Source organism: Pseudomonas sp. P7758 (assembly GCF_013386485.1).
Taxonomy (GTDB): domain Bacteria; phylum Pseudomonadota; class Gammaproteobacteria; order Pseudomonadales; family Pseudomonadaceae; genus Aquipseudomonas.
The window spans coordinates 1-57,671 of sequence record NZ_JACARS010000096.1 but is presented as its reverse complement, the minus strand read 5'-3'; the positions used below and the strand labels follow the sequence as shown (position 1 = coordinate 57,671).

Here is a 57,671-nt window from a genome sequence, read left to right as displayed (position 1 = left end):
ATTCGTTGAAGTGGGGTATTTGTGTTCGGCCCGGCATTCCGCCGGTTCAGGGAGCGGTAATGAGCGAGTTGGAAATTTTCTCTTTTGCCAAGAAAATGACCGATGCGGTCACCGCGCTTCGCGATGGGGGGCACCTGGTTCCAGCTGTCATGCTGACGTATGCAGGTATTGACCAGATGGCTTGGTTATCAATCTCAAAAGAGCGCTCATCTGGTACGGACTTCAAAGCCTGGGTAGATAAGTTCGTACTTCCACATATGCCCATGGCCTGCACTGCGCAGGAGTTGTGGGAGGCGAGAAATGGCATTTTGCATACAGGCACTTCTGAATCCACCGCCAATCAAAGTGATGTCTCGATTCGCAAAATTCTCTATACGTTTGGAGGTGCAAGCTGCACCGCAAACAACTCAAGCGATACCGTTTTCATCAGTGCGGAGGATCTGATTATTGGGTATCTCACGGGAGTGATTTGGTTTATGGAGGAAATGAAGGACGATCGAGCCAAACTTCAAATCGCGCTCGATAAACTGAAACGCACCCTGACTTCGCGCGGACTACCGGCTAACTGAGTGCCGGAACCGGTTCGACACTCTGGCCACCTCAACCTTGAATTTCTCGATGCCCAGCGAGGCGTTCTTGGCCGCTTCCTTTTCGCGCTTCTTGCGCTGTTTGATGGCTTCCGCCGTCGGCTCCTGCTCTTCCTCGGCCATGGCCTGCCTCTTCAATTCCGCGGGGCGGTAGATCCAGCCATGTCTATCGTCAGCGCTGGCGCACCCGGTTGTTGATACGTCTCACGTAGGGCCCGGGAACTTGATGCTGTTCTTGCGGGCGATCAGCCTGGCGCGTTTGTCTTCCATACCCATTTCTTTCGCTGCTTCGACGATGGTGAGGCCGGTGTCGACCAACGCCCGAAGGTTCGGCTTCCTTGTTGCGAGCATCCCGCAACTTGTTGCTGCGCGTGCTGCTGATTGGGCCTTCTTTCTCACCGGTGACGCCGGCGGCGATTTCCTGCAGCGATCGGTCGGCCCCGAAGAACTGATCCAGTTGCTGGTTGAGGTTCGCGATGATCGAGTCTCGCGGGTTAGCATTGGTACTCCGATCACTGCGTACCGCCGGGGAGGCGATTGGCCTTTCCTCGAACTGAATGGCGAGGTCCACACTGTTCGACAATTTGCGGGAATGCTGGCTTAGCTGCCGGAAAGCCGGATTAAGGTTGCTACATATGGCTCACCATCTGGGCGACGATGACGATGACGATGACGATGACGATGACGATGACCCTGGCCTTATGGAGCTTTGCTCGATTCGTAAATTGCTCGGTATGGTTGAGTTACTCAACACGCAGGCCAGAACCCATCCCGCGAGCGATTGTCGCGGGATGGTGCTGGGTGGTGTCAAAGCACCGACCGATTCCCCAATGATGGTGTTTGGCTGAAAGTGGCACGGCCCAGTTAGCAGGTACTAATGCATTGAAAAATCCGTTCACTCTGACGGGCGGCGGTTGTATCCTCTTTGAGGTAATTCAACGCGAACGTTGGAGGCAGCCAAGGAAGTGCTGAAGACATTTCTCTTGTGGTGTCCTATTGCACGGGCAAGAGGTGTCATGTTCTGTTTAGTGAAAGATTCTGAAAGTGATGGCTTGGGTAAGCTCGTTGGCCGTGATGGTTCGATAGGTGTCGTTGAGTATTTCGATTGTCCGACCAGCGCGATGCGACACCGGGTTCACGTACCTCTATCCTCAATCAAGCAAAAGCGCTTGGGACGAAATACCCGAGTTTTTACGTACGACGAACTAGATGGTCAGTGGCGTATCGGGCGAGTACGCGAGGACGACGGTGAAGGCGTCGAGATCCGCTTGGCTGACAAAGTCGACGTTTATCTTGGCTACGAACAGGTCTTTGTTCGATGGAAGCGACCGGTCCAAGACCCGGTCAGTTTCCTTGGTAACTTTGTTACCGAAACGCCTCGCTTTGCTGATGCGCGGTCTGGCTTCCTACAGAATTACCTTCATCAACGAGGCGCTGCGTTTGGCATTTCTGCCTTGCTGTCCTCTGCTATCGAATTGGAATCTCACCAGATTGATGTAGTGCGACGCGTTTTGACCGATCACTCCCAGCGTTATCTGCTTGCGGACGAGGTTGGCCTCGGTAAGACGATCGAGGCGGGAGTTATCATCCGCCAAGTTGTGCTCGATGATTTGCGTAAGCATCGAGTCCTCGTGCTAGTCCCGCATGCCTTGGTGACCCAATGGCGGGATGAGTTAATCGTTCGCTTTGGATTGCGCGATTTCATCGATGAATCGGTATTCGTGCTGCCCCAGGAAGATAACGAGGGTTTGCGCGACGTTCTGTCCAACCTATCTTTGCTTGTCATCGACGAAGCGCATCATTTGGCCGACCCTCACGCTGACGATGCAAAGCAAGACTTGTACCGTCTAATTAGCGATGTGGCGCAGAGTACTGACCGTTTGCTCCTGCTGTCGGCGACGCCGATTTTGCGTAACGAGGAAGGCTTTCTGCGCATGCTTCATCTGCTGGATCCGGTGGTTTACCAACTCGATGATCTAGAGAACTTCCATGCCAAGATCGTCAATCGACAGGCGCTCGCTGAGACGGTCGCTGCCCTAGATCCGAGCAATTTCTTTTTCATGGATGCTGCGCTCGATGATTTGACTGAGCGTATTCCGAACGACCTGCGTTTGGCGCAGTTGACTCGAGCGCTGAAGGAGAAGTTGCTCGAGTTGCCCGACGAGGATGACGCGGAATTTTGCATTGCTGTGCGGCACCTGCGAGCTCATATCTCCGAGACTTACCGTCTCAATCGCCGCATCCTGCGCAACCGCCGTAGCCAAGTAGAGGGTTTAACGCCCGACCGCAAAGGAGCGCAAGTCTGGACGGTTAAGGATTCAGCGATGAAGCGTCTCGAATCAGTTGTAGAGGACTGGCGCGTTAGTGCTTCGCTGTCGATCGGTTCAGCGGATGCCGCTGTTGCGCAGGCGCTCGTGGCGTTCTACTGGACCGTGACTTGCGCTCTTTTGGAGGATCTAGGTGTCCTTCGCCAACTTTGCACGGAGCGCCAACGCATTATTGAGAGCGACGCGTCTAAGTCCTTTATCGGAGAGGAGGTACTTCTCAGGACCGTCATCCGTGCGATTGAGGACGAGGAGTGGATGGAGACCCGCCTCGACCGGTTGTATGTGGGGTTGCGAACGTTGCCGGAGTCGACCAAGGCGGTAGTTTTCTGCGCCAGCGAGAGTGTCGCTGACAAAGTCTTTGCTCACTTAAGGAGCAGCAACCTCGGTCTGATACGACACGATGTTGGCGAGGTTAGTGATGGGGTTAATGAGCATTGTTGGCGAGAATTTCTAACCAATTCCGCGATTCGGGTCATTGTCTGCGACCGCCAGGCAGAAGAGGGCATCAACCTGCAGGGCGGGGATAAGGTCGTGGTGCATTTTGACCTCCCCCTACAACCAAATCGTATCGAACAGCGCATGGGGCGTGTTGACCGCTATGGCGCCGGCACTTCGGTGCAGTCATACGTATTGCTCGATGAAGACGCGCCGCTCCAAGCCGCATGGTTCGGCATTCTCGACCAGGGATGGGGCGTTTTTAACCAGTCCATCTCGAGCCTGCAGTACCTGGTTGAGGCTGAACTAGATGTTTTGATGGGGGCACTGATCCATGGCGGCGTAGAAGCCCTTGACGCGTTGCGTGATCGTTTGGCTGGGTCCTCCGGCTTAGTGGCCCGCGAACTCAAACTGATTGATCAGCAAGACGCGCTGGACCAACTGTCGCCGTTGCCTGAAGCGGATCTAGACGACTTGTTCGAAGTAGATGGGGATTGGAGGACCATCCGTGACACGATGATGTATTGGATCGAAGATACGCTTCTGTTCCGCAAGGAAGATGAACCGCGAACTCCTGGTACCCATTCGGTGGACGATCCGTTCCGCTTTCACTACTACCCGCCGGATGGCAACAATCAGTCACCGACACTCATTCCCTCGTCTGGGTTCATTAACGATTTTTTGGGCGCTATTGATTTTGAAGCACCAGGCAGTCGTGCTGCCCTACCGAAATCCTATCCGTATGCTGTACACCGTCCTACTGCCGTCAGGCGCAGAGTGAGCCCATTGCGTTATGGAACAGCGTTTATCGAGGCTGTCATGTCATTTTCGGATTTGGACGACCGTGGCCGTAGTTATGTGATGTGGCGGCAAGTGTTCGACCATTTTTCGCCTTCAGAAATCCGACTTTGTTTCCGCTTCGACTTTGTGGTGGAGGCGTGCTTGGATGATGCCATCGCGGTTCTGACTGCCGATCATGGTCAATCGGGCGAAGCAGCACAGGCTGTACTGGCAAGACGTGGAGACTCCTTATTTAGCCCTGCGGTGGTGCAAGTCTGGGTGGACGAGGACGGAGATGAACTGCCGCAACATTTTATTGAGCGTTTTTTGATTGCTAAGTATGCAAAAAAGGGTGGTAAGGGATACATCGACAAGAATCTTGAGACACCTTACTTACGTGCTTTTCGGAGGGTGGCGCCGGATACTTTTGCCAACTGGGAGGAGCGCTGTGAGCGGATGCGCGACCGCGCGCTGGCTATTGTGATTGCGAGGCCGGAATTGAAGGGGCGGCAGCACCGCGCGCTGGATCGGGCGGTGGCCGAAGACGAGATACGCTACGCCCAGTTGCAGACCCGTATCCAGTCCTTACAAGGTCGGGAGGCGCAGGCCGAGGCACACCAGCTTATGTTAGAACAGGAGCTTAACCGCGCTCTCCATCGGGGCATATTGTCCCCTTCGATAAAGGTCGACGTCGCCGGCGTGGTCTTCCTCTCTAGCGAACCTGTATCCCTTATCCAACGCTTCATACAGGAAGGCGCATGAGTTTCGGTTTCGATGAATTACAGACTGTCCTCGGGATTTGGCCAGTAGCCACTGATTGGTCGGAAAAGGCAGATGACAGCTTGCTGGAGCGGATTTTCCAGTTGTTGAGTGCAGCGCAAGCCCAGCCTAGCGACATAACATGGCATGCCGACCTGCAACCCTTGTTGCGGCATGTTTTGCTCCGCGCCAGCGACGGCGCGGGCAAGAATATGAGGCTGCGTGTGCCTGCCGATCGGGGGTGGCCCGATCGGGCAAGTTGGACTGCCCATGGGGTGGAAGCGATGGAAGCGGGACCCACTGCATATCTGCTAACAGCTCGAGAGTGGCATCCAGAGTGGCTTGGTAGCGGAGAACATGGCGTGTTTGCCGATACCTTTTCCGACAAGAAAGTACGTCGGATGGTGCATTGCGAGGTGGATCCCTACATTCATGATGGAACCGGCTTTACGAACTATTCGTCCCCGGGTCAACGCGAGGCGGTGCGTGCCGCCTTTCTGATCCCAGAAGGCGATACCCTGATGGTCAATTTACCGACGGGCTCTGGAAAAAGCTTGGTCGGGCAGGCCCCCGCTTTAGTAAATAAAGAGGATGGCCATCTGACCATCTTCGTCGTGCCGACGGTCGCCCTTGCTCTCGACCAGGAGCGCGCTATGCAGCAACTGTTTCGAAGTAATGGTCCTTCCCGCCCCGACTGGCCGCTGGCTTGGTACGGCGGCTTATCGAAAGAAAAGCGTGCCGAGATTCGGCAGCGTCTGCGCAATGGCACCCAGCGAATCCTGTTCACCTCACCAGAAGCGCTCACCACTTCGCTACTACGTGTTGTGTCGGATGCCACCACCGACGGCATGCTGCGGTACTTCGTGATTGATGAAGCTCACCTGGTCACCCAGTGGGGAGACGAGTTCCGTCCTTCCTTTCAGGCATTGGCAGGTCTGCGCCACAGCCTGCTTCGGTTGGCGCCGCGTGGTTTTCGAACCTTGCTAATGAGTGCCACCTTCACGGATGAAACGGTAGAAACATTGGCCAGCCTATTCGGCCCCCCCGAACGCGTACAAATGGTATCGGCGGTGCATCTTCGCCCGGAGCCGCAATATTGGTTCTACAAGGCTGCATCGACGTACGAAAAGCAAGAACGCGTACTTGAGGCACTGCGACATGCGCCGCGACCGTTCATTCTTTACGTCACTAAGCGAGAAGAAATCGCGTCTTGGAACACAGTGTTGCGTTCTCGCGGAGGTCTGCGCCGCCTAGCCACGTTTGACGGTGGGACGCCCGATCGCGAGCGGCAGCGAATCATTTTGGAGTGGGCAGCCAATCGCCTCGATGGCATTGTCGCCACGTCAGCTTTTGGCGTTGGTCTCGATAAGATTGATGTGCGCACGGTGATCCACGCGACGATTCCGGAAACTCTGGATCGCTTCTATCAAGAAGTGGGGCGCGGTGGCCGTGACGGCAAGTCGTCGGTCAGCCTGTTGGTATTCGACGATACCGACTGGGCTTTGCCGGAGCGACTCGCAAAGCCCAAGATAATTTCCGATGAGCTTGGCTTCAGCCGCTGGAGGGCCATGTACCAGTCACGCCAACCAACTACTGAAGAGGACTTGTGGGGCATCAATATCGACGCCGTGCGCGAAGGTTTACCGGGGGGAAGCGAACACAACGTTAACTGGAACATGCGAACCCTCATCCTGATGGCGCGTGCTGGCCTAATAACTCTCGAACTAGAGGTCAATCGCGACGAGCAGGATACCGAGCCGGGCGAGGATGCTTCGTCAATGCTAGCGGCAATGGCAAACGTGCGCGTACGAATCCGAAACGACGGCCATCTTATTTCCAAAGTCTGGGAAGGCGCGATCAGAGCCTCGCGAAACAAGACGCTAGAGGCGGCTGAGCGGAACTTGCAAATGATGCGGCAACTGCTGCCCCGGTCCAGCGGCCTGGACCAGCAGATCGGTCAAGAAGTCGGTGCCACGCTTACACAGTTGTACCGTATTCGGTCGTTGCGCTGGCCGGTTCAGGTAACACAGGTTTGCGGCGGCTGTCCGGCGGATCGCTTCGATACTGAGGATCGTAGGCACTATGCCGAACCGGTCGTCGTGCCGGTGAGTCGTGTCTTATCGTCGTCGGCCGACGCCTGGCGGAAAAATTTTCCTTGGGTGGACCCCGCTTTTGCCTATGTCTTCTACGACGAGAGTCGACCCAGGGACGGCGTCCGACAAGCCATCCTGCAATTCGCTAGATGGCTGGTGCAGTCATGCGGCGTACGTGAGTTGGCAGCCCACCCTGAATCGCCACTGGTGTGCCTTCCCGAGTGGACCCGGTTATATCAGTTCGCGCGCGACCGGGTACTGCTACATCGTTCGGTTTTGGACTCCGATCTGGAGCCTTACTCCCCGCTGGCCCGTTTGACGGTGCTGGAACCGGACTCCTCCCCTGAACTCATCATGGATACCCAGATGTTGCAGCGGCCCTTCCATGTTGTGCTGCTACCGCTCGGCATGCCGGATCCTGGTAATAGCTTGCGCCGTCTTGCCGACGTCACCCCGAATGCGCTGCATCTGGAAAAACTAATTCAAGTGATAACCCAATGAGCATTCTTAACCGTGAAAACGATGGTCTCCATCCGATACTCCTGACTCTGGCCAGAATGGTCGCCCGAGACAAAGCCATTTCTCGCGATGATCTGATTAATGTCTGCGTCCCGCATTCCGGCATCGATAAGGAAAGCGGCAAAGAAACCGATAACGACAAACGCAAGGACCTGGCATCCCGGGCTCGTGCAACGCTGCTCCGTTGGGTCGCTCTCGGATTGTTCGCCGAAGACCGCGACCAAGTTCGTTTGGATATTGAATTGACACGGGGGGAGTCTGTTGACGCATTTACGGAGCGCCTGCCCGCCATTTGCCGCGGCCTTGCCTTGCGCTTGGAGTACGGGATGCCCTTGTGGCCCGCCAATGGCAGCATTTCGGAAGAGGAGGTTGGGCGCACGGCCGACCTGTGTCGCGGTTTGGCCTGGTGCCTGACTCAGGATATCTACGCGCTACCAAGCACGCATGGTGAAATCGAAAGTTTGATTACAACCCAGGTGCAAACAGGACGATTCATCTTTCTGAACGACACACGTTGGGCTGGGCTCCGGTCTTGGGCGAGATTCCTTGGCTTTGCCACTGGGGACGACTCAAGCTTTTTCTTCGACCCGACAGTAGCGGTGCGCTCGGAATTAAAAGAGGTTATTCGAAAAGGCGAAACAGTGCCTGCGGCCGAGTTCGTGTCGCGCTTGGCCGTACGTTTGCCGGTGTTGGATTCTGGCGTCTACCGTCTTGAAGTGGAACAGGTCCTGAGGCCTGAGAGTTGGACAGCACCTGCTACCGGACACTTGTCGACTGCGCTGTCATTCGCTTTGCGGCGTTTGCAGAAGCAGGGAATGATCGGCTTGGTGACTCTGGCTGATGCCGGGTCACGACTAACACTCGTCGGGCAGGGGGGGCGGACATGGGAAAGCTTTACCCATATCAGCTTGTTGAGGGACGCATCATGAGTTTGCTGAGTTATTGGCCTACTGCTGACGAAATTAATGACTGCATCAAACACGAAGCTGAGGGCGCCCACGATGCCGTCTTGCTAGCTGTCCACAAACCCTCGCCACTAAGTTATAAGCAGATTTCTTCGGGCGTAAAGTTCGAAGCTAGCGAAGAAGATCTATTCAAGTACCTGATCACAAAGGATGTACCCTCCGGAGTCCATGTTGTTCCCATCACCGGGGCATCCGGTGTCGGCAAATCGCACATGGTGCGTATATTAACGGCTCGTCTGCAGAGCACGAATGACGATGACCGATATGTGATCATCCGCATCCCAAAGAGCGCCAGTCTCCGGAGAGTTGTGGAACTGATCCTCGAAAAACTGCCAGGGGAGGAGTACGCGCCAGTCAAGGCAGAGTTTTCTAAGGCGTTCACTGAAGAACTCAACATCGAAACTGCAGTTATCAGGTTCCAAAGAGAGCTAGAGATCGCTTTGGGCGAATTAACGAAAGGGTTAGAGGCTCGTGTTAGGGCTAATCCTCGAGATTCGGCATTGAAAGAGCAATGGGGCCATGCTGCTAGTTTACCTAAGTTCATGGGTGATCCAGTACTTGTCGATTATTTTCGCGAGAAAGTATTTCCAAGGTTCGTGCAGCGAGCTATCGCTGGTCAGAATCAGGCTGAGCAGGAGGCATACGTCAAGGACTTTGATGCAGGCGACTTCCAACTGCCAGATGCCATAGACATCAGCAAGGCCGCTTCGACCACGCACGCTTATTACACTCGGACATTGTTAGTTCGGGAAGGTGAAGGCATGCGTACAGCTACTCGCCTGCTCAACGAGAGCAAGGTTGTCGACCAAGCGATTCGCCAGCTATTCAATCTGCACCAATCCTTGGGTGGTATGACTTTGCAAGAAGTCATCCAGGAGATTCGCCGCCTGTTACTTCAGCAACAGCGCGAACTGGTGATTTTTGTGGAAGACTTCAAGGCACTCACGGGTATCCAGGATATATTGCTAAAGGTGCTGATCCAGGAAGGTGTGCGCAACGGGGTTAGGGAGTTGGCGACGATGCGTTCTGTCATCGCAGTGACAGATGGCTATCTAGATTCCGAGGACACAATCGCAACACGTGCGAAGCGTGAGTGGAAGGTGGAAAGCGAATTATCCAGCGAGCAGGAAGTCTTGCGCCGTACTAAGGAGCTGGTTGCTTCTTACTTGAATGCTGCGCGCTGGGGCTACCGTGAGTTAGTGCATCACTTTGAGATCAACGGTGGTGCGCGTGCCGGACAGGAAACCTGGATCGGGCCATATGCCGACCATGAGGATACCAGCGATGCCCCTGTGTTGGCCGCTTTTGGGAAAGAAGGCGAGATTCCACTATTCCCATACACGGAGCAAGCCATTGAACAACTCGCGCGGTCTGTGCTCACCCGGAACAATGCCCTGGTCTTTACTCCGCGTTTCATTATTGACAATATTTTGCGTGGCTTGCTTTTGCCAGGCAGGCCAGCATTCGAACGTGGGCAATTTCCGCCACCAGACATCAATGCCCCTGGGACGAATGCGGAGGTCACGCAGTGGCTAGCTTCGCTTCCAGTGTCTGAAGAAGTGCGGGAGCGCTACCGGCGTGTCGTCGCGATCTGGGGCAATGCGCCTCGTACATCGGAGGAGATCGGCTACATTCCGAAGGAGGTATTCGATGCCTTCAATTTGAATCGGCCGAACATCGAGTTCCGCAGTGCCGTTCAGAGTAAACAGAACGTTGATCCGATCCAACCACCTCCGGATTCGCAACCAAAGCCAGATGACGAGTACTTGGTCCAGGCACTTGAGAAATGGGTGCAAAACAGTGAGAGGCTTTCCCAGACAGTAGCTAATCAAATCCGTAAATCGATTGAATCTGCCCTCAACGAGAGAATTGACTGGTCGGCGGAGCGTTGTATCAAGACTCCAATTTCCTTGAAACAAATATCCATTCCGAATGCTGGCGGTGATGGCGGCATTGCTACCAACGCGATCGTAGTTGCGGCAGATGATACCGATCCCACTGGTCAGTTACGTGCAGAGCTAGCTGCCGTGACTCGTTTCTACCACCTGAATAACGGCAAGATGCAATACCCTGGTGTCGATGATGATCTCTGTTGGATCGGCAACCTCTCTGACCGTCTAATGCCGAGTGCATTGGCTCTGGTACATGCCAGCATGCGTCAGAAGCTAGGCATGGCCGTGCGATTACTGTCCACCAATAGCCGAATTCTTGGCCTCATCGACCGCGGGCGTACCCCTGCTAGTCTCGCTGCTTTCTTATTCGGTGCGCCAAACATCCCTCGGCGTCCGCTTGAGGAATCATCTACGGAGTTCAGCAATTGGCGCGTCTTGCAGGAGCAGGCATTACAGATACGTTCCAAGTTACAGGAACTCGTTACCGACTACTGTGGCAGTTTCCAAGGCACTACAGGGAAGATTCTCTATGCTGTCGACATGGTAAGGGTGGCCGATTGCTTGTTGCCTGAGAGCGAAGCTACCAACCCGGGCGTCTTTGAGTTTCTCCCCAGCGAGTTAAAGTCAGCATTGGCGATAATGTCAGATACACGTGTGAGCCTTCTGGCGGGTAAGGTATCCCAAGCAGCGGGCAACATTCGTATCAAGCTGACGGAAGAGTTCGGCGACAACTTCGATAAGCAAGAAATTGCAGAGGGGCTTAGGGCGCTGGCCGATCAGTTGAAGGAATTCGCTAGCTGGAACGTGGACGACATCGGTATTAGTCATAATGCCTTCAAAACGTTGTGCGAGGAGTTTCGCGGTGGCGCACTGCGTGAGGCTCTGTCAATACTTGCGACCTCGGGAGAGGGGGACGAGGGGCCGAATGACGGAAAGTTAGTCACCCGCATTGGCCGCTTTGACGTGCATCCGCTCATCGTGGCGTCGCGGTTCGTAGACGCGTCGCGCAAGGTTGTGCGCGCATCTGAGAAAATCGCTAAGCGGTTTGAAGACCAGTCCCAGGGCGTGGATCCACAAGCGCAGGCGAGTGAAATCCAGACCTTGTTCGAAGACCTCTTAAATGAAATGGATGCACTGGGAGTGGATGGAGAAACCGTATGCTCTTAATCGACGCACAGAGTGTCCGCGCTCGTTTGATACGTGCTGAAGCCGCCACCAGTAGTATTGAAGAAGCTGAGGCGTTGGCGGCAAAGCGAAATGAACTGAAGGAACTGGCAGGCCGGATTGTGACCCTGGCATGTCGTAATACCTTGTTCAGGGAGCAGAGTGTTCCGTTCTCGCCAATTCCGGACATTGAGAAGGCGAAACAATTGATCAGCCAGATTAATGCTCGTTTTTCCGAATCACCCAAGGCTGCCACTCTGGTAGACAAGAAGGGCTGGAGCAAACTGATATCGACGCTTACCGAGTTTAACGCCTCAGTCGAGATGCTGCAGAAACAGGACTGGAAAGCCTACTTCAGCAGTAAGCTGTTTGGCGGAGTGCCTCCCGAGCAACGCAAGCAGACCATCTTGCAAGCGCTGCCTGAGAACCGAAAAGCCTTGGAGCTTTATACGAAGCTGTACCAGCGTTTCAGTCAATACCGCAATACCATTCCTGGTAACGTGGAAGCTCTGCGCGAGGTGCTTGGGTGTTCGAAGGATTTGGCAGATATTAAGTTTGTCGAGAACGACGACGTGCCACTACCTGTGAGAGCATTTTTTAACGCCACCTCCGTGGGGAGCGGAGCTAGCCTCGATTTTTTGATCCCAGAGGTCATTGAATGGCTGCGCACGAATAACATGCTGGCTAACTATGTAGTGCGGGCACGCTAATTGAACGGAGTCATCTTGGAAGCACGCGAACGTTTTCTTGCCTTGGTGCTGGATCGCATCGAAGAGCGTGAAGCAAGGTTGCTGGTCTGGGGCATCGTCGATGGTGTCTTCAGTCATGAAGAACTCAGCGAATTGCTCAATCCCCTGATCGACGAAGCCATCGACGATGGCATCGAGGACTTTTTCTCTGCTGAGGATGTCCTGGAGGAACTACGACGACGCAAATGGATTGCCGAGGTACCCAGGAGCGGTGGCGCAATCGGTTACCGATCACGCATGGCGGAAACCGTGCGCTTACTGCAGCGCTTGCGGCAATTGTTCCCGAAACACTCAGGATCAAGTGGATGGCAGCAGGCCCCTAGCTTAGTTGCCGACTTTCGCTTTTTGCGTCGTCGTCGTCGTTATCCGGCGCGAGACACCTCCGTCGAGCAGGCGTTGACCATGATAGGTGAGGCAGCCTCAAGTCCGGCGCTGCTAGCGGCTGTAAAAGCGCTGCTAACGCCCCCCAATCGCACTGTCCGTCTGTCCGGCTTCCAGGTACGCGCTGCCCAGCGCATTTTGCGCGCGATCGAAACTGGGAAGGACTTGGCGACCATCGTTTGCGCGGGTACTGGCAGTGGTAAGACTCTCGCCTTTTACATACCGGCGCTAGCATCGATTTACCGCCATGTGCTGGTGGAAGGCAAGGCCGAGCGCTGGGTCAAGGCGGTCGCCTTGTATCCCCGCACCGAACTGCTTAAGGATCAGTTGCGCGAAGTCTTGCAGCGCATCCGTAGCCTTCAAGCCGGTTTACCGCAAAAGGATCAAGTGTTGATTCGCGTTGGTGCGCTCTATGGAGATACCCCGTTTTCCGCACATTTCTGTGAGTGGCCAAAAATAGGTAATGATCAGGTCTGTCCGACTCTTGCCTGTCTCGACTGTGGCGGCGAGTTGCGCTGGTTGCACAAGGATCGTAAGGAGGGACGCGAACGTTTGGTGTGCGCTGTTTGTGAAGCAGTGTTGGACGGCACTGTGTTCCCGCTGACCCGGGAATCGCTCAAGAACTCCGTACCGGACATCCTGTTCACCACCACCGAGATGCTGAACCAGCGCCTCTCGGACAACTCTATGATGCATCTTTTCGGCGTTGGCCCCAAGGCGCTGCATGCGCCGGAACTGGTGTTGATGGATGAAGTGCATACTTACGAAGGTAAGCACGGTGCGCAAGTCGCATATCTGATGCGGCGCTGGCAGCGGCTACTCGATCAATCGTTGCGCTTCGTCGGCTTGTCGGCGACCTTGCGGGAAGCTTCACAGTTCTTCGCGGCGCTAACAGGTTGTCGCACGAACCTTGTAGATGAAGTGTCACCGCGTACTGACGAGATCGAATCCGAAGGTGCCGAGTATATGGTTGCCCTGCGCGGCGATCCGGTCTCGCGCACGGCATTGCTGTCCACAACCATTCAGACCGCCATGGTGCTGCAGCGCTGCCTCGATCCAAAAGCCGCGCAGCCGGAACAGTCGGTCAGTCGAGGCGTCTTTGGCCAGCGCACCTTCGTCTTCACCGATAACCTAGATGTGATCAATCGTTTGTATTTCGACTTGCTCAGTGCTGAAGGACGCAATAGCTATGGCGACCCTGACATGCGCCATGCGCCTGACGGCGGTTTGGCAGTACTGCGCGAGGCCGGATCCTCTCTCTTGCGCTATGCCAACGGGCAAGACTGGCGCTTCTGCCAAGACTTGCATGAGGGCCTCAAGCACCGTTTAGTGATCAAGCGGGTTAGCTCCCAGGATCGTGGTGTTGACGCCAGCGCGGAAGTTATTGTTGCCACTGCCGTCCTGGAAGTGGGTTTCGACGATCCGGTCGTTGGTGCAGTGATCCAGCACAAGGCGCCGCGCGGAATCGCGGGCTTCCTGCAGCGTAAGGGTCGCGGCGGCCGCACCCGCGGCATGCGGCCATGGACGGCGGTCGTGCTGTCTGATTATGGTCGCGATCGCGCTGCTTACCAGAGTTACGATTTGCTGTTCGATCCGGAACTGCCTGTCCGTACCTTGCCCTTGGCGAACCGATACATCACCCGAATGCAAGCAGTGTATGCCACCATAGATTATCTGGCATTGCGACTGCAGGACGGTCCTGCAGGTAGCGTTTGGAGCGACCTAGCCGGTGGCGACAAGCTCAATGCGCATCGTCGTCAGCGCCTAATACGTGAACTGCGTAGTGTTCTTGAAACCGAAGCGGGTAGCCGGCGTCTCTCCGACTATTTGCGCCGCGCGCTGCGCCTGTCTGACGAGGAGTTGTCGGCATTACTGTGGGAGTACCCGCGACCGTTGTTGACAACTGTGCTGCCGACCGCGCTCCGGCGTCTAGCGAGCCACTGGAGTGCAGACGGTAACCCGCAGGAGGATTACAAAGCCTTCAACACTCCGTTACCGGACTTTATTCCGGGTTCTCTTTTCGCTGACCTCAATTTAGCCGAGGTCGCCATCGATCTGCCAGAGTCGCACTCGGCAAGTCCTTCCAATGCATCTGTAATGTCAGTGTTCGCCGCACTGCGCGAGTTCGCGCCCGGTCGCGTCAGCCGGCGCTATGGAGTGCGCTATCGTACTGAGCGCCACTGGATCGCACCGTCGCCGGACTTCCAAAGCGGATCTGGCATCTGTAGCGATGTCTTCGGCCTCGATGTCGATGCCATCGGTAACCACGTGCTGCTAGGGGAGTATCTGGTACGCCGGGGCGGTAAAACGGTAGCTCTGCCAGTTTACCGCCCGGTACGCCTGGCACCGCAATCCCCCCCGGCGGCAGTGAAAGACTCGTCGAATGCCTCCTTGGAATGGCATAGCCAAATCGTCGCCACCATCGAACCGGGCTGGCTGACGCCGCCCGCAGGCAGCCGGTGGGCAGAGATCGTCACCCGTATTGGCTTTTTTACCCACTCACGCCATGCTCCAGTAGAGATTCGACGCTTCGCGGTGGGCGCTTCGGCGGAGATTGGTGTTGGCGCGGAGAAGGTGCGGACCGACACGGTGTTTCAACGTGAGAACCAAGCGGTGGGTTTGGGAGCGCAATTTGCCGCCGACGGTATGGTGTTCCAGATCGATATCCCTCCCAATTTGCACCTACGCCAGATTCCGGGCGACGAAGCGAAGTGGCGCGCAGTACGCAGTGCTCGGTTCATTGACCTTGCTTGGCGTGGTGAGCGCTTGGCCATGATTGCAAGCCCCTTCATGCGCGAGTGGTTAGCACAGATTTACCTGTCTGCCATGACCTATGAAGCGATGCACCGACAGATCGGCTTGGCCGAAGCCGATGCCTCTATTCGACAGGGTCAGGCATCGATCTCGCTTCCAGATGTGCTGAGCCTGTTATTTCAGTCGCAAGTGGTCGAGGTGCAGGGCGGCGACGAGACGGTGGGCAGTCCAGAAAAGTTACGCCAGGAACTGGATGCCTGTCTGCGCGATCCCATCGTGATTGCGGAATTGCACGAGTTTGGCGCCATGCTTTGGGAGCCAATCGATTCCGGCTGGGAACCGTGGCTACGTGGGGTCTACCATTCCACGCTTGCTGCAGCACTTCTACGTTCGATTACCGACCTATGCCCGAGCATTGATCCGGAAGACCTGACGGTCGACTTAGAACGCGGCCCGGCACTCCCCGGCCAAGCCGTCGGCTTTGACTCAGAAGCGGTGGAGGCGTGGTTTACCGAGCGTAGTCCGGGGGGCAACGGACTGATCGAGGAATTTATGCGGCGCTATGCGGAAGACCCGCGCCGCTTCTTCGCTGCCGTACGCGCCAATCTGAGCATGGGCGAGTTTGAGTTGATCGACCATCAACTCAAACAAATGGTCACCCTGCTGGCCGAGGACAATGTTACCGGAGATTCGGAAAGCGCCGCACTGGCGCGCCAATTCCGTGCCGCCGCCAGCCAGGAAGAAATGACACAGTCCTTCCAACGCTTACGTCGGAAGTTGTTGCAGGAAGGTTTCTCCCCCTTCCACGGTTTTTTAGTGGCGCTTGGTAACCGTGTTCTGCGACCGGGATCGGGCGCGGCGACGGATCTCTACCTTTCCCGAGTGCTTGATCATTGGCAGAGTGAGGAGGCGCGTATCGGCATAGAGGTCGATCTGCGCGTTATGAGTTATTACCTAAGCCAATCGGACGATATCGATCGTATTGTGTCCGACATCGGCTCCCCTCCAGGCAACGACCGCGCGGCTTGGCGCATTGGCGCTATCTATGGCCTCTTATGGCCCCGCGGTCGGGCGATTCGCCAGTCCGCACTGAAGATAAGAAATCCCTTCATTGAATTGCCTTTGATCGAGCGCCTCTTGGTGGTGGAAACCATCGGCGACGACCGTGTCTGCATTTCGCTGCTGGACCGTGACTGGTTGCTGCGAACTGCCGAACAACTCAACGCTGGCCGCCAAGTTACGTTGACCTGCCCGGAAACCGAACGTGTTCGCCTAGCTTCCGCGCTCAATGCACTGGTAACCAATCCGGTCGAATCCGGCTACTTACGTGCTTATGCCCGCCTACAGGGCATCCGCCAAACCCAATCAATGATCGAAGCTGATATTGAACTCGTCGAGGCAGTGCAATGAACATTCTCCATCGGCGCATTTTCAAGACGCAAACCACTGGCGTCACCACGATCCAGGAGTTATTGCAGACTATGTTCGTGGCCGAAGTGTTGCAACCCGGCCACGAGATTTGGATCGTTTCTCCTTGGATCAGCAATGTTGTCTTGATCGACAATCGGTCCGGTAGCTTTGATGCCCTCAATCCCGAATGGGGGAGGCGAGAGATCCGCCTCGCCGATGTCCTTGTGACTCTGATGAATTACGGTACAAAAGTGCATATCGTCACCCGGAGCGAAGCCAGCAACGATGCCTTCCGTACCCGGATCGCCGATTTGACTCGTGAGCATTGTCTGGAAGATCAACTCGCGGTGCACATCCACGGCCAATTGCATACCAAGGGCATCCTGCTCACGCGCTGTCTGTTGATGGGTTCAATGAACCTGACCTACAACGGCATGATGATCAATGACGAATGGGTCGAGTTCTCCCTCGATCAGCACGATCTTGGTCGAACCCGCCTTGAATTCGCCCGCTACAGGGAGGCTGCATGATTGACGTCTTGCCCTCTCAGGAAAAGTCCTGGCTAGGGCGTTTTTTCTTTGGGCGCAATGCCCTGCACTGGGAAGCCATTGTCGGTGGTAGCGCGCCGGCGGCATGGCTGGAGCAGGTAAACCCGTGGATCGCAACTTTTGTTACTCAAGGCTACCAATCGCCTATTGTGCTGCCGGTATTCGATGCTGATGGGCCGTCTCATTGGTATGCAATGGCTAGCAATGAGGCATCGGCAGTTGCATTGGTGCAGGAGTTGACAGCTGTTGTCGGCCCAAGTTACAGCGATTTCCGTGGCCAACCACTGCAGGTCGATTGTGGCGACGAAATCGAGTGTGCCTTGCAGAAACGCTTTGGCCGTTTCGTATTCTGCTTGCGACCAGTGAATTCGGCAGCGCGCGGCGATGTTACACAATCCTTGCAGTTGTATCTTAGTTTGCTGCGCCGCCGCCCAGACATCCCTGACCGCACGCAACGTCCGTTCGGCAAGATCCGTGCTGAGTTTGATCGGGCGCTACTGGCCGGTAACGAGGCAGATGCTCAATATTTACGCCACGAATTGGTTGCCAGCGGCCGTATTGATGTTGAACAGCACAAGTATTTGGATATTCGCATGCTGGCCGGCCTCGGTCGCCAGTATCAACTGGCGCACGATTACTCGCTGATCAAGTCTGTTCTAGGTCTGTCTTTACCTGCTCAGACCATCACCGACTTGGTCGAGGCGCTTTATGCAACTTATATCGCAGCCATCGAGGATGACCCGAATGTCGAAGCCATCCTGACCGTTTTTCGAAATGACATCGTGCGTCACTTCGGCCCGCTGTTTAAGGAACGGAAAGGTGTTCGTCAACCTAATGTACTGAAGGCCTTCCTGCTTTATGAACTTGTGCAGGACGAACCGAATGTGGCGCGTTGCGGGGCCATTGCTGCCGCTTATCCGGCTCAAGCTGGGCCAGAACTGATCGAGTATTGGTCCAGCCGTTTGGTGTCTGCCCCGTCGTTGCGTTCCGATGTCTTTGAATTGGCACGTCAGGCCTTAGCCGATGACGACTATGAGTTGGCGCTGCAGTTGTCGTTTGAATCCTTCCCCAGCGCTTGGACGTACAGTGCCATGCTGCGTTGCGCAGTGGAACTAGAGGATATTGAAACCACTCGGCGGGTGCTCGAAGCGGTGGGTAATGCACCCGAAGCCGCGCGTGCGACATGGACAAAACGTGATTTGAGCAGACTGCAGCAGTTGCAGTCAGAGCCTTCAGAAGTGTCGCAAGAACGTCCTGACACCGATTGGATGGCCTGGGTTCGCTATGTTGAAGCCGGGCGCTGTGAGCGTCCTCCGCTGCAGATCCTGGAGGAGGCACTCACGCGTTGGAGTGCTGAGGCCTATGCTTCGGATCCAGAGGCCTGCCGTCAGTTGGCCGAGAAGATCGGCAACGCGAGCGGTGAGGCAGAATGTGTGTTTCGCGATGCCTTCGGCGCCTTGGTGGAGTTCTTTGTCGATCGCTTGGCACATCCAGTGCGTGGCTTCATACCGCTTTACACCATGCTAATCCGCATCGTTGCATGGAGTGGGGTGGTCTCGGCCAATGAACTCGAATTGACCTCTGCTCTCGTACAGGCGTTGGTCAGCCTTGGCCCCTCGAAGGACGACTACGTCGAAGCGCTCGATGCCTACTCTGAGATAATTACCGCGAACAGTACTCCCGGTAACATCGACTGGGCGCTCAATGCAGCTGAAATGCTGGCCCTGCATGGATCTCCAGACATTGAATCGCGACTGCGGTTTTTTATGGCAGTCGTGGAGTTGGCGCGCACCCAGAATCATCGTCTCAAGCCGACTCAACATGCAATCCTGTCTCTACTGGCAAAGGATTACAGTTGTACCAACTTGCTGGAGTCCTTTTCCTTTCAGGAAGAGGGGCATGCGGAAACAGCGCATGCTGATTTCGACGGTTTAATCGGCATCTATACGCTGACTGAATCCGCCGGGCAGCGTGCGCGTCAATTCCTGCGAATGCTCTTGCCGCTGGCACGGGTAGAGTTGAATGCCGACGTGGTAGCAACTGACAGGCTTAAGCATCTGGCGGTAACCGCCGATATCTTCGTTTTTGCCTGGAGAAGCAGTAAGCACCAGGCCTATTACGCGGCGAAGGAAGCACGCGGCGACCTGCAAACCCTGCTCCCCATGGGGAAGGGAAGTGCCAGCATTTTGAGTTGTGTGTTGACGGAACTCGAAAGGCTGGGATGAAGCGTTTAAGCATCGAAAAACTGCAGGTTGGGGTGACGGCGAGAAAACTAATTGACTCTATGCCTGTGGAGTTTTGGAAGGAGGAGTGGAAAATGAAAAATTTGGATACTCTGCAGGCAGGGACATTGTTAGTCGCGGTGTACGTGAACTAAAAAGACAGCTTATAAGTAAACATTATAGATTTTTTTGGTGTAAAGGCAGTCCTATTAATCTAAATGTCAACGAATAGAGGTGGGGTCTTTTTTAATTTCTAGTAGATGGAGGTGCTTGGGGGGCTAAGAAATATTCAACGAATATCGCTGGTATTTCTTGGTCTGCACGACATCGCTTGTTGTTATCGGTGTTGTGTTGGGGTTTATATTGTGTTGATTAGGCGCGAGCTTTAAATTTTTTAGTGTCTCGTTAACTAATGTTTGGTTTTTTTATAGGTTTTTATAGGTTTTGTGGTGAGGTGCTGTGGTTGGTTATGAAAGTCTATTGGTGGTTTAAGGTATTTTTAGTATTTTATGTTGTTGTAAGCCTAGACGCCATTTAGGATTGCTTTTGCAGTATTTGATGGTTTCCTCAATGTTATTTTTGGTATTTTGGTTGTCCATGGGTTGGAGGTAGAAGTTTTTGAAGTCTAGGTGCTCAAATTGATTGGGCATCGAGTCGGGCTGCGGGAATACGAGTTTTAATTCGTCACCTTTAGTTATCTTTAGTTGTGCGGTGGATTTTGGGCTTACGCAGATCCAATCAATACCTTTGGGTGGTGCGATAGTTCCATTCGTCTCTACGGCAATCGTGAAGTCTAACTCATGCAGAGCGGCAATCAATGCGTCATCGACCTGAAGTAAAGGTTCTCCGCCGGTCAATACCACATACTTATGATTCTGGTGGGATATTGGCCAAAACGAATCAATAGCATGAGCGAGAGCTTCAGCATTTTTGAACTTATCCCCACCTTGACCATCTGTTCCGACGAAGTCGGTGTCGCAGAATGTACAGATGGCGTTAGCCCTGTCCTGCTCCCGTCCCGACCAGAGGTTACATCCTGAGAATCGGCAGAATACCGCGGGTCGACCCGCTTGGTTACCTTCCCCCTGAAGGGTGTAAAACATTTCTTTGATACTGTAAGTCATTTGGTTTACTCACCTGATTCAGCGGGGTGGCGAGTGCTTTGATCCGCCACCGCTGAACCATCGTCAATCTCGTTCTTGAATGTACTGCTCATATCCAGTTTTGCGCAGTTCGCAAGCCGGACACGTTCCACATCCGTAGCCCCATTCATGTTTATGCTGTCGAGTCCCAAGGTAGCAGGTGTGGGACTCTTCTTGAATCAGGCTGACAAAATCTCGATTACCTAGGTCTTCGGCCAGACGCCAGGTCTGAGCTTTGTTGAGCCACATCAAGGGCGTCTCAATGATCACCGGAGCGTCCATCCCGAGGCTCAAGGCCACCTGGGTGGCTTTGAGGGTGTTGTCCCTGCAGTCTGGGTAGCCTGAGTAGTCGGTTTCGCACATCCCCCCGACTAGCACTGTGAGGCCCCGTCGGTAGGCAATCGTGGCAGCGAACGTCAAAAACAGCAGATTCCTCCCGGGTACGAACGTATTGGGAAGTCCATTCTTTTCAAACTCTATAGTTTTCTCAGCGGTCATCGCCGTATCGCTGATCTGGCCGAGTAATTTGAGATCAAGCACGTGGTCCTCTCCGAGTCGCTTGGCCCAGTTCGGAAACCTGTTACGTACCTCCTGCAAGATATTCAGCCGACATTCGAGTTCGATTCGGTGCCTCTGGCCGTAATCAAAGCCAATGGTCTCGACGTGCTCGTAACGTTCCAGCGCCCAGGCAAGGCAGGTGGTTGAATCTTGTCCGCCTGAAAAAAGAACTAAGGCTTTGGTGTGCATACTGCTCTCCTCGGAACTGGGTCTGTTTTAGCGCCGCTTCAGTTCTTGCTTGAGTTTTTCGGTCAGATACTTAGTGAGTAATCCGATATCAGTGGGCGTGTTCTGGATACCATTCCAGGGGCGGCGGTCGGTTTCAGAAATGTGCCAATCGCCACTTGTCCATGCCGTATGAGGTTTCAAAAGTTTTAGTCCTTTGATGAAACCTTCCTTACTGGTTGTGCCTTGATCGGAGTAAAGCAACTCCATAACGAAGCTCAAAGAAACCAGGCCCGCCCCGTGCTTCAAACGTGAATTCCGGGGCGCTAGTCCTTCCCATTCCGATCTGAACACTACACGCACTGCATGGAAGAAGTTATTGATAAGTTCGATGCTGCGCCCCTCAAAGTCATCAAACTTCATGAAGCTACGAATCGCGCCATCATTCGCAGAGTTCATCACGAACTTCTGCATCGCCATGTCGCTTAGTACTCCTCTAGGATTCGTATGTTGTTTGATCTCGCCAAATAGAGAGGAGTTAGGCAGAAAATTCAATAAATCAATAATGCGAGCAGCAAATTTACGACTCGTGAACCGTTCTGGAAGGCCGTCAACAGTCGGTAAAAGTTCATAGATTAGCGATTTTGGCAGCGGCCTCGTATTGTTGACGAGCACAAACTGCTGTCGCAGTTCGTTGTAGTCTTTACAAATCAATGCAGATACAAATACCTGGAATCCAGGTTTTTCCATCGTCGCAAGGGCGCTGAGTCGTTGTTGTCCATCGACCACGAAGCCTGGTTTTGATTCGGTAGCATCAATAATGATTTCTACAATACCCTCGCCGAGGTCTTTAATCGTTACCCCATCCAAAAAGGCCAAGATAATTGCGTTAGGAAGCAATGCATCGTCGCGCTGAAGATAGTCACGAATATCTCTGATATGCGACGCGACTTGATGGCGCTGAAAGCCTTTGAGGTGGCCTTCTTCATCGCGGCCGACTCTCTCAATTTCAGAAAAATCTAAAATTTCATTTGGAGTGGCCGCAAACGAAAATACATCATGCCCGGAGGCCTGTTGGGCGCGCACACCCTTAAATCGATAGATCATTGTTTCGAAAGTTCCAGAGTTTTCTGAAGGTGGCGGTGGTACACGCCTAAGTTATGAAATCCGCGTCTTTTGTTTCGATTGCTGGCTCGAAAGATAATAGTTTCGATACCCGCTGACTGACAAATCGAACATTGGCATTTTTGCCACGGTTTATCTCTCAGCGTGGGTGAGATTAGTCGGACATGTTTGGCGATTTCTTTTTCCATTTCTATTGATGATGTTATCGATCCGGAAAGAGTCAGTCGGAGATAGTCTACTAGCACGGCTAAAGTTGAATCAAAGTCGAGCAGGTTTTTATCGTAGTCGCGGATCGCTAGTAACGCCGCTTTTTCTTTGATTTGTAGTTCTTCTGCGCTCAGAGTGCCTTTTTTTATTCCTTGCATCAGGCGTGGATTTTCAATCGCTTGAGGAATGCGGATAGCGGTGTAGTAATCCAGTTTGTTTGTATTGTTGCCCATGTAGTAATTACACTTCGCATCTTTAAATGCGCGTATAAGGGGGGAGGTTGAGTCAAAACTGGTAATGCCATATCCGGTGAATTCATGGATGTTCTCCGCTTTAGCAAAGCCCAGCAGATGAATATTTGTCTCGGGCTTAAGGACCGCTCGAAGCTCTTTCAGAACCTCATGGATTTGATCGACTTTCAAAGGTACTAGACCTCCGATCGCCAAGTAGCGATAACCCATGTCTTCGAGTTGTTTTGCAGCGTTCGCCATGCTTTGAGGAGACCAACCCTGTACCGCTCCAAGAGGTTCGAAAGGCCATTCCGCATCCTTCACTAAACGCAGAAACTCTTGCGCATTTTTGAGCGTAATTTCGTACCGAAACAGCACATCTTCCGACTGGCTCAGCGCTGGAGGATTGCTGGAGTCGCAGTTGAATATGATGTGGTCCGGCGAGCAACCGTGGGTGAATCCTGCATCTGAGTAGAACTCTACTACTTCGCTTGGGCTATACGCAGGGGTAGGGTGCTCTACATAGGCGAAAGCCCCGCAGTCACCTAGGACCATCGTATCTTTGAACTGAATGCCATCGAGTCGTAGAAATTTGCGCGCCCCTTCTCTGAGGAAGCGCTGCTGTTCGGAAGTCGAGTACCGAACCTTTGAATTAGCGACGCCATTTGCAGGTCGCACTGCGCTCATCGAGACCAAGAGCCCATCATAAGGGACGGGGGTCATCATTTCGTGCGCATACTGGTCATCCCAGTATCTCTTCCGGCCCGGCGCATTTCGATCGTTGATGAAATCGTAGTCCGGGTCTACGTAGTCTTGGGTGTCGGCGTATAAAAATTTCATTGGTGAGCGCTGGTCATATAGAGGCGGATCAAGGTTTCTTGCAGCGCCTTGATATCTTGAGGGGTGCTTTGGATTTCATTCCACTGGACATTAATCATCGGCCACTGACCTGATGTCCATGCGCAGTAAGGGGCTACTCTGGTCAGTTCTTGTAACACGGCTTCGTAGGTTTCGCGCTGACCACCGATCTTGGCGTAGATCCGATCCATGAGCACGCCCATGGCGATGATTCCCGCTGAGTGCATAAGTCGACTGTTCTTCGATTCAAGTGCCCACGCCTCTGGAAACGTATCACGCACCGCTCGCCAAAAGGTCGTCAGTAGGTGGTACATGGACTCAACGTTCGCCGCACCGTCGATGCTGGAGGTGTAGGGAGCCAACGCCCCCAGCGGATTACTGATGCTATTGCGGATCATCGTTATTACAGCGGTGTCAGTGATCACCGCTTTGCTATTTTGCTCGGACGACCGCTTTATGAGTTTGTGGAAAGGGGAGTTGGGATCGCGGCTAAGAAGCCCGCACAACTCAGCTGGTGCCTTGCGAGCACTCAGTTCGCGGGGCAAAAGGATGCTGCCTGTCTCCGGCAGTAGTTCGTTGATCAGTCGAGTGGGCAAGGGTTTGGCCTTGTTGACCAAAATAAATTGCTCGCGCTGGGTGGTCAGGCTGTCGGATACAAAACCGATCACTGGCACAGGAAGATCCGAATTGGCCGCTTTCGCCAACGCCAATGAGCGCTGTTGCCCGTCCACGATCCAGGCAGACCTCATTCCTTCCTCCCTGATAGGGATCGTCAGCGTACCCGCTTGCGAAAGCCCCGCATCGCCTGTCGGCTTACTTCCGCGTGCTGCAACAAAACGCAGGTCAGGAGACAGCGCTAAGATAATTGCATTGGGAAAAAGTACATTTCCCTGATTGAGGTACTCAGTGATCCCTTTGACATGACTCTTAATCTCGGGGCGCTGAAAACCCTTGAGGGGACTGCTGTCTTCGCGCGACAGGCGGCTGATGTCGGCAATTCGGACCAGGTCAGATCCCCTGATGAATAATGCATACACATCAAGGTTGTCGCCTTGCGTGGTGCGTAGTGCACGCACCACAATCGCATCTTCGCTCGTCATGCTTTGCTCTCTATGCTGTCTTGACCTTTGATGTCCTGCCAGATCCTCCGAAAGCGCGATTGCTCGCACGACACCAGGGCCTCGTCCCTTAAGTAGCGTAACAATCGGGTCGAACTGCCTTGGTAGTCAGCCCACACACACTCAAGCATGTAGGCAATTTCACTGTCCGATGCGCGCCGCCGGATGGTCGTTTTTGCTAGGGATAAAAGATCCATCGCCGCGCTGACGCTCTTTCGAGCGATCTCAGCAGGAGCACTCGACAGTTCAAGAATTTCAATGAAATGACGCAGGGCTCTCTGAGGGAAATCGTTGCGAGTGCCTGGTAGTGTTGAGGTTTCAAGGCGTTCGTCATAGGGCATCGCGATGCGTCGTAAATGGCTGGGAAGCATCTCGATGCCTGGGCGCGAAGTGAATATTCTGAGCTTGTCGATCTGCGTGTCCCTGATTTTTCCAAGGTCTTCGCCTATCAACTGGACATAGTTTGAAGAGAGGGCAATGAGCACCAAGTCGATGTCGGGTTGGCTGACGAGGTCCGCTAGGGCGCTTCCCTTTGATTGGGTGACATTCACGGCTTCCCACCAATCTGATGCGCGCACACCCAATTTTTCGAGACGTGGGATGATAGAGTTCGGATCCTGAGCCACCGTCAGGTTGTACGGTGGACATCTCTGATCGCCTTCAATCAACCCTAAGCCGGTCGACGCAAACATTAGCTTCGCGTCCAACTTCGTTGCTACGCGCCTCGCGTCAGAAACGCTTCTACCCACGTAAAGTGAAGATGCCATCAGAGTGGTAGGACGCTCGTCTATTTGCCCCTTCCACGCCTTTGCCATGGCAGCAATCGATGAATAACACTCGTCGTTCAGCACTACCGGCGGCAGGCCGTCGAGACGTTTTCGATTCGTGCAGTTGGTGATGATGACGGTTCTCATGGGAAAACTGTAGGCCTGTTTTGACGAGTGTTGCATTTATCTGAGGCTGACAATTTACCATTTAATAACTGTATGGGCCAATGCGCTTAGGCTAGTTTTTATGCGGAAGGGTTGGTATAAGAGCCTCAATACTGCTGCTACCCCTCTTTCTGGGTGGCCGTTCGATGAAGGAAGAGACTCATTGCTTAAGTTCAGCGCAATCAAGGCGTTACAGAGCCCAACCCACCAAGTGGTATCGTTTGCGGCTACCGTTGAGCAGATTTTGGCGATCGCTAGCATCGACCGAGTCAAGCGTGATGATCGTGGCGCCCTTCATGGCTTTCAGCGGCCACAGGTGTCCAAGCACATACGAGAGATTCGCGACTACCTCTCCCGTCCCGATGCGGTAATGCCCAATGCTGTGGTGTTAGCGTTTACCAGTGGGGTCCGGGTGGTGGAAGGAAATGGAGCCTATGCAGAAATTGAGGTGGATATTTCATCCGGCCCTCCTGGGTTCGTTGTGGATGGTCAGCAGCGCCTATCTGCGTTATCTGGGCTCGAGGGGAGTTCGTTCCAGTTACTGGTGTCTGCTCTTGTGTGTGAAAATCAGGAAGAGCTTCGCCGGCAATTCATTCTCGTCAACAACACCAGTCCATTACCGAAGTCGCTGGTATATGAACTGCTCCCGTCTGTCAGCGGCCTTCCATTCAGAATGACTTCCCGCGCCCGCGCAGCCCGCATCGTGGAAATGCTGAATTATGACGATCGATCTTCTTTGCAAGGACAAATTAAGCAGCATACCAACCCCTCAGGGGTCATCGGTGATACGTCGCTCCAGAAACTGGTAATGAATTCCCTATCTGACGGTTACTGTCGGGAGGTGATTGAGTTGTCGGGAGGTGAGGATCGTTGTTTCTTGGCCATCAGTGAGTTTTTTCAGGCGGTCCAGGAGGTGTTTGGAAATGCTTGGCATGGTCATACACCTAAAAGCTCTCGTCTCGTCCATAGCGCGGGGATTATTTCCATGGGGTTCGTCATGGAACAGTTGTGTGCTACAGGAGCGCCACTGGCCCCAGTATTCAAGTTAGGCCTTAGAAAGCTACAAGGATATACAGCTTGGACGCTCGGTTCGGGAGAGTGGTCCTTTAAAACAGGCAACCGGCCATGGAATGGAGTTCAGAATTTACATGGTGATATTCATCTTTTGACTGATCATTTGACCAGGGTGGTTCGAAGTTCTGAACTCGTACCTAGCTAACTGGTGCTCATATACTAATATTTAGGAGGCATTATGACTACTTTGGTTTCCTCGGATCTGTCTCCAGCCCTGGCCAGTGACGCCAGTGTAAAAGAGTTCTCTGAAGTCATTCTTCATCTATCCATGGCTTTTCAGGAGGCATTGAGGAGGCTCGCAGGGCAAGACGAAGCTTTCCCTTCGGAAGGGTATGGCATGTTGACTGAAGCCTACGGTTTGCGGACGCGTGCGAATATTCTCTACCTGACGCCATCTACCCATGTGGTGCAGGCATTAAATTTTTCCCAAACTGCTATGTTGGGGAAATTCGAAGAAATACTGAATTGTTTGAGTGATGTAACCGATTTACACACTGTTAACTCCATTTTGGTTTCCGTGATCACTATTGCATCAGCGCTGGGTGAGGGGCGAGCCAAAGTTGTAGAGTTTTTGTTTGAAACGTTATGCGTCGATCTTGAGTCTTGGAAGGTTTAGTCTAGGTGTTTGTTTTTTTTGTCGCGTGAGATACGGGAGGAATCAGTGGAGATTTTTAAAGAGTTCGTTTTTGAGGCCGCTCATCGGTTGCCCAATGTTCCAGAAGGGCACAAATGTGGGCGTCTGCACGGTCACTCCTTTCGTATTGCAATTTATATTGATGGCCCTGTCGATAGGACGTCGGGTTGGGTCAGGGATTTTTCCGAGATAAAGGAGATTTTCGCGCCTCTGTATGAACGCTTAGATCACAATTATCTTAATGAAATTCCCGGACTGGAAAATCCGACGAGCGAGGTTTTAGCCGTTTGGGTTTGGCAGGAGCTAAAGCCATTGCTTCCCGAACTATCCGCAATACGTATTCACGAGACATGTACAAGTGGGTGTATTTATAGGGGGCCGGAGGTATAACCACTCTCGTGTAAAGAAAGTAGAACTATGCGTCGTATGTAGTTCACTGGATAGGTCTAGGCTTTTATTGTCGAGTTTAGTGATAGTTTGTCTGGCTCGACACTCGGCCCTGTAGGGAGGTGGATATGGTAAAGCCTAACAACGGTCGAGGTAAAAGTGCTAGACGTGCTCAGACTCTTTCACCATATTCTCTTAAATGGTACCAGGCGAAGATTACTTCTTGGCACTTTTCGTGGTCATTTCGAATGGCTACCCGACGCGAAGTATCGTCTGGGGAGGACGTTATCCAAGAATTCGCTGTCCTCACTTTCAAAGGTACTGTGGTTTATCCAGAGGATTTTAAGTATCCGGAGATAGAGATTCAATTGGTGGAAGCTATTGCCTTCATCCAAAATGAGTCTGTTACTCCAAGTGTTGGCTCGATGAGCGCAAATGGTCGATTGCTCTCGGTCTACGTCTCAGTTCCTGTGGAACGGATGAAAACATTGGTGTCCGTTGCCCCTCGAGTGCTGGTCGTTGATTTTCATCGCCTCTACATTATCGTCGAGCGTTAGTCGTGTCGATACAATTAGATACTGAGGTGGAGTAATGTTTGGGCGCTGATCAAGGCGTATGTATCGAGTGAGCAAGGCAGGTCATGGTGTCAGGCGATCCCGTACCAAAGGTGCTAATCCGGCAACGTTGCATTGCACCGAAACTCAGTTCTCCCCATCCAACAACTTAGCCGCCCTGAACCTCTCTTCGAGCACCAGCACCACACCGGGGTAATACCTGGGACCGGAAATGAAGCCTTCATGACCGAGGTGTGGAAAGGTGTAGGCATAACTGGTTTCTTTGCCGCCGGGGCGTACAAATCCCCGCTGCCCCTCTAACCAGGTATTTAGCAGCGCCATGACTTTTTCCGGGTCCACCTTCCCTAATTCGCCGGTGACGGCGTTTAGTGGCAGCGAAGGCACGATGAAGGTGGCGGCGAAACGGTGGTCTGTATCGTTAGCCAGATGTCCGCTGTCCTCTCAGGCAGCCTGCAAGCCCTTGTGCACATTGCGTGTCGGGTTGGAGCGTGGCCCAACCCGTTGCCAAGCTTGCTTGGCCTCGAAACCGAAGCAAACCTTGCGATTGGTGACATAGAGATCACATCGTCCCGGGCGCAGGTCGCTCGATTCCACGCCATCTGCTTTAACTTTGTTGCGCTTGCCCGTGGAGAACTCGGCCATGGCAGATATGGGCTGAGGACTAGGTCTTGCTCCAGGCATCTGAGCAACTGTTCAGCGTGGTGAAATGGTTGGGTGCGCTCTATCTGGCCTGGGTGCTCTGGCGTGCGCCGACCCGCATGCTTCCGAAGCGGCATTCAAAAAGCTAGCCGTTGGTCGAAAAGCAATACTTCATCCAGGGTGTGGGCTGAAGTGTGGGCTGGTAAGTTTTTTCAAAAACCAGAAACGACAAAGCCCTGAATAATCAGGGCTTTGTCGTATATAGATGGCGGAGGCGATGGCGTCGATGGGCGCGTATGACCTGTCAGCCGTCTCTGGATATGTGCCTGCAGAAAAAAACCACGATTTGCTTATCTCAAGAACAAGACTTCGCCAGTTGTTTTCAGAACTAGGGCGGAAAAAGGAATGTCGACGAAAATCCTGAGATCGTGCACCCGCCCAACTCAGCAGTGACTCACGTGTGGGCCTGGCTTTCGTTGCTCGATTCCGACTCACGCGATGCTGGCAGTTTGCCTAGTCCGCTGGCATGCTCTCGACGATTCGTCAGCAGACATTGTTGAGCCAGGGAGAGCAGGTGTGGGTTTTGCGAACAAGGCCAAGGCAGTTCAACTGAGTGTTCTGAGAAAATATGGTGTCCTGGCGGATTTTTCCGGCCTGGATGAGGGGGTGCTTGACCGTGCCCTGAAGGGGCGTTTGTCTGCAAGCGCGTCGATGGATCTGACCTTTGCTAACTGGTGTGATCAGTTGCTGGGGCTGGGACGGCGAGTGCCGGTTGCGCGTTTTGACCATCAGGTCGCGGGGCAAATCCGGCTGGACAAGCTCGCGGTGGGGCAGGACCTCGCCGCAAGCCTCAAGGTGCACGACAGGCAGCTTCAAGCCAGGCTCAAGGCGTCCGAGCAAGAAGTCATGCGGTTGCAAGACCAGTTGCAAGCACTTCGGCAAACCAGGGATCATGCGGCATTGATGGAACCGGAATCCGTAGCCGCGCAGAGGTTGAAGTCCTGGTATCACGATACAACCGATCCTCTGCATAACATCCTGTGGGAGATCAAGGAAATTGACGGTCGCATCTTCGACCATCAAGGCCACATTAACCGGGATTACCGTCAGCAACTGGTCGAGATCATTCTGCGGGCACTGAACGGTTTGGCCCGTTTCGGTTTATATGTTGAGGCCGAGTTGCGTGACGCTTCACCCAAAGAGCCTGTTTTGCCATCGGTGATGTTGCATCACAACCCACCAGATCAGGGTGAAGAGCATCTACTTGAACACTTCGACTTTGTCGTCAAGGGTGTGCAACCGGATGTGCTGAGGGCGGCTAGCGAATTCCTTTTTCTTGGCCAGGCTCTACCTGAAATGGACAAACAGCACCGCTTCGATTGTCACGTCAAGGTCTCCTATCGCGACGGGCTCGAATTGGACAGGGACGAACTGTTCCATCTGTCTTGCTTCCTGCAAAAGTTGTTTGAGGCCCTGGCAAGGTCAAATGATGGTCGGCCGAGGGGAGCATTGCGAGAAACGGTGATTCTCTGCCTGCTGCTTTCCTGGACCGCGCCCTGCATGCCCATGCGGATACAACGAGCGCAAGTGCTGAGCCTGCAAGACACGTTCTACAGAGGGCACAAGCCGTTCACGACCGACACCTCGAATCCCGACAGGGACGTATCCGCTGGAAAAATTATCGAGCACCTGTTCCATACATTGCATGCACTTGTTATGCGGTGAAAAGGACAGTGAGCCTGAAGGGCAGCTAGCCGATATGCAGGATCAGGTAGGCCAGCGCTCCGAGGCTCAACAGGCCTACTGGGACTACGGTGTAGAGCAAGGCCTTGGTATGTCCTGCGGTTCGCTGCAGATTGACTTGCAGGTCGTCGACCCGGGCATCCTGCGTCAGTAAATGCTGGTGAATGGCTGCAAGCGTTTGCAAAGTGGAGTCATGCTGCAAGCCGACCTGGGTGTCTTGTGCCAGCAGACGCTGCTGAAGGACCGCAAGCGTTTGCAAAGTGGATTCGTGCTGCGTACTGGCCTGTACTGCTTGCGTGCAGAGAGTGACTTGCACGCGCTGGTCCTGCTGGGCAATGGCCTGCTCCACAGAGGTGCGGCCCTTGCTGGCCAACACGGCGATCAGTGCTTCCAGGCGCTTCGTATGCTCCTTGCCGAGTTGTTGCAGTTGCTCGAGCAACTGATCGTTGCCCTCGCGATGGACTGACTGGTTTGCTTCGCTCAGTGCCTTCAGTTGTGTTTGCGTGACGAGCTGAAACGCCTGGTGATGATCGTTCAGTTGCCCTTCGAGCGTTTGGCTGTGCGTGTTAAGAGCTTGCAGGGTCTGTTGGCCGAGCGTTTCGGCTTGAGTGCTCAACGTCTCGAGCAGATGCTCCGCCCGGGTGGCTGCCAGCGCCTCGGTGCTTTGCTGGGCATCGGCCAGTCCCGACATCTGCTCGAATAGCCGCTCATTGCTTTCGTGATGGGCTAGCCGGTTGGCGTCGTTCAGGGCGTGCAGTTGCGCTTGGGTATGGGCCTGGAAGGCCTGCTGGTGTTCACTTAAAAGGCCATCGAGCGCTTCGGTTTGGCTCGATAGCGCTTGCAGGGTTTGCTGACTGAACGCTTCCGTTTGGGCGCTCAGTGTCGTTGCCAGGTCTTTAGTTCGGGTGTGTGCCTGATGTTCGGCATCGTGTTGGCCGTCCAGCAATGCTTGAAATTGTTCGTCGAGGGCAAGGCTGTTAGCGGGGTAGTGGCGATCGAGCGTTCGCTTGATCTTGCTTATCTGCGCCATCAGGCCGTCATGGCGGTCCTTGTTCTCTTTGTCGAGCGGATACAGCGCACCGTCCAGCAGGGCAGTGAGTTCGTCTTTCAGTGGCGCGATCACGATATCGTTGAGCAGTTGTGCCATGTCTTGCCTGGCGGCTCGCATTTCGTCTTGAACTATGTTGTCAGTCACGTCGAGGGTTTCCGGCGTAGAGTTTTTCCGCTTCGTTGATCAGCAAATGGGTATTCAACACGGCCAGGAATTTGTCCATGGCGGTGGGTCCCTTGGTGATACCTGTCTTGACGTTTTGGAGGGTTTTAACAAAGGCTTCATTGACCCGCCGTTCAAAGTGTTCGGCTATTTTCAGCGAACTGGTCATTCTGGCCAGATTTGCATCCAGTTCTGACTGTAGCGTCGAAAGGGCGTCGTGGTGGTCTTGAAGGTGTTGCAGCTTTTCTTTCACGCTGCGCCGTTGCGCTTTGAGAGCGCTGACGGTCTTCTCGATTCGCGCGGCCTGCGCGCGGAAGCCGTCAATGAAGTTTTGATGGGCAAGTGATGCATGGCGTTGCTGACTTTTACGAAAAGCCATGTCCAGCACAATCCTGTCGTTTTTGAATTTCGACGACCAGAAGTAGCTGTCAGTGCTGTAGTCATCCAGAACATAGGCGATGGCATGGAAGTCTCTGTCATCGAAGGTGATGGGGGGCAACCGGTCAACACACTCGCTTAAAGGATCCTTCAGATTATCCATAGCCACGCGCTCAAATAATTCATTGAGGATTTCTGTCCAACCCTGGCACAGTTCTTTCAGGCGGTCTTTTTCCTCTTCAAGCGCCTCTTGCAGCGCTGAAACGGTTTCAGCGTCCACCTTGATCGACGAGCCTTCGAATAATGATTCAAACAGCGTCCTGCACTCGGTGTGCACTAACTTGGACAGAACGGCGCCCAGCTGCTTTTGAGTCGTGTACTGCTCTTCGAGACTGGTTTGGTGATCCTCAAGCTTCTCTAACCAGGGACCATCGGACAAGGTCGGGTAGTGTTTGCCCAGTTGTTTTTCAAAAACCTGCAGATCTTTATCCAACTCTGCCTTGCGCTCGTCGTAGCGCGCTCGGAACACCGAGATTTGACCCTGTACGACGCCATCCAGTTGAAAGGCCGCGAACAGCCGCGAGAACGGTCCGGACGCATCTTTGATGTCGGCAATCAGTTGCTGCCTAAATTCACTGATCACCGGTGCAATCTGCGCGTAGTACTCAAGGTCGGTGTTGGCCAGATCACGAGCGGAATCGCCCAGTTCAAGCACATACAGATTGTCGGCAAAACGTGGGGGAATTTTTAGTTCGAGGGTTTCGATCTCGCTGATCATTGTTTGACGTAATTGCTGTACGCCGAACGAAGTATTGAGGAAGTGTTTGCGCACGCTGCTGAGGGAGAAACAAGAGGTCACCACCACGCGAAAACGCACTGGCTGGCTTGCCCAGTGGGCCAGTTCCTCGATCTGCAGGTTTTCCGGTCGCAGAAAGCCCAGGCTGCTAGCCTGGGTGACCAGCAGCACCAGGTCCGCCACGGTGACATAACGACGGGCGAGCTGTTCAACCAGTTGCTGTTCGTTACGGTTGCGTGCGTCCAACCCGGGCAAGTCGATCAGCTTGACGTCCACGTCCAGAGCAGTGCCAGACTCGGTCGGAAACAGCCGGCCGGGAATCAGGATATCAGTCAGGTCCGTATTCTGCCGGCCGCCTTGCTCGACCTTGCGGCGAATATTGGCCAGTGCTTGGGTAGCCTGGGCCTCATCCAGTGGGCGGTCGTCCCCGATGTACCAGTTGTCATCGGGCGCACGACCGTAGCGCAGCGGCATGGCCGTGGCTGACTTGCCCACGGCTTGGCCGCCACGTAGTACGCGAGCCACTTCATCGCGGGTGCTCGACGCTAGCCCCAGCAGGTCGAGAATGAGGGTGGTTTTGCCGACTTGCGTCGCGCCGTAGACCACCACCGTCACTTGGTCGGAGCGCCTGACCTGATCGCTAATCTCCGGCGCCAGTTCGTGGACAAAACGGTCGAAGGCTTGCAATGCCCAATCGTGACGCTGTCGATGTCGCTCAAGCCAGGTAGCGGGAATGGGCACGGTCGATCTCGGTTTCCAGATTGCGCCGCGACACGTCCAGTGCCCGCAGTGACCGGGCCAGTGCATCGCGTTCGGCGAACTGGTCAATGTCAACGCCGTAGGCCAGGCTCAGATTGCGCTGGATACGTGCCTCTATCGTCTCCATCAGTTCGTCATAGTGCTCAAGACTGGTTTCGATCAAGTGATCCTTGAAGCGCTCGATGCTGGCGCCGATGAAGTTCCGTTTGCCCACGTCGTAGTGATGCACGGAACTGGCAGCTTTGTAGCCAATGAACCCAAGCCCCAACAGGCCAGTAGCGGCCACCGATAAGGTGGCGCCAAGGCCAGTGGCTGCGCCCCCGACAAGTGCGGGAATCACATCGAAGCTTCCGTCGATGGCCAGATCCACGGCAGTGATTGCAAGAAGGGCACGAATGGCTTGCTGGGCACCTTGGGTAAACTTGGGCAGCGTTTCGCCGATATCTTTGGCGAGTTGCACGGGGTCGTAGTTCACCAACTGTGAAGTGTCTATGACGTTGCGCCGGCAGAGCGCGATGCCCTGGCTCATACGCAGGTATTCCATCGTCAGCGCTGGCAGGTGTTGCAGGGCAGTATTGAACTGCTGGGTTCGAGTCGTGCTGGTATCGAGGTGATTTTCGCTGGAGGTCTCGTTGAGCAGCAGGCAAACGTGCTTCTGAAGTAACTGCGGGTCGACCCTATTGCTCAAAGGGGAGATGGCTCCACCATCAGCTTTTTCGTAACCGAGGTACTGCCCGGGCTGATCTTCATTACGCAGGCTTAACACGGCCTGGGCGTCGAGATGCTCTTTGGGGGCATGGCCAAGGGCGAGTAGGTCGTTGGCAACGTGGGTCAATGCAAGGTAGGTGGCATCAACGGGGGTCTGGCCGGCCTGGTTTTCCCAGTGCAGATTGATGCGATCGATGAAGCGTTGCTCGGTTTCGCTGGCATTGAGCAGGAAGAAGTCTTTGGCGGTCCGTAGTTTGTTGCCCCAGCCTTCTTCCTCGTCGCCGTAGGCTTTTTTGGCGCTAGCCGTGGCTTGGCGTGCGTATTGGTCAACGTAATGGTGCAAGGACTTCTGATATTTTTTGCGGTAGCTGATGACTGACTGGCGGAACTTGTTAAGGATGGAGTCAATCAGTGCGTCCTGGGCGCTGGCGCGTGCACCGGCGTCTTCGACCAAAGATTCGAGCAAGGTCACAGCGGCTTCCAACTCCAACTCCACGATGGAGCGTAGATCCGTCAGGCGCTGGTGGTGAACGCTTTCCGGCACCTGGGCGTATTTGGCCAGCGCTTCGATCAGTTGTGGAACCCAGCGCGCGCGGTACTCTTCGCCACGCCCGACGCACAGGATACGATCCAGTTCCTCGGCAGGTACGTCGCAGGCTTCCGCGGCCGAAAGGCGCAGCGTGTCACGCTCATCGTCGCTTTTGCCCTCGGTACGGCCGATGGTAATAATCGGTTGGCGGCCCTGAAGGGCGTTTTCCAACATGTCGACCAGTACTTCGTTCGTTGCGTTAGTCGCCAGGGCATTGGCGTTGGTGACCATGATGCTGCCCATGGCATGCTTGAGCGTGTCGCGCATCTCCTCCTGCCACAGGCTGTTGGTACGGCTCAGCCGTTCGTATCCAGGCAGCAGCAAAAAGCCGAAGCCATCACTGAAGTGACGGCGGGGCACATACAAACGAAGCAGCAGGAAACGTTCACCGGTAGAGAAACTGCGCAGTTCCTTGGCCAGGGTCTCCTGGTTGATTTCGTGTTCCTCGCCGTATTCATCCACGCCGCGGGCGTAGGATGCTTCACAGTCTCGCTCGAGGATAAACAGTGGGCGACATTCGCCACGGCCCGGGTTGTCCTGCAGCCAATCATCCAGACCGTAGAGTTCACGTAGCAAGTGGGTTTTGCCGGCGCCTTGGGTGCCGCCTACGCAAATGAAATAAGTCGCGTGCATTTCGCGAATGACTAGCAACTTGCGTAACACCGCGCGAATTTTTTCGCGCTCGGCGTTGGTGCGGTCGAATTGCACGGCGATGTTGAGGATTTGCCGCAGTGCTTCGTTGACCGGGTCGATAAGGGTGGCGTACATGCCGGAACTCCTTGTTAAACGGTACTTGGCGAGTGTGGCCAAGCCCTGGCGAAGCCTTGAGGTGAAACTGGCTACGCCGCAGAAAAATGGTTCGCCAGCATATCGACCGCCCAACGGAAATGTTTAGCGGTCGTTTTCACGACAACGATTGCGTACTGGTTGGCGGTTCGCCAAAACAAACGCGCTACCGCTCAAAAAAGTGCTTTCCGAATCAATCCATTCACCGCCTTCATCACGCTTCATGACTTTTTCGTTTGTGGGCAAACCCTGGGCGTTGTATTGGTAGCTGTCGGTCATGTCGTACATTTTCTTGCCGTTTTTCGTGCGTTTGAGCATGACTTTTTACTGATCGGGCGCGCCTTGCAGTACGGTGTAGCTTTCCATCTCGCCCTGGCGATCAATTAATGAAATGACCTTGGTTGTCTTGGGGTCGTAGAAAATCGTGATGCGACTGCCGTCCGGCCTGGCGGCGCCGGTTAGGCTGTCGGCAGCGTTGTAGTTGAAGCGGTAGGTGTAGGTTTCTACCAGTTGGCCCCACTCTGTGTTGAACATCACCCATTCCTGCCAATAGGTCAGGCGTTCCAAGTCAACGAGGCGAAGGCGCTGTTGGCAAGGCATGCGAGCGCGCCGACCAAGATACAGTGTGTGCGGTTCATGGTTGCGACCCTTCCAGTATGTTGATGGTGTTGTTGTCGGCGCGGGCCGTGCGCCATTGTTTTTAACCTTTTTTGCGCACTTCGCACTTGCCCGTCGGCGACCACACGTTCAGATTGCCTTTCCAATCGTAGTCCGGCGTTTTCAGCAGGTCAGGGCCGTCGATGTTGAGTTCCATCTCCTGGACCCTGCCGTGGGCTTTTACCCAGGCGCCGCGACCTTCGTCGGTTTCCAGCAAGATGTAACGCTCAACTCTGCCGGAGTGCAGCATGGCAATACTCGATTTGCGAGTGGGTTCGTCGTAGCTGGCTTCGTTGACGACGTTGGTTTTGTTGATGCGGCGAAGGACTTCGCAATGCTGTTTTTTAGCGAAGTCGCCGTAGAACGTTCGATACAGAGCATCTGTTGGCATGTTGTGAAAGTGCGGCACGTCATCGCTGCGAAAAATGAGATACCGTCCTCAGGCATCAGCACTGGCGCGAGCTTCTCGAACAGCGTTTTGGCGGAAAGGACTTTGATTTCGCTGGCGGAATAGCTGGGCAACAAGGTGCCCGCTACTTTCAAAAATTGCCCGTCGAGTTGCGGGGTGAATGGAAAGCCCAGAGGGATTTTTTTGGAAGCTATCGTGGTTGGCGCTTATCACCACCAATGCCTTGGCTGCCAGTGTCTGACGTTTGCCACTGGGCGACTCGGTGCCGCCAGCGACCTTTCCGAGGGCTTGCCGATGACGCCGCAGTAATACGCTACGCCATAGGGGTCAATCAATCGCGCAGCGGCCTGGCGCATGACCTGGCGATCGTCATTGAACTCGGTGCTGGAAAACACATTCGCGCCGTGCTCCCACTGCAACCCGGCTTCATAGGTCGGCGTCACCTACTTAGGACAACTACTGCGCCCCTTATCGTCAACTACTCAGACCACCAACCTTTTTCTACCTGACCGTAGTGTGGGCCACTAAACCAGCTTTCTAGCTCTACGTCCAAGGTAGTGATCAGTGCCAGATTACCTTGCGTCGGATCCAGGACATTAGCCTGCTTATGCGCCCAATCGATCCAGGCTTGTGCCATTTCTTGATCTGCTAATGGGGTAATTGTCAGCCGATCTTCCACCGCTTTTATGAAGGCTCGTAAGCGCTCGGCGCGTTCCCATCGCTCTGTATGTTTAACGAGGCTTAGTCTAAGGCGACGTTGAGTTTCTGTAGTACGGGCTCGTTCAAAACGTCGTCTTTCATCTTCAGCCCATTCACGATCTCTTGCCTCCTCTTTCTCTCGGAGGACCTTGATAGAAACTGATGCGGAACTCAAGCCCGCCAGGATGCTTGAAAGTTTTTTCTCGAGCGGTGCGGTCTTGGTGTCTTTCCAGTTTTTCCGTTCTCCGTAATCCATCCGCGCTTCGATCTGAAACGTCAGTTCCCCCGTTGAGGCCCATTCAAACTGCGGGCTTCGCGGGGACATGAAATTAGGCTCCCATGGAGCACCAGGGCGGCGTTTTGGGGGAGGCGGTGGTGGTATCGGGTGTTTGTCTAATCGCTCCATGAGTCGCACGGCCATCGGCTCGTCGTTAACAGTGACAATGGTTTTTCCTTCAGCGTTGATCTTCCATGAATAACCCTCAACCTCACTCTCTTTGATCAGTGCATCAAAAAGGATTGCGCAGCGTTCGATCAATGTCGACGAAATCATCCCATTCAAGACACGCTTGCCTCCGTAATCGAGGTGGCCGTCCTTGAGCTTCGACGTTTTTGCGCTCTTTAGCCATCGACTCACTAGCGCGTGAGGCTCGGTCAATTGATAGGGGGCTTCAATCGTTCGCCGGACTATAGTTGAGTTCAAATCAGTGCCAGGCTTGGCGGGCGGGGTGCCACGGTCGAGCACTTGGAATCGGACCTTGCCTTCGACCTGAGGAGGTTTGGGTTTGCGTTGTCGATGTTTTTCCGGTTTGGCCCAGTGGCCACGGCCAGGGAGAGGGATGCCAGTTTTGCGGCAAGCTTTAGCGACGGCGACATCGGAAACACCAATGTCGTGGGCCAATTTGATCATGGGTGTTTGCCATACTTTTTCGAACAGTTCCGCAACGGTGAAGCTCACGAATGTGTACATGCAGTCTGTCACCTTTGTTCATCGCGAATTTAAGGTCACAACATCGGTTGTTGCGGATGTTAAATTCCGGGGAGCGCTGGGGGCAACCGTCCTATGAGGGTGTCCGCGTATCTGCCCTAGTATTTTTGACCGGCGGGGAGGGCGTTGTAATCGGCGGTCATTTGCTGGAGGCGGTTTTGCAGTTCCAACAGTTCAGCCGGGGGAGGATGCGGCTTCTTTCGGCTTCGTAGTCGGCAGGGATCAAGGGGGATATGTCGACCAGCACAATCAAGGGGGATATGTCGACCAGCACAGTTGGGGCATCCTCGATTAGTAAGGCCCTCCAGGGTTGGCGCTTTCTAGCCCAGCTAAACATCTGGGTGAGGTCGGCGAAGAAGCTGATGGCTTGCCGGTAAGCGCCGCGGTTGGCCGCTATAGCGGCCAACTTTGAAGGGGGGCGAACAAATGTGGTTCGGCAGTTTTGTTTGTTTAGAGGGTGGATCGACTCGTTGTTGCAAAAAAGCCAAATTGAGCTATCAATGCCTAGGGAGAAATCTGACGAGTGGGTAGCACCAATAAATGGCGGAGGCTTTTCGCCATCATTTGAATCGGGTAGTATCTGCGTTCCTATGGATGGAATATTTAAGAAATGAGTAAGTCCGAAGCTAAGAAGTACAAAGACCTAAATCTTAACTTTGATAGTATCGCTCCATGTATTGAACGGCATGGTGGGACTAATCCTGTTCTCGAAAAAAAGAACGATAAGGAACAGCATCTTCGGTTTCATGTTAAAGATAACGTTTTTCTTATGAAGATCTTTCCCGTATCGGGAGGAGTTTTCTCCTTGGGAAAGGCTGCGGGTCATTGTCCGGATACATTTGAACACTTCGCGAATAAAATCATCGAGGAGTGTGTTACGCCTACCCCGGCAAGTTTGAATGTGTCTTTACCACGCTTTCCATCAGAGCATGTTGTACCTATTCTAGACTTTCTGGTGGAGGCAGGGGCCCAAGTTAGTGAGGTGGACGGTGGCGCCCTGTGTAAGATGTACAGGGTTGTCGGTTCTCTGGGTGATAGCTTAGTCATCAAGCATTATAACTCGGGTACGCTTCAGTTTCAGGGAAAGTATAGGCAGCTCGCAGTGATTGTTAGTGACTACCTTGGATCGGTTCTTTCACTTGATGATGTTATTAAAGCGCAGTCAAAAATTTACGCTGTAGAATTAACTGTTCAACAAGTTAAGGATGGACTTTTAGCGGTTCTTCCCGCTGCGCACGGTTTCATATCGGATGCAGTAAGAATTCAACTTAGCTCTGCTTTCGCGCTCGCGAAAATCGAACTTCCTGTAGAAGACTACTCATGTGTAGCTCTTCCTGCATTGCGTGGTTTAGAAGGGTTCGTCAAGGATTTGTTGATCCGAGGGAACCTCCACCCGGCTAAGCAGTCTACCTTTGGTGACTATTTTCGGGATGGTAAGTTGGGAAAGGATCAAGCAACTCACGTCACGGCAAATGGTGGCGTAGCGCTCGCTGAGGTGATAGACGAGTGCTATGCTTACTATAGCGCGGAGCGTCATCGAACCGCTCATATGGACGCTCCAAGCACTACCAGTAGAATTCTGGATTTTTCGACAGCAAAAGCTATAGTTAATAAAGTTTTTGAATTGATCGAGGCGGCTTCTAAGAGGCTCATGAAATGAAATCTGACTATTTGGTAACTACTGAGCTTCCTAATAGCTTGGGAGTATCAGCTTTTATTTTGGCGGCCAATTACCATAGCCCTTTTGAGTGTCTTGAAGAAATTTCTCGAGAGTTGGATAGGCAATCGGTTAGGGGGGCTGTTGTTTTTGATCTTCTGCTGGCGAATGGCACTAAAATTAATAGATATTTTTTGGCGCAATTCGACGGAAAAAAATTTGCTATAGACAGCATTCAAGAAGTCAGTATGGAATACATGAACTTCAGTAAAGTGTCAGCTGAGATGCTAAAGCGTAGTGCGAAGCTTATAGATGATGTATTGCTGACACCTGCTATGAAGTTTGCAGTGCGTCGCGGTATACCGTTCTAGTTATATTAACTCGAAGGGGCGGTCTCAAGGAACAAGTGCAACACCTGATGTAAGGTGTTGCCATGTCTACCCAATACAAACACTTGAGTACCGAGGAGCGCGTCACCATTATGGTGATGCTATTTCAACAACAGACGTTGCGGGCTATTGCCGCTTTGCTAGGCCGTCACCCCAGCACCATTAGTCGTGAGATCAAACGCACCCCCCAGCAGTCTCACTATGACGCCATACAAGCTACCAGCAGGGCTCAACAGCTTCGACATGTGCCTCGCCGTCAGCGGCGTTTATCTCCAGACTCAGAGCTATTTCAAGTGGTCGTCGAAATGCTCCGCATCGGCTGGTCACCGCAACAAATTGCCCGCAGACTACGCAGTATCTGGCCCGGCCAACCCGAGCGACATGTGAGCCACGAAACGATCTACCTCGCTATCTATGCCTACCCACGCGGAGAACTGAAGCGTCAGCTGATCAGTTATTTGCAGCAGGCTGATGGCAAACGTCGCAAGCGAACCCAGAGCAATGTGCGTCGAGAACGCTACCCTGCGCAGCTGAGTATTCACCTACGACCACCAGAAGTTGCAGACCGTCTGGTTCCAGGGCATTGGGAGAGTGATCTGATCATGGGCGCCAATAATCGCTCTGCGGTTGCCACAATGGTCGAACGCACGAGCCGTTATGTGATTCTCGCCAAACTCGAAGGGCCTACCGCTGAGGCGGCGGCGGAAGCCATTGTGAGGGAAATGTCGCGGATGGCGCCATCGCTACTAAAAACCATGACCCATGATCAAGGCAGCGAAATGGCTCGTCATGCCGAAATCACTGCGCGCACGGGGATGAAGATTTATTTCGCCGATCCACACTCGCCTTGGCAGCGTGGTAGCAATGAAAATACGAACGGTTTGTTACGTCAGTACCTCCCAAAAGGCACAGATCTCTCTCTGGTGACGCAGGCACGACTGGACGAAATCGCTGATTTGCTCAACACCCGACCCCGTCAGACACTGGGCTGGAAATTTCCGGTTGAGGTGCTGGTGGATCATCTTCAGTTTTCCGCGACCAACAAGCTTGAAACGATAAACTAACCGGTAAGAGCAAGCCCCCTCCCCGCCAAGCTACCTGGTGGATGCATCTAATGGGCGTTTCTATCGTGTCATTCCAGGCCGTCACATCGGCGATGTAGGGGGGGGTATGTATAGCCATTGTTTAAGCGATGAATGGGGGTTGTGTATAGCCACTGCTGCAGCGACCAAAGGGTTTGATCATGGCTCAGCTAAGCCCTTGGCAGTGGAAATTGTGCTTAGTCAGGTAGGCTAGGTTCGTTCAGACGCCAAGTGGTAACGATGATTCGGAGGCGGGAATGCCTAGTTTCGTGATTAGCATGCTCAGAAAAAATTAACTGACTGTTGCACTTGTTCCTTGAGACCGCCAGGTCGACGAAAGCGGCCCGCTCCAAATCGATGAACTGTTGTGTGCTTCGATTCTGTCTGCGATGACCCAAGCCTGGTGTCCTGCAGTTCGGTGGTACGTACATACAAAAACGGCTGATGCTTCCGCCGTTCACTGCGGCGTTTGTGCTGTCAGCTGACGCGAAGGGCAGATTCTGGGATATCACAGTGTCAAGCATCCTGAGTACTCGTGGAGGCGGCATGCTGGCCTGCCCCGGTCATCGCAGATTGCATCCATCGCCGAACCCATGAGCTTCCACCTTATGAAGACGGTAGAAATCCTGTCGCGGTATACGCTGGAAAAGACATCATCGACTCGGTTGGTGGATGCTCGTAGGTTGAGGACAAGACAGCACTGAGCCGATCACCCAGCAGGTTCCAGGCGCGTTTCTTCTCTTCGGCATAGTCGTGATGGAGGTAGTGGCGCCTAACCCGGGAGCCAGCCAGTACATGGTTTTGGCAGCGATCAATGACGTCCAGGCTGACCCCCAAAGCCTGCATCATGGTCGCGCCTGTGCGGCGCAGGTCATGCGGCGTCCAGTCACCGTTCTTGCCGTCGGCAAGCACCAACGTGTCGTCATGACGCCGTCTTGACAGGGCCTTGCGGTTCTTGAACCGAGCCTGGCGATCGTCGACCTGTTTACTCGCTACTTTCACGTCCACATGCCCATCATCCTGCTTGTTCGGAAAGCACCACTGGGAATCTCCCGTCAGGGTCTTGAGTTCCTGAAAGAAATGCAGGGGAAAGGGGGAGAGGAAGACATGGTGATCCTGTTTCTTGCCCCGGGAGCCTTTGACGTTTTCGCTCGGTATAAACCAGGTTTGTTGGTCCAGATCGACATTCTTCCATTCGGTCTGAAGCAACTCGCCGATCCGGCACAAGGTGCTCAGACTGATCCAGAGCGCAAGTTGGGTTTCTTTCTTTAATGGACGAACACCCTCGTACTTTTGACCCGCGGGGAGGGCGTTGTAATCGGCGGTCATTTGCTGGAAGCGGTTATGCAGTTCCAACAACTCACCAGGCGAGAGAATACGGCTTCTTTCCTCTTCGTAGTCAGATGGGATCAGCTTATTCATCTCAATCAGGTTGGTCGGGTTGCCATCAATCAGCAGAGCCCGCCAGGGTTGGCGCTTTTCTGCCCATGCAAACATCTGGGTAATATCAGCAAACAACCCAATGGCCTGTCGATTGGCCCCGCGACCGACGACGGTGCGCACGACGCTCCGTAAGTCGTGCTCATTTACAGAGGACAATGTTTTGTTTTTCAATGTGGGGTACAAGTCTTTGGCGAAGCGTCGGCGCAGTTCGGCGTTACCATCTTTCCTCGCTACGCCGTTTAGCAGCCATTTTTCTGCCATATCTCCTAAGGTCAGTCCCTTTGCCTTGAGCGTTTCGGCGGCGACAAGTTGAGCGTTGACCTCTGCGCGGACTCGCGCTTTTTCGGCTCGTTTATAATCGTTGGGGTTCACTCCGGTCGCTAAAAGATCGCGGGCGATGTTCCGTATTTTGCGTATTTCCGGTAGTGATGTGCCTGGCCATGTCCCGCACGAAATATCGGTGAATCTCCCTTCCCATCGGAACTGGTAATAGAACGCGACGGTAATACCTTTTTTCTTGAGTTGGACCTTGCCAGAGAGACCGCCATCTTCCCTGAGAACTCGACCTGCATCGTTGGCGTCTAATGATTCCAGTTCTTTGGCGGTGAGTTTGGTCATAACTTTTCCCTCCAAAAAAATACCCCCACATTTACCCCCACAGAAACGTCAGCTACCGATGGATTTCGTTGGATGGTGCTGGACGTGGTGGCGTTCTGGAGCCCTTTTAGATAATAGCGTGGCGGATTATTTTTGGGTATTTAGCGATCCGCTGAAATTCGCCAATAACTAGCATGGGGTGCTAGGGGTCGAGTGTTCGAATCACTCCGTCCCGACCATATAATTTAAAAAGGCCGCGAGATTTATCTCGCGGCCTTTTTTATTTCCCTGCATTCCCAAAAAACACCAACGCCCGCACCTCGATACTCCTCCTTGGCGGTGCATCCACCGGCGTAGTCGGGTCATCAAACGCCGTATGTGCGCTGCGCCTTGCAACATCGCTACGCGAGTCATGGATCTTCAACAGCAGCACTTCATCCGGCCGCAACTGCGGGTAGTAATACCAGCGATGTGCGGGATTGGCCTTGACCGAAAAAGTCTCGCCAACCTTGTCCCGATACACCAGGTCGCTGGGCAGCAAGTCGCTCTCGGCCATGCTTTGCGCATCGCACAGGGCGAGTGGGGTGCTCAGGACCGGCGCACCAATCGGCCGCCAGACGTTAATAATCGCAAACCGTTCCAGCAGCCGCTGTTCAGCCTCATCCGCAGGCAAATGATCACGTACCCTGCGAATTGCCGAGCGCTCGGTCTGGTCGTTATGCACGTACCGCACCGGCTCACGCAGCCCGCGGTCCTCGCGTCCAGGCTCGTCCACCCGGATGGTGTGGTCGAAGATCACCACTTTCACCGCACCGGTCTGTTGCTTGAGCAAGGCTTCGGTTTCCGGATAGTAGTGTTCACGGACCTGATCATCGTTTTCCAGGTCAGGCACCGAGCTGGTGTGGTCGATCCTTTCGAAACCGTTGCGATCCAGACAAGCCGGTTCGTCGAGCAACCGGGCGTTGTGAATACTCACTTGGGTGGGGTCCAGCACGCCGTTGCGCTTGGGTGTGCCGTCTGGCTGCGGGAAGGTGTAGTTCACCGGTCGCTCGCCGGTGTCCAACAGGTAGTTGAGTTCGCCGATGACCGATGGCGGGGCGAGATGAGTCTGATGAGTTCCCATGAACAATCCTCCAGGCGTGAGGCGGTTTTCAGAAGGGTTCCTTGAAGGGCCGCAGGTCCAGTTCCTGGGTCCAGGCGCTGCGCGGTTGGGTGTGCAGGTACCAATAGGCGTCGGCGATGTCTTCGAGTTTCAGCGCACCGTCTTCCCCCAGTCGCGCCAGGTAATCCGGGGCCCGGCTTTGCACGCGCTCACCGTCGATGGCGCCATCGATGACCACATGGGCGACGTGCACGTTTTGTGGCCCGAACTCGCGGGCAAATGACTGGCTCAGTGAGCGCAAGCCCGCCTTCGCGGCAGCAAAGGCGGCGAACGGTGGCTTGCCTCGCAATGAAGCGGTAGCCCCGGTGAACAACAGGCTGCCGCCACCACTGGCGAGCAGCAAGCGGGTGGCCTCGCGGGCAAACAGGAAGCCACCCAGGGTCGATGCCCGCCAGGTCTGCTCGAACAACTGCGCGCTCAACTCCAGGGTCGGCGCTGCGACGGAGTTGCCGACATTGAAGATCGCGGCCTTGAGGGGGCCCAACTGGCTGATCTGCTGGCTGGCGGCGATCACCTCGGACTCGATTCCCGAGTCCGCCACGATAGCCACCGCCTCCCCGCCGAGCGCACGGATGCCCTCGACCACAGCCTGCAACTTGTCCGGGCTCCTGCCGCTGACAGCCACCTGCAAACCCTCCCGCGCGAAGCGTCGCGCCAGCGCCGCTCCCAGGCCGGCCACGGCACCCACACCGGCAATCCACACCACAGGCTCGGATCGAGACTCAGACATTAGCCACTTCCTCAATGAGATACGTGGCTAACAATTTACCCATCGCCGGGCGTGAGGAATAAGAACATCGACAGCTAAGGTTATGCGCTGACTCAATAGCGCATTTCCACCGCCACATAAGCCCCAATCCCATCCCCTGGATACAACGAAGCCGTATCCTGCCCCTTCGCGTCATACAACGGCTGCACCGCCGTCACGTATTTCTGATTGGTCAGGTTCTTCAAATCCAGCGACACCTTCCAGTCCTTGCTCGGCGTTTCATACCCCACGTTCGCCCCGAAGATCGTGTAGGAGGGCGCATAGAAGCTGTTCGCATAATCCACCGCCGTACGCGAAGCCGATTGCACGTTCACCCCGGTATAGAATCCCGCCGGGTGCTGATACTGCACTTCGCCCTGATAGATATGCTTCGGAATCCCCGGCAGTTGGTTGTCGCCGAAGGTCGGGTCGTGCCGGTAGTAGAAGTCGTTATAGGTATACACCTGGCGCAGGGTGATTTTTTCACCCGAGGTGTTTTCCCACAGGCGTGTATTCAAGCCGGCCTCGATCCCTTGGTGGATCGTCGGCGTGGCGTTGAATGCACCGGTGACCGCAGCAGCCGTGGAGGTGGCCGGGATGATCTGCACGTTGAGCAATTCATTTTTCACCCACGAGCGGTAGAGCGCCAGGCTGCCGTCGAAGATGCCCGATGAACCCTTGATCCCGACTTCCACGGTATTGGCTTTCTGTTCCACCAGCGGCCGTACGTACGGCGTGGTCGGCCCGGAGCCGGAGTATTCCCAGGACGCCGGTGGATCGACGGAGCGGCTGACGTTGGCAAACACTTGCAGTTGTGGGTTGAACTCGTAACGCACGCCCACTCGCGGTGCCAGGCTCCAGTTGTCGTAGGTCACATCGCTCGGGTAGGTGGTGGTGTTGGCCACCAGGGCTTCCTTGACGTCGGCATGGCGGCGCACGTTGATCGCCGAGACGCCACTGGTCAGCCACAGGCCGTCTACCAGTTCCAGGTCGTTGCCCACGGAGAACACGTGATCGAACGAGGAGCTGTAGTCGACGAACTTGCGCGTCTGTTTGTTGGCGAAGGTGGAGTCGACCTGGCCCTTGAGGTGCTCGGTGGAGGTGAAGGCCAGGCTGGAGCGGCTTTCGTGGCCGAACAGGGTGTCGCGGCGGTCGTAGTTGATCACCGCGCTCAGGTCATGCCAGTCCCAGTAGCTGGGGTTGCTCGGGCTGTTCGGGCTGTTGTTGTGGGCGTACTGGTAGTAGACGAAACCCACCGACAGGGTGGCGTCGTCCTCAAAGGTGTAGGTGGTCTTGCTGCCCAGCCATACGCTGCCGGGGCGACGGCTGCCGGCGCCGCTGCTTTCGGCGGTGGCACTGGCGCGGTCGGAGTGGTGCTTGACCGCATCCAGGGTGGTGGCGCTCGGGTCGTTGTGGAACTCGTCGCGGTAACGCAGCATCACCCGGGTTTCGAGTTGCGGGCTGAAGCGGTAGCCAAAGTTGGCCACCACGCCCTGGCTCTTCGACAGGCTGTAGTCGCGGTAGCCGTCGCTGCGGTAGTTGTCGGCATTCAGGTAGTAATCGAACGCACCCTCGACGCCGCCGACGCTCAGGCTTTGCTTGTTGTAGCCGTAGCTCCCGGTTTCCGCTCGCACCCGCAGCCCGGGTGCGGTGTAACCGGTCTGGTTGACGAAGTTGATGGCGCCGCCAAGGCTCAGTGCGCCGTACTGGAAGGCGTTGGCACCCCGCAGGATCTCGGTGTAGTTCACCCCCGAGCCGTTGAGGAATTCGTAGGGTGTGCCGCCCGGGCCGGTGATCGGCAGGCCGTCGAACAGGAACTTGATGCCCTCACGGAAATACCCCGGCGAGGTGTTGGCGCCCGAGCCACGGATGGAGATCTTGGCCGCGTCGTTGCCGCCGGTGGACTGCACGAACACGCCCGGCTGATAGGCGAGGGTGTCCTGCAAGGTGGCGGTGCGTCCCTTGGCCACTTGTTCGCTGTCGACCACGCTGGTGCCGCCTGGCACTTCGGACAGCTGACTTTTGGCTGCCTCAACGGGCGTGATTTTTTGTGCCTCTACTGTCACCGTCTTTAGCCGTGTTCCGGTCGTCGGTGTGACCTCATCATCTGCCTGCACACTGGCGGAAAAAACCAGGGCTGAGCCCAGCCCCACCATCGCCAGCCAAGTTGCTTGCCGCACGGCAAGTGTCAACTTTTGCAACTCTCCCCGAAAGATTGGATCCATTAAGCGTGTTCCTTGTGAATAGATAAAAGAGCCCCAGCTTTCTATTCGAATAGTCATGCCTGTTTCGCTCTGAGCAGTTTCTATGCCAAGACTATTGGCCAAGGAATACGGGCGCTTAGTTAAGGTTAAGTGTTCTGCGGGATACTTTGTTTTGAATCGGTGTTTGATTCTCAACAGTCAACTTTAATGGCTGGGATTGCTGCAGCTGTCGCGAACGCAACAGTTGATAAGCAGTGTGTAAGGCTACCAACAATTCCGGGGTGTATAACGGGTATAACCATATAAGTGTTTGGCAGTGTTCGCCCCGTTTTACAAGGGTTTTGCGCTGGTTTTGTGGTCAATATGGCGTTTCTTGAAGACTGGCATGCTCACTGCATTACACCCCGTAATTGCAAACTTTCAGTGTTCATCGAGTTCCTCTAAGGAAGTGTCATTGACAACCATCCTGAAACTTTCGGCGGTTATTTCACTGTGCCTGGCAGTCAATGCCTGCTCACCGGCTGCGGCACCGAAACATGAAACGTCTGCGGCTGATGGCACGGTCACCAACGGTGTAGTGACTTATTCGGCGACGGACTTTCATGAGTCGTCACCGGGGCGCAGTGGCGGAACTTTGCGCGTCTCAGCCGCCTCCGACGCCGGCAGTTTCGATGTTCACGCACTGTCTAACGGCAACATCCAGTGGATGGGCCGGATTCTCTTCGATTGCCTGGTGTACCAGGACGAGCAGGGCAATATCAGCCCGTGGCTGGCCCGCTCCTGGGACATCTCCGACGACGGCAAGACCTACACCTTTCACCTGCGCGACGACGTGACCTTCAGCGACGGCGAGAAATTCAATGCCCAGGCGCTGCAAACCAACCTGGACCACATGCGCGACCCGGCGACCAAGTCCCCACTGGCCGCGGCCTATATCGCGCCGTACCTGGATGGCAAGGTCATCGACGACTACACCTTCGAAGCCCATTTGCGCGAACCCTATACGCCGTTCCTGGATGTGCTGGCGCAGTCCTGGCTGAGCATGATCTCGCCCAGGCAGATTCGCGAGGCGCCGAAGACCATCGCCGAGCACCCCATCGGCAGCGGGCCGTTTACGTTGCAGAGCTACACCCGTGACCAGGGCGCGGTGTTCATCAAGCGCCCCGGCTATAACTGGGCGCCACCGGTGACGCGCCACGCGGGCGAGGCCTACCTGGACCGTATCGAGCTGAGCTACGTCCCCGAAGCCATGATCCGCTTCACGGCGCTAGAGTCCGGCCAGTCGGATTTCGCGCTTGATGCACCGGCCCAGAATGCCGCCGCCATCCGTGCCAACCCGAACCTGGTGATGCGCAGCCGGATCCGCAAAGGCAACCCGAGCCGCAGCATGACCTTCAACGTCGAGCAGCCACCGTTCGACGATGTACGGGTGCGTCGCGCAGTGGCCAAGGCCATTGACCGCGAAGGGTTGGCGTGGATTTCCGGCTTCGGCGAATACATCGCCAAGGCGGATTTCCTGGCGGCCAACACCCGGTTTTATCAACCCAACAACGACGCCCTGGCCTACGACGTGAAAGCCGCCAATGCGCTGCTGGACGAGGCCGGCTGGACCGGGCGCGATGCCCAGGGCTATCGAACCAAGGACGGGCAGCGCCTGAATGCAACGATGCTGTCCTATGACAACCCGGCGTTTCCCGCCAGCGTTTCGGTGGCCATCCAGGCCGACCTGAAAAAAGTCGGCTTCGAGATGCCCATCGAAATGCTGCCGCTGACCCGCGTGACCGAGAAACGCTACGCCGGGAAGTTCCAGGCGCTGGCGGGCGGTTACTGGCACACCAACACACCCGATGGCCTGTTCGTGCTCTATCACAGCCAGGCCATCAGCACCGACAAGATCATCGGCCAGAACGTCGGGCGCTTCCGTGATGCCGAACTGGATCGCGTGCTCAGCGCCGCCCGCCAATCCCGCGACCCGGTGCAATTGCAGGCGCTCTATGGCGAGGCGCAAAAGCGCCTGACCGAAACCGTCCCGGCGGTGCCTTCGGTGGAAAGCCAGGTGCTCACCGCGTATGGCCGGCAGGTCCAGGGGGTGATTTTCGATACCTCCCACAACGTACCGTTCTTCACCAGCATCTGGCTGGACCGGGGGCAACCATGAGCCTGTTCAAATCCATCGCCTGGCGCCTGCTGGCGGGCATTGGCGTGCTGTGGGGCGCGGCGACGCTGACGTTCCTCGCGGTCAATTTCAGTGGCGGTGACACGGCGCTGGCAATCCTCGGCGGGCCGGATTCGATGCCCACCCCGGAGCTGCTGGCCCGGGTGCGTGCCGAGTACGGCCTGGACCAACCCCTCATCGTGCAATACGGCAATTACCTGGTGCGCCTGGCCCATGGCGACCTGGGCGAGTCCTATCGCTTGCGCATCCCGGTGCAGCAGGCGATTGCCGAGCAGATCGGTGCAACCATTCAACTGTCCCTGAGCGCGGCGTTGCTGGCGGTGGTATTGGCCCTGGTGTGCGCGATCCTCACCGCCAATCGTTCGCGTTGGGTGCGTTCAGCCGTTTCAGGCAGCGAGCTGGTGCTGTCTTCAGCACCTTCGTTTGTGATCGGGATGCTGTTGTTGCTGGTGTTTTCGTTTCATTGGCACTGGTTGCCGCCCTCCGGTTCCGTTGGCTGGCGCTCATTGATCCTGCCCTCGATCGCGCTGGCGTTGCCGGTGGCGGCAGTGCTGACCCAGCTGCTGCGCCAGTCCCTGGAAGACACCCTCGAACAACCCTTTATTGCCATGGCCCGTGCCCGTGGCTTGTCCGAAACCGCTGTGCGCCTGCGTCATGCCTTGCGCCATGCGCTGGTGCCGTTGGTGACCCTGGCCGGGTTCGTGTTCGCCAGCCTGCTGGGCGGCGCGGTGGTGGTGGAATTGCTGTTTGCACGCCAGGGCATCGGGCGCTTGATGCTCGATGCCACCAGCAACAAAGACGTGCCGGTGGTGCTGGGCGTGACCTTGCTGGCCGCCACCGTCTATGTGCTGGTGAACCTGGCCGTCGATTTGATCAACCGCTGGATTGACCCTCGGGCCAACCAAGCGTGAGTGCCTTTGAAGAAGGAAAAACCATGAGTGCTTCGATCCCCGCTGAAGTGAGTTATGCCGACTTGCACCAGCGTTTCGCTGACGTATTTGCCCGGATAGCCGACACCGCCGTCGCCCGCGAGCAGCAACGCGAGCTGGCCCATGACGCGGTGGCATGGCTGCGCGAGGCCGGCTTTGGCGCACTGCGTGTGCCGCAGGCCTTGGGCGGCCTGGGTGCAAGCCTGCCGCAGCTGTTTCGCCTGTTGATTGAACTGGGAGAGGCCGATTCAAACTTGCCGCAGATCGTGCGCGCGCATTTCGGTTTCGTCGAAGGCCGGCTTTCCAGTCGCGACAGCGCTTCCCAGGATTACTGGTTCGCCAAAGTCGTCGACGGCGAGTTGTGGGGCGCCGCCATGGCCGAGCGCACCGACACCACCCGCAACTCGGTGACCCTCAGCGCGGTCGATTCCGGCTGGCAGCTGAACGGTGAAAAGTACTACTGCACCGGCACGCTGTACGCCAACTGGATCGCGGCCGTGGCCCTGGATGGCGAAGATTTTGTCAGCCTGGCGGTACGCACCGACGCGCCGGGTGTCACCGTCGAAGATGACTGGGACGGCTTTGGCCAGCGACTCACCGGCAGCGGCACTACCCGCTTCAAGGCGGTGAACGTACCGGAGCAGCACATTGTGCGGCGCTTCAAGAAAGACGAACTGCGCGCCGAGTCCTACCTGAGCGCTTTCTACCAGCTGTTCCACCTGGCGACCCTGGCCGGCATCGCCAACGCCGTGCTGCGTGACGCCACCGAATTTGTCAAGGGCCGCACCCGCGCGTTTGGTGTGCCGGGGCAATCGAGCCCCAAGGATGACCCGCTGGTGCAGCGCGTGATCGGCCGCTTGTCGAGCCTGGCCTATGCCGCACGCACCCAGGTGCTGGCCGTCGCCGAGGTGCTGCAGGACGTGCACGAAGCGGAGCAGGGCGGGCACGCAACCGAACAGCATTACACCGAGGCCGAGATTCGCGCTTTTCAGGCGCAACAGATCGTGCTGGAACAGGTACTGGAAGCCACCACGCTGCTGTTCGAAGTCGGCGGCGCCTCCGCCACCAGCGAGTCGCGTCGCTTCGACCGGCATTGGCGCAACGCGCGAACCCTGGCCTCCCACAACCCGGCGATCTTTCGCGAACGGGCACTGGGCAACTACTACCTCAATGACGTCACCCCGAACGCCGCCTGGCGCAGCCTGCAAGCCGCCGACGCCGAGCAGCAGGCCGCCCGCGACGAAGCGAGTGCGGTATGAGCCATCAACCCTTGAAGAAAAAAGGATCACCCATGCGTTACCGCCAACTGGGCAACAGCGACATCCAAGTCAGCGTGCTGGGCCTCGGCACCATGACCTGGGGCCACCAGAACACCGAAAACGATGCCCATCAACAGATCGACCTGGCACTGGCCGAAGGTATCAATTTCATCGACACCGCCGAGATGTACCCCACGCCGACCAAGGCCGAAACCTGGCGCACCACCGAGCGTTACATCGGCAGCTGGCTGGCGGCCAGTGGTCGACGTGACGAGGTGATCCTGGCCAGCAAAATCGCCGGCCCGGCCCGTGACCCCAGCAGCCAGCAGCACATCCGCGACGGCCTCAGCCGCCACGACCGGCGCAACATTGTCGAAGCCCTGGACGGCAGCCTCAAACGCCTGAACACCGACTACCTCGACCTTTACCAACTGCACTGGCCCGACCGCACCACCAACATCTTCGGCCAGCGCGAATACCCGTATCAGGCAGACACCCAGAGCGTCGCCATCGAGGAAACCCTGGCGGTGCTGGCCGATCAGGTCAAGGCCGGGAAGGTGCGCCACATCGGGGTTTCCAATGAAACCCCCTGGGGCGTCGCCGAGTTTCTCAAGCAAAGCGAACGCCTCGGCCTGCCGCGCATTGCCAGTGTGCAAAACCCCTACAGCCTGCTTAACCGCCTGTACGAAGGCGGCCTCTCGGAGTTCACCCATCGCGAAGGCGTCGGGCTGCTGGCGTACTCGCCTCTGGCCTTCGGTGCACTCACCGGCAAGTACCTCGGCGGCGCACGGCCCGAGGGCTCGCGGCTGTCGGCGGTGTACCGCACTTTCAATCGCTACGACAGTGCCTCGGCCCAGGAGGCCATCACCGGCTACGTGGAGATTGCCCGGCAACATGGCCTCACCCCGGCCCAACTGGCCCTGGCCTTCATCATCGACAAACCCTTCGTCACCAGCGCACTGACCGGGCAAACCAGCCTGGCGCAATTGCGCGACAACCTCGGCGCGCTGGACGTGACTCTTGGCGATGAGATCAAGGCGCAGATCCAGGCCATCCACCAGCGCATTCCCAACCCCGCGCCCTAGCACCAGGAGCCTGGCATGACGCAAACCATTGAAACGTTGATCGGCAATCGCCCGTTGCGTCTTGTCGGGTTTACCCAACTGCGGCCGGGTCTGTTGCTCGCCGGGGTATTTGTCGGGCTGTTGCTGTTGGCCGCCGTTGTTCCGCAATGGCTGGCCCCGTATGACCCGCTGGAGGCGTCGGCGCGCATGGCGTTCCAGGCGCCGAGCAATGTGCATTGGCTGGGCACTGATGAGAACGGGCGCGATGTGCTCAGCCGATTGATTTATGGCGTGCGTTCGTCGCTGTTCATGGGCCTCGCCGCCACTGCGCTGGGACTGGCCTGGGGCACCTTGCTCGGCTTGATCGCAGGCCTTGGGCCGCGCTGGTTGGACGGCGCCTTGATGCGCGGGATCGACGTGTTGCTGTCGTTTCCCGACCTGTTGCTGGCGCTGGTGATCATCACGTTTTTCGGCCAGGGCACGGCCAATCTGATTCTCGCGATAGGCATTGCCGGTGTGCCGCGTTATGCGCGCCTGGTGCGGGCGCAAACCCTCAGCGTACGCAATGCCGGCTACGTCGAATCCGCCGTCACCCTCGGCCAATCGCAGCTGGCGGTGGTGCTGCGGCACATCCTGCCGAATGCGTTCAAGCCCGTGTTGATCCTCGCCACCATCGGCATCGGCGGCGCGATCACTGCCGGTGCCGCCTTGAGTTTCCTCGGCTTCGGCGCACCGCCGCCTGCGCCGGAGTGGGGCGGGATGATGTCCATCGGGCGCAGCTTCCTGGCCAATGCGCCGTGGCTGGTGGCCTGGCCCGCCCTGATCATCACCCTGACCGTTGTTTCCATCAGTGCCATCGGCCGCGAACTCTTGCGCCGCAGCGAAGGAAAGCCTCTATGACGATGAACATCCATACCCTCGGCCCGTTGGTCGATATCCGCGACCTCACAGTACGTTTCGGCCAGGCCGAGCCAGTGTTGCACGGTGTCAGTCTGCAGTTGAGCCGGGGTGAATGCCTGGCGCTGGTGGGGGAGTCGGGGTCCGGCAAAAGCGTCACCGCCCGCACCCTGGCTGGCCTCACCGGCAAGGACGCCCATGTCCAGGCTGCCAAGCTGGCCTTCCAGGGCGTCGACCTGCGCCAGCTCAACGAGCGGGCCTGGCAGCAACTGCGCGGCGCGAGCATCGGCTTTGTGATGCAGGACGCGTTGGGCGCGCTGGACCCGCTGCGCCGCGTCGGTGCCGAGATCGAAGAACCGTTGTACCTGCACACCGCATTGGGCCTGGAAGCGCGCCGCCTGCGGGTGCTGGAACTGCTGCGGGATGTCGGTGTGCCGGAACCGGAACTGCGCGCCAGCCAATACCCCTGGCAACTTTCCGGCGGCTTGCGCCAGCGGGCGCTGATCGCCTCGGCGATTGCCTGCAATCCGCGGCTGATCATTGCCGATGAACCCACCACGGCACTGGATGCCACGGTGCAGGCCCAGGTCATCGCCCTGCTGGAGAGCCTGCGCGGTGAAGACAATGCACTGCTGATGGTCAGCCACGACCTGTCGGTGGTCTCGCGCCTGGCCGATCGCGTGGCCGTGATGCGCCACGGGGTGATCGTGGAGGAGGGCAGCACCGAACAGGTCCTGCAAGACCCGCGTCATCCGTATACCCAACTGCTGCTGCGGGCCGCCAAGGCCGTGCACTTCCAGCCCACACGCCGACTGCTCACGGCGGTGGAGCCCGAGCCGGCGCCCCAGGGCGAAATACTGCTTGAAGCACGCGATCTGTCCAAAACCTTTGTCGGCCCCGACGGCAAAACCCGCACGGTGCTGAACCAGGTGTCGCTACAGCTGCGTCGCGGCGAGACGCTGGGGGTGGTGGGCGAATCGGGTTGCGGCAAGACCACCTTGACCCGGCTGATACTCGGCCTGGAAACCGCCGATGCCGGCGAGGTGTGGATCAAGGGCCAGCGCTGGTCCGACCTCGACGCCAGGCAAAAACGCGAAGCCCGGCGTGCGGTGCAAGTGGTGTTCCAGGACCCGCTCAGCTCCTTCGACCCACGCTACACCGTGCAGCGTGTGCTGTTCGAAGCGCTGGTGGTGGCTGGCGTACCGCGTCATGCCCGGCGCGACCGTGCCCTGGAACTGCTGGAACTGGTACGCCTTGATGCCAGCGCCTTGTCGCGCCGGCCGATCGAACTTTCCGGTGGCCAGCGCCAGCGCATCGCGATTGCCCGAGCGTTGGCGTCCGAGCCGCAGATCCTGATCTGCGATGAACCGGTGTCGGCGCTCGACGTGTCGGTACAGGCACAGATTCTCGAACTGCTCGACGACCTCAAGCGCCGCCTCGGCCTGGCCTGCCTGTTCATTTCCCATGACCTCGGCGTGATCAACCACGTCAGCGAGCGTGTGCTGGTGATGAAGGCCGGTGAAGTGGTGGAGTCCGGCTCGGTACGCGCGGTGTTCGACCGTCCGGCCCATGCCTATACCCGCGCGCTGATCGATGCGATCCCGACCCTTGAAACCGACTACACGCCGATCCCGTTCTACCTGAATGTCGCGATCTGACGTATTGGAAAACGTATCTACGAAAGGAGTGCTCCTGGTGCCAAAGCAACTGCACGTGAATTTGTTTGAGATGAACTGCGTCAGCCACATCGTCCATGGTTTGTGGGTGCACCCGGACAACAACCGGCACCGTTTCAACGACCTGGACTATTGGACCGAGCTGGCGCAGCTGCTGGAATACGGCACCTTTGACGGCGTGTTCCTGGCCGATGTGATTGGCACCTATGACCGCTTTCGCGACGGCCCCGAGACCTCGCTGCGTGAGGGCATGCAGATTCCCAGCAACGACCCGCTGCTGGTGATTCCGGCGATGGCCGGGGTGACCAAGAACCTGGGTTTCGGCGCGACCTTTTCCACCACCTACGAACCGCCGTTCGCGTTTGCGCGGCGCATGAGTACCCTCGATCACCTGACCAAGGGGCGGGTGGGCTGGAACATCGTCACCTCGTATTTGCCGAATGCGGCGCGCAACTTCGGGCACGACACTGAGGTGGTTCACGATCACCGCTACGAGATCGCCGATGAATACCTCGACGTGCTGTACAAGCTTTGGGAAGGCTCCTGGGACGATGACGCGGTGATTGTCGACCGTGAGCGTCGGATCTACACCGATCCGGACAAGGTGCGCTATATCAACCACGTGGGGGAACACTTCAAGGTTGCCGGCCCACACTTGTGCCAGCCTTCGCGGCAGCGTACGCCGGTATTGTTTCAGGCTACGGGGTCACCGGCCGGGATCGAGTTTGCCGGGCGGCATGCCGAAGTGGTGTTTACCGGTGGTAATGATGCGCCGGCGGTGCGGGCGAATATCCAGGCGATGCGGCAGAAGGCGGTTGAGCATGATCGCGATCCGGCGGGGTTGAAGTTTATTGTGATGGCGGGGGTGATCGTTGGACGGACGGATGAGGAGGTGAGTGCCAAGCTCGACAGTTATCGCAAGTTGGTGAGTGTCGAGGCGTCGCTGGCTCACGGGCAGTCGGCGATTGATTTGACGGCGTATCCGCGGGATACGTTGATCAGTGATCTGGTGAGTCGGCAGGTCAAGGGGTGGGAGAGTTTGAGCCGGTACAAGGCGGACTCCACTGTTGGGGCGGTATTGGCGCAGCTGGGTGGGTTTAATCGCGAGCGGTTTTTTGTCGCGGGTACGCCGACGGTGGTGGCGGACGCGATTGAGAAATGGCTGGATGAGGATGGGATCGACGGGATTAACCTGAGGCAGTATTTGTCGTTTGAGACGGCGCGGGACTTTATTGAGTTGGTGGTGCCGGAGTTGCGTCGTCGGGGGCGGTTTCGTGAGCGGTACAACGAGGGGGAGACGTTGCGGGAGCGGTTGTTTGGGGCTGGGCGGGCGCGGTTGCCGGGGGACCACTTTGGGGCGCGTTATCGGGATCCGGCGGCGTTGCTGAAGCCGGCGTTGCCATTGCGGTTTCCGGCGTGAGGTTTGTGTACATA

The 57,671-nt window shown here is 55.8% G+C and carries 45 protein-coding genes and 1 pseudogene; 26 read left to right on the top strand and 20 right to left on the bottom strand.

All coding sequences use genetic code 11. The annotated features are described in order from the left end of the window. Positions 1-59 precede the first annotated feature (59 nt). The gene (locus HX873_RS20895; RefSeq protein WP_177123148.1) at positions 60-569 is read left to right on the top strand and encodes a hypothetical protein; all 510 of its coding nucleotides are present in this window, start codon (positions 60-62) and stop codon (positions 567-569) included. Here the strand turns inward: HX873_RS20895 and HX873_RS20890 are convergent. Then, on the bottom strand, positions 555-710 hold the full coding sequence (locus HX873_RS20890) for a hypothetical protein (RefSeq protein WP_177123117.1): 156 nt from the start codon (positions 708-710) through the stop codon (positions 555-557). The two genes, HX873_RS20895 and HX873_RS20890, sit on opposite strands and share 15 nt — an antisense overlap. Positions 711-813: 103 nt before the next feature. Between HX873_RS20890 and HX873_RS20885 the strand changes: the two genes are divergently transcribed. From HX873_RS20885 to dpdD, 10 genes are all read left to right on the top strand, one after another. Continuing rightward, positions 814-1,191, top strand: a complete 378-nt coding sequence (locus HX873_RS20885) for a hypothetical protein (protein WP_177123147.1) — start codon at positions 814-816, stop codon at positions 1,189-1,191. A 31-nt stretch (positions 1,192-1,222) separates the two neighbouring features. After that, positions 1,223-1,435, top strand: coding sequence for a hypothetical protein (locus tag HX873_RS20880; RefSeq protein WP_177123146.1), 213 nt, complete (start codon positions 1,223-1,225; stop codon positions 1,433-1,435). A gap of 117 nt (positions 1,436-1,552) precedes the next feature. Then, on the top strand, positions 1,553-4,891 hold the full coding sequence (dpdE, locus tag HX873_RS20875) for a protein DpdE (protein ID WP_177123145.1): 3,339 nt from the start codon (positions 1,553-1,555) through the stop codon (positions 4,889-4,891). Beyond that, complete coding sequence (gene dpdF, locus HX873_RS20870) at positions 4,888-7,482, top strand: protein DpdF (RefSeq protein WP_177123144.1); 2,595 nt, start codon at positions 4,888-4,890, stop codon at positions 7,480-7,482. The genes dpdE and dpdF overlap by 4 nt, the downstream gene beginning before the upstream one ends. Beyond that, complete coding sequence (gene dpdG, locus HX873_RS20865) at positions 7,479-8,429, top strand: protein DpdG (RefSeq protein WP_177123143.1); 951 nt, start codon at positions 7,479-7,481, stop codon at positions 8,427-8,429. Before dpdF ends, dpdG begins: the two co-directional genes overlap by 4 nt. Next, positions 8,426-11,524: a protein DpdH gene (dpdH, locus tag HX873_RS20860; protein WP_177123142.1), complete on the top strand. Its 3,099-nt coding sequence runs from the start codon at positions 8,426-8,428 to the stop codon at positions 11,522-11,524. The genes dpdG and dpdH overlap by 4 nt, the downstream gene beginning before the upstream one ends. Continuing rightward, positions 11,515-12,231, top strand: coding sequence for a protein DpdI (dpdI, locus tag HX873_RS20855; protein ID WP_177123141.1), 717 nt, complete (start codon positions 11,515-11,517; stop codon positions 12,229-12,231). Before dpdH ends, dpdI begins: the two co-directional genes overlap by 10 nt. Before the next feature lie 15 nt (positions 12,232-12,246). Next, complete coding sequence (gene dpdJ / locus HX873_RS20850; RefSeq protein ID WP_177123140.1) at positions 12,247-16,815, top strand: protein DpdJ; 4,569 nt, start codon at positions 12,247-12,249, stop codon at positions 16,813-16,815. After that, a complete protein-coding gene (gene dpdK, locus HX873_RS20845) occupies positions 16,812-17,345 on the top strand; it encodes a phospholipase D-like domain-containing protein DpdK (protein ID WP_177123139.1) in 534 nt (177 codons plus the stop codon). The genes dpdJ and dpdK overlap by 4 nt, the downstream gene beginning before the upstream one ends. Next, on the top strand, positions 17,342-19,588 hold the full coding sequence (dpdD, locus tag HX873_RS20840) for a protein DpdD (protein WP_177123138.1): 2,247 nt from the start codon (positions 17,342-17,344) through the stop codon (positions 19,586-19,588). The genes dpdK and dpdD overlap by 4 nt, the downstream gene beginning before the upstream one ends. A gap of 485 nt (positions 19,589-20,073) precedes the next feature. Here dpdD and queE read toward each other — a convergent pair whose 3' ends face one another. The 6 genes from queE to HX873_RS20810 all read right to left on the bottom strand — a co-directional run bounded on the left by queE (position 20,074) and on the right by HX873_RS20810 (position 25,902). Next, positions 20,074-20,709: a 7-carboxy-7-deazaguanine synthase gene (queE, locus tag HX873_RS20835; protein WP_177123137.1), complete on the bottom strand. Its 636-nt coding sequence runs from the start codon at positions 20,707-20,709 to the stop codon at positions 20,074-20,076. Between the two features lie 63 nt (positions 20,710-20,772). Next, complete coding sequence (gene queC, locus HX873_RS20830; RefSeq protein ID WP_177123136.1) at positions 20,773-21,474, bottom strand: 7-cyano-7-deazaguanine synthase QueC; 702 nt, start codon at positions 21,472-21,474, stop codon at positions 20,773-20,775. Positions 21,475-21,501: 27 nt separating this feature from the next. Then, a complete protein-coding gene (gene dbpB, locus HX873_RS20825) occupies positions 21,502-22,557 on the bottom strand; it encodes a DGQHR domain-containing protein DpdB (RefSeq protein ID WP_073638898.1) in 1,056 nt (351 codons plus the stop codon). Continuing rightward, complete coding sequence (gene dpdA, locus HX873_RS20820) at positions 22,554-23,852, bottom strand: tRNA-guanine transglycosylase DpdA (RefSeq protein ID WP_177123135.1); 1,299 nt, start codon at positions 23,850-23,852, stop codon at positions 22,554-22,556. The genes dbpB (HX873_RS20825) and dpdA overlap by 4 nt, the downstream gene beginning before the upstream one ends. Continuing rightward, positions 23,849-24,970: a DGQHR domain-containing protein DpdB gene (gene dbpB / locus HX873_RS20815; RefSeq protein WP_177123134.1), complete on the bottom strand. Its 1,122-nt coding sequence runs from the start codon at positions 24,968-24,970 to the stop codon at positions 23,849-23,851. Before dbpB (HX873_RS20815) ends, dpdA begins: the two co-directional genes overlap by 4 nt. After that, on the bottom strand, positions 24,967-25,902 hold the full coding sequence (locus HX873_RS20810) for a hypothetical protein (RefSeq protein ID WP_177123133.1): 936 nt from the start codon (positions 25,900-25,902) through the stop codon (positions 24,967-24,969). Before HX873_RS20810 ends, dbpB (HX873_RS20815) begins: the two co-directional genes overlap by 4 nt. A 181-nt stretch (positions 25,903-26,083) precedes the next feature. On the opposite strand from HX873_RS20810, the gene dbpB (HX873_RS20805) reads away from it, so the two are divergent. The 4 genes from dbpB (HX873_RS20805) (at position 26,084) to HX873_RS20790 (ending at position 28,572) form a co-directional block, all read left to right on the top strand. After that, the gene (dbpB, locus tag HX873_RS20805) at positions 26,084-27,139 is read left to right on the top strand and encodes a DGQHR domain-containing protein DpdB (RefSeq protein WP_256349649.1); all 1,056 of its coding nucleotides are present in this window, start codon (positions 26,084-26,086) and stop codon (positions 27,137-27,139) included. Between the two features lie 33 nt (positions 27,140-27,172). Then, complete coding sequence (locus HX873_RS20800; protein ID WP_102623980.1) at positions 27,173-27,610, top strand: hypothetical protein; 438 nt, start codon at positions 27,173-27,175, stop codon at positions 27,608-27,610. A gap of 45 nt (positions 27,611-27,655) precedes the next feature. Then, positions 27,656-28,018: a 6-carboxytetrahydropterin synthase QueD gene (gene queD, locus HX873_RS20795; protein WP_169900424.1), complete on the top strand. Its 363-nt coding sequence runs from the start codon at positions 27,656-27,658 to the stop codon at positions 28,016-28,018. Positions 28,019-28,263: 245 nt separating this feature from the next. Beyond that, the gene (locus HX873_RS20790) at positions 28,264-28,572 is read left to right on the top strand and encodes a hypothetical protein (RefSeq protein ID WP_177123131.1); all 309 of its coding nucleotides are present in this window, start codon (positions 28,264-28,266) and stop codon (positions 28,570-28,572) included. A gap of 144 nt (positions 28,573-28,716) precedes the next feature. On the opposite strand, the gene HX873_RS20785 is transcribed toward HX873_RS20790, so the two are convergent. Further along, positions 28,717-28,911: a hypothetical protein gene (locus tag HX873_RS20785; protein ID WP_177048112.1), complete on the bottom strand. Its 195-nt coding sequence runs from the start codon at positions 28,909-28,911 to the stop codon at positions 28,717-28,719. 894 nt (positions 28,912-29,805) lie between these two features. Between HX873_RS20785 and HX873_RS20780 the strand changes: the two genes are divergently transcribed. After that, positions 29,806-30,954: a hypothetical protein gene (locus HX873_RS20780; RefSeq protein ID WP_177123130.1), complete on the top strand. Its 1,149-nt coding sequence runs from the start codon at positions 29,806-29,808 to the stop codon at positions 30,952-30,954. A 25-nt stretch (positions 30,955-30,979) separates the two neighbouring features. On the opposite strand, the gene HX873_RS20775 is transcribed toward HX873_RS20780, so the two are convergent. The 8 genes and pseudogenes from HX873_RS20775 to HX873_RS31830 all read right to left on the bottom strand — a co-directional run. Further along, a complete protein-coding gene (locus HX873_RS20775; protein WP_177048116.1) occupies positions 30,980-32,119 on the bottom strand; it encodes a hypothetical protein in 1,140 nt (379 codons plus the stop codon). 40 nt (positions 32,120-32,159) lie between these two features. After that, positions 32,160-34,046 carry a dynamin family protein gene (locus HX873_RS20770; protein WP_177123129.1) on the bottom strand — a complete coding sequence of 629 codons (1,887 nt, stop codon included), beginning with the start codon at positions 34,044-34,046 and terminating at the stop codon, positions 32,160-32,162. A gap of 28 nt (positions 34,047-34,074) precedes the next feature. Further along, entirely contained in the window at positions 34,075-36,183 is a 2,109-nt protein-coding gene (locus HX873_RS20765; RefSeq protein ID WP_177123128.1) for a hypothetical protein, read from the bottom strand. A gap of 123 nt (positions 36,184-36,306) precedes the next feature. Then, positions 36,307-36,519 (bottom strand): hypothetical protein, encoded by a 213-nt coding sequence (locus tag HX873_RS20760; protein WP_177048122.1) that lies wholly within the window; start codon positions 36,517-36,519, stop codon positions 36,307-36,309. A gap of 6 nt (positions 36,520-36,525) precedes the next feature. Further along, positions 36,526-36,735: a hypothetical protein gene (locus HX873_RS20755; protein WP_177123127.1), complete on the bottom strand. Its 210-nt coding sequence runs from the start codon at positions 36,733-36,735 to the stop codon at positions 36,526-36,528. Positions 36,736-36,901: 166 nt separating this feature from the next. Continuing rightward, on the bottom strand, positions 36,902-37,267 hold the full coding sequence (locus HX873_RS20750; RefSeq protein ID WP_218170357.1) for a hypothetical protein: 366 nt from the start codon (positions 37,265-37,267) through the stop codon (positions 36,902-36,904). Between the two features lie 478 nt (positions 37,268-37,745). Further along, complete coding sequence (locus HX873_RS20745) at positions 37,746-38,936, bottom strand: hypothetical protein (RefSeq protein WP_177123125.1); 1,191 nt, start codon at positions 38,934-38,936, stop codon at positions 37,746-37,748. A 119-nt stretch (positions 38,937-39,055) separates the two neighbouring features. Then, a pseudogene (locus tag HX873_RS31830) lies at positions 39,056-39,342 on the bottom strand (site-specific integrase); the annotation flags it as partial. Positions 39,343-39,564: 222 nt separating this feature from the next. On the opposite strand from HX873_RS31830, the gene HX873_RS20740 reads away from it, so the two are divergent. From HX873_RS20740 to HX873_RS20730, 3 genes are all read left to right on the top strand, one after another. Continuing rightward, complete coding sequence (locus HX873_RS20740; protein ID WP_177123124.1) at positions 39,565-40,614, top strand: RNase LS family HEPN domain-containing protein; 1,050 nt, start codon at positions 39,565-39,567, stop codon at positions 40,612-40,614. Beyond that, positions 40,611-40,982 carry a type II toxin-antitoxin system RnlB family antitoxin gene (locus HX873_RS20735; RefSeq protein ID WP_177123123.1) on the top strand — a complete coding sequence of 124 codons (372 nt, stop codon included), beginning with the start codon at positions 40,611-40,613 and terminating at the stop codon, positions 40,980-40,982. The genes HX873_RS20740 and HX873_RS20735 overlap by 4 nt, the downstream gene beginning before the upstream one ends. Positions 40,983-41,044: 62 nt before the next feature. Next, entirely contained in the window at positions 41,045-42,064 is a 1,020-nt protein-coding gene (locus tag HX873_RS20730) for an IS30 family transposase (protein WP_177123122.1), read from the top strand. Positions 42,065-42,688: 624 nt separating this feature from the next. Here the strand turns inward: HX873_RS20730 and HX873_RS20725 are convergent. The 4 genes from HX873_RS20725 to HX873_RS20710 all read right to left on the bottom strand — a co-directional run bounded on the left by HX873_RS20725 (position 42,689) and on the right by HX873_RS20710 (position 48,257). Next, a complete protein-coding gene (locus HX873_RS20725) occupies positions 42,689-44,143 on the bottom strand; it encodes a site-specific integrase (RefSeq protein WP_177123121.1) in 1,455 nt (484 codons plus the stop codon). Positions 44,144-44,402: 259 nt separating this feature from the next. Next, positions 44,403-45,245 (bottom strand): CmcJ/NvfI family oxidoreductase, encoded by an 843-nt coding sequence (locus tag HX873_RS20720; protein WP_177123120.1) that lies wholly within the window; start codon positions 45,243-45,245, stop codon positions 44,403-44,405. Between the two features lie 28 nt (positions 45,246-45,273). After that, a complete protein-coding gene (locus HX873_RS20715; protein WP_008431768.1) occupies positions 45,274-46,014 on the bottom strand; it encodes an SDR family NAD(P)-dependent oxidoreductase in 741 nt (246 codons plus the stop codon). Between the two features lie 92 nt (positions 46,015-46,106). After that, the gene (locus tag HX873_RS20710; protein WP_008431769.1) at positions 46,107-48,257 is read right to left on the bottom strand and encodes a TonB-dependent receptor; all 2,151 of its coding nucleotides are present in this window, start codon (positions 48,255-48,257) and stop codon (positions 46,107-46,109) included. A gap of 433 nt (positions 48,258-48,690) precedes the next feature. Between HX873_RS20710 and HX873_RS20705 the strand changes: the two genes are divergently transcribed. Genes HX873_RS20705 through HX873_RS20675 form a run of 7 tightly spaced genes read left to right on the top strand, consistent with a single transcriptional unit; the run spans position 48,691 to position 57,657 of the window. Then, positions 48,691-50,394 (top strand): ABC transporter substrate-binding protein, encoded by a 1,704-nt coding sequence (locus tag HX873_RS20705; RefSeq protein WP_177123119.1) that lies wholly within the window; start codon positions 48,691-48,693, stop codon positions 50,392-50,394. Next, on the top strand, positions 50,391-51,323 hold the full coding sequence (locus tag HX873_RS20700; RefSeq protein WP_008431773.1) for an ABC transporter permease: 933 nt from the start codon (positions 50,391-50,393) through the stop codon (positions 51,321-51,323). Before HX873_RS20705 ends, HX873_RS20700 begins: the two co-directional genes overlap by 4 nt. Before the next feature lie 23 nt (positions 51,324-51,346). Then, positions 51,347-52,600: an acyl-CoA dehydrogenase family protein gene (locus HX873_RS20695; protein ID WP_102368594.1), complete on the top strand. Its 1,254-nt coding sequence runs from the start codon at positions 51,347-51,349 to the stop codon at positions 52,598-52,600. A gap of 32 nt (positions 52,601-52,632) precedes the next feature. After that, positions 52,633-53,685: an NADP(H)-dependent aldo-keto reductase gene (locus HX873_RS20690; RefSeq protein ID WP_087694258.1), complete on the top strand. Its 1,053-nt coding sequence runs from the start codon at positions 52,633-52,635 to the stop codon at positions 53,683-53,685. Between the two features lie 15 nt (positions 53,686-53,700). Further along, a complete protein-coding gene (locus HX873_RS20685; RefSeq protein WP_003219920.1) occupies positions 53,701-54,564 on the top strand; it encodes an ABC transporter permease in 864 nt (287 codons plus the stop codon). Further along, the gene (locus HX873_RS20680) at positions 54,561-56,219 is read left to right on the top strand and encodes an ABC transporter ATP-binding protein (protein ID WP_177123118.1); all 1,659 of its coding nucleotides are present in this window, start codon (positions 54,561-54,563) and stop codon (positions 56,217-56,219) included. The genes HX873_RS20685 and HX873_RS20680 overlap by 4 nt, the downstream gene beginning before the upstream one ends. A 37-nt stretch (positions 56,220-56,256) precedes the next feature. Then, positions 56,257-57,657 (top strand): LLM class flavin-dependent oxidoreductase, encoded by a 1,401-nt coding sequence (locus tag HX873_RS20675; RefSeq protein ID WP_008431781.1) that lies wholly within the window; start codon positions 56,257-56,259, stop codon positions 57,655-57,657. Positions 57,658-57,671 lie beyond the last annotated feature (14 nt).

Bases quoted from the DNA above. Each gene is read 5' to 3' on its own strand.
- dpdK (WP_177123139.1), top strand. From the start codon at position 16,812: ATGAACATTCTCCATCGGCGCATTTTCAAGACGCAAACCACTGGCGTC.
- dbpB (WP_073638898.1), bottom strand. From the start codon at position 22,557: ATGATCTATCGATTTAAGGGTGTGCGCGCCCAACAGGCCTCCGGGCAT.
- queC (WP_177123136.1), bottom strand. From the start codon at position 21,474: ATGCACACCAAAGCCTTAGTTCTTTTTTCAGGCGGACAAGATTCAACC.
- HX873_RS20740 (WP_177123124.1), top strand. From the start codon at position 39,565: ATGAGTAAGTCCGAAGCTAAGAAGTACAAAGACCTAAATCTTAACTTT.
- HX873_RS20880 (WP_177123146.1), top strand. From the start codon at position 1,223: ATGGCTCACCATCTGGGCGACGATGACGATGACGATGACGATGACGAT.
- dpdG (WP_177123143.1), top strand. From the start codon at position 7,479: ATGAGCATTCTTAACCGTGAAAACGATGGTCTCCATCCGATACTCCTG.
- dpdA (WP_177123135.1), bottom strand. From the start codon at position 23,852: ATGAAATTTTTATACGCCGACACCCAAGACTACGTAGACCCGGACTAC.
- HX873_RS20810 (WP_177123133.1), bottom strand. From the start codon at position 25,902: ATGAGAACCGTCATCATCACCAACTGCACGAATCGAAAACGTCTCGAC.
- HX873_RS20695 (WP_102368594.1), top strand. From the start codon at position 51,347: ATGAGTGCTTCGATCCCCGCTGAAGTGAGTTATGCCGACTTGCACCAG.
- HX873_RS20730 (WP_177123122.1), top strand. From the start codon at position 41,045: ATGTCTACCCAATACAAACACTTGAGTACCGAGGAGCGCGTCACCATT.
- HX873_RS20785 (WP_177048112.1), bottom strand. From the start codon at position 28,911: ATGGCGCTGCTAAATACCTGGTTAGAGGGGCAGCGGGGATTTGTACGC.
- HX873_RS20685 (WP_003219920.1), top strand. From the start codon at position 53,701: ATGACGCAAACCATTGAAACGTTGATCGGCAATCGCCCGTTGCGTCTT.
- dpdF (WP_177123144.1), top strand. From the start codon at position 4,888: ATGAGTTTCGGTTTCGATGAATTACAGACTGTCCTCGGGATTTGGCCA.
- HX873_RS20680 (WP_177123118.1), top strand. From the start codon at position 54,561: ATGACGATGAACATCCATACCCTCGGCCCGTTGGTCGATATCCGCGAC.
- HX873_RS20885 (WP_177123147.1), top strand. From the start codon at position 814: ATGCTGTTCTTGCGGGCGATCAGCCTGGCGCGTTTGTCTTCCATACCC.
- HX873_RS20895 (WP_177123148.1), top strand. From the start codon at position 60: ATGAGCGAGTTGGAAATTTTCTCTTTTGCCAAGAAAATGACCGATGCG.
- dpdD (WP_177123138.1), top strand. From the start codon at position 17,342: ATGATTGACGTCTTGCCCTCTCAGGAAAAGTCCTGGCTAGGGCGTTTT.
- HX873_RS20755 (WP_177123127.1), bottom strand. From the start codon at position 36,735: ATGTTCAACACAGAGTGGGGCCAACTGGTAGAAACCTACACCTACCGC.
- queE (WP_177123137.1), bottom strand. From the start codon at position 20,709: ATGACTTACAGTATCAAAGAAATGTTTTACACCCTTCAGGGGGAAGGT.
- HX873_RS20800 (WP_102623980.1), top strand. From the start codon at position 27,173: ATGACTACTTTGGTTTCCTCGGATCTGTCTCCAGCCCTGGCCAGTGAC.
- HX873_RS20760 (WP_177048122.1), bottom strand. From the start codon at position 36,519: ATGCTCAAACGCACGAAAAACGGCAAGAAAATGTACGACATGACCGAC.
- HX873_RS20765 (WP_177123128.1), bottom strand. From the start codon at position 36,183: ATGTACGCCACCCTTATCGACCCGGTCAACGAAGCACTGCGGCAAATC.
- HX873_RS20700 (WP_008431773.1), top strand. From the start codon at position 50,391: ATGAGCCTGTTCAAATCCATCGCCTGGCGCCTGCTGGCGGGCATTGGC.
- dpdH (WP_177123142.1), top strand. From the start codon at position 8,426: ATGAGTTTGCTGAGTTATTGGCCTACTGCTGACGAAATTAATGACTGC.
- HX873_RS20720 (WP_177123120.1), bottom strand. From the start codon at position 45,245: ATGGGAACTCATCAGACTCATCTCGCCCCGCCATCGGTCATCGGCGAA.
- dpdI (WP_177123141.1), top strand. From the start codon at position 11,515: ATGCTCTTAATCGACGCACAGAGTGTCCGCGCTCGTTTGATACGTGCT.
- HX873_RS20775 (WP_177048116.1), bottom strand. From the start codon at position 32,119: ATGGCACAACTGCTCAACGATATCGTGATCGCGCCACTGAAAGACGAA.
- HX873_RS20745 (WP_177123125.1), bottom strand. From the start codon at position 38,936: ATGTACACATTCGTGAGCTTCACCGTTGCGGAACTGTTCGAAAAAGTA.
- HX873_RS20735 (WP_177123123.1), top strand. From the start codon at position 40,611: ATGAAATCTGACTATTTGGTAACTACTGAGCTTCCTAATAGCTTGGGA.
- HX873_RS20715 (WP_008431768.1), bottom strand. From the start codon at position 46,014: ATGTCTGAGTCTCGATCCGAGCCTGTGGTGTGGATTGCCGGTGTGGGT.
- dbpB (WP_177123134.1), bottom strand. From the start codon at position 24,970: ATGACGAGCGAAGATGCGATTGTGGTGCGTGCACTACGCACCACGCAA.
- HX873_RS20690 (WP_087694258.1), top strand. From the start codon at position 52,633: ATGCGTTACCGCCAACTGGGCAACAGCGACATCCAAGTCAGCGTGCTG.
- HX873_RS20790 (WP_177123131.1), top strand. From the start codon at position 28,264: ATGGCTACCCGACGCGAAGTATCGTCTGGGGAGGACGTTATCCAAGAA.
- HX873_RS20890 (WP_177123117.1), bottom strand. From the start codon at position 710: ATGGCCGAGGAAGAGCAGGAGCCGACGGCGGAAGCCATCAAACAGCGC.
- HX873_RS20710 (WP_008431769.1), bottom strand. From the start codon at position 48,257: ATGGATCCAATCTTTCGGGGAGAGTTGCAAAAGTTGACACTTGCCGTG.
- HX873_RS20725 (WP_177123121.1), bottom strand. From the start codon at position 44,143: ATGACCAAACTCACCGCCAAAGAACTGGAATCATTAGACGCCAACGAT.